Raw genomic sequence first — 57,671 nt, forward strand, 5'->3', positions numbered from 1 at the left:
TTTACAAATTATCAAACCCCTTAGAATAAGCATCGGATAAAACTTCTGGTTTATCTGATGAAATTCTAAGGGGTGTTTTTTTTATGACGATCAAAACCAAATTCTCAATTGTTGTAAAAGTAGATTAAAATATTCATTGCTATATACAATTAAATACAATAAAGTTGTCATATAGAGGATAATTTTGTCGATTTTTCTGCAAAAATGTTCCAATCCATATTGCATCAGGCGATATTAGGGTCTATGAGGTTCGAATCCTCCTCCTGAAAAAGACATAAGAAAGTGGTGCGCATATGAGTAGCAACAGATTTGAGAACAAAGTAGTTATTATTACAGGTGCAGGTACCGGAATCGGAAAAGCTACAGCCTTAAGAGTAGCAAGAGAGGGCGGTATTGTAGTAGTAGCCAATCGTTCAGATGCCGGCGCTAACACAGTTGAGGAAATTAAGGCTCTAGGTGGGGAAGCGATGTTTGTTCGGTCAGATGTTTCTCTCGAAGCAGACTGCAAAAATATCGTAGATCAAACATTAGCAGCTTATGGAAAAATTGATTGCCTATATAATAACTCAGCAATTACAGGAGACAATACGGATGTTATAGACTATGATCCGTTGTTGTTTCAAAAAGTGATTCAGACAAATCTCACTAGCCAATTCTACATGTTGCATTATACATTACCTCATATGAAATCTGGAGCTTCCGTTCTAAACTGCTCCTCTTTGCATGGTATTTTTATCGGGATGGCCAATGATGCAGCTTATTCAGCAAGTAAACATGCTATTGTGGGGATGACTAAATCAGTTGCCAAAGAAGTGGGTCACCGTAACATTAGAGTAAATGCCCTTTGCCCAGGACCTATCCCTACACCAACCATGAACAGATATGAAAAGCTGTTGTCTGATGATGTAGAGATGCTTCAATCTCTTATCGCTTCTGGAACGGCTCTGGGTAGATACGGTACGCCTGAGGAAGTAGCTGCGTTTGCATGCTTCCTACTAAGTGATGAGGCTTCGTTTATTACAGGTACAGCACATGTGATTGACGGGGGCTATTCCGCAACAAAGTAATCACGGATTGATTTACTTATATAACAACTAATATATAGTATTAAAGGCTTTGCGGCGTATTCTGATTCCAAAAACCTGAAGGATGACTGGATTGGAATCGGAAGTCGCACGCAGAGCCTTTTTTAGTTGTCTAAAATAAATAGATTCTTCGTATGTTGGCAAATTGAATGGTTGCAAGAGACAGCAGATACACAAAAATGAATGAATTAAGGAAAATATGACCATGGATATGTTGGAATTTGTAGAAATTTGTATTTTAATATAAATAAAAAAAGAAATTTGTCGATAATAATATAGGTAATATGTATTAGTTAATATTCTAGAAAGGGTGTTGTTATAAAAACGATACAGGAAGTAGATGTCGTCGCCCTGAAAAAGCCTGGGGCGGGTATTTTTTGTCTGTGAAGTTACATACATTTCATCTCTATTATTAAAAAATAACGTTAAAACTTGGAGGAAAAATAATTATGTCATACACAATTAAGTACAACCAAAATGAGAACCATATCGATGTAGTATCTATTGATTTTTCAGCTGAAGATGTTCCAGGATACCTGAAAGATTTTGAAAATATCATGAAGCTTGTTAAACCTAAATTTACAGGAACAACTGATGTAACTGATTCTAAAAGTGTACTTACTCCTGAGGTTGCAGCTATGCTAGCCCCTACTGGTGCGATGGCGAGTGAAGCTGGTCAAGCAGGATGGGCTTATGTAACTAAAAACCCAATTTGGAAGATGCAATTGAAACGTATTTTTGGTAGAGATTTTGCAGATGCTTACGATACCTACGAAGAAGCTAGAACATACCTGAAAAGCTTGCAATAATTTAATCTTACAGTTAGCAAAAAGTGCGGAGAATTTTCTCCGCACTTTTTTGCTTTATCTATAATTAAAACTGAAAATCTTCATCTTTCAGCGGCTCCACGTTAAGCGCCCGGACGTATCCGTTACCTTTTTTCGAGAAGAAATCATGCTGCTTGGTGTGGGTACTGATGCCATTTTGAACAATCGGGTTGATCTCTTCCTCGTCGAATAGCGGATCATGCCCCAGATTCATCATGGCTTTGTTAGCATTGTATCTAAGGAAGGTCTTGACCTCGTCCACCAGTCCGATGGGAGCGTAGATCTGCTCGGTATAAAGTTCTTCATTCTCATGGAGCAGTCTAAGGAGGTCTACCAGCTTCTGGTGTAGCTCACGCTGCTCGTCATCTGGTAGCCCGTCAAAGATCTCCTGCGCCAGCACACCGACATATACGCCATGGATGCTCTCATCCCGCAGAATAAGGTCGATGATCTCACCGCTGCATGTCATTTTGCCTTGGCCAGCTAGATAAAGCGGGTAGAAGAAGCCACTGTAGAACAAGTAGCTCTCGAGCAGCACTGAGGCTGCCATGGCAAGGTACAGATCTTTGGGTGAATCTATTTTTTTGTAATATTGTGATATGGTCTCTGCCTTGAACTGCAGATAAGGGTTCTCTTCAACCCAGCGGAACACACTGTCAATCTCCTCTGTGGAGGACAAAGTGGTGAAGATGCTACTGTACGATTTGGCGTGAATCTGTTCCATCATGCCCATAAAGCCAAGCACAGCCTTGCGCTGAAGACCTTCGACATGCTCCATAATCTGCGGCATACCTACTCCGCCTTGAATCGTATCCAGCAGCGTGAGTCCGCCGAGTACCTTCATATAGGAGTCCTTTTCTTGCTCACTGAGCGTGAGCCAGGACATTTTATCATCGGATAATGGAATTTCATCGTCCGTCCAGAATTGCATAATGTTCTGATTCCAGAACATCAATGAGAAATCGTCGTCAGGACGGTTCCAGTTAACGGCTTGGATAGCGGTCATAATATGGCAATCTCCTTTTCTGCGGCTATAGCCTTCCAGTTAGATCGAGCAGGTGAGGCATTCCTCAACGGACAGCTTTTTGGTCCGGGTGTAATATAGCGACTTCAGGCCTTTATGCGCCGCGTACAGATAGGAGCGGGCCAGTTCTCTGGTGGAGACATCGCTGTTCACATGCAGAACGGTCGAGATGCCCTGGTCGATGTGGGGCTGAATTTCCGCGATCAAATCGATCACCTTGAACTGATCCATTTGGTAAGCTGATTTATAGAAAAATACATTGTCTGGACGCAGGTACGGCATCGGATAGTAAGTCGTTGAATTGGCATAAGTCCGGGTCTCAATCTGCTCTACAATAGGCATAACGCTTGAAGTAGCATTTTGAATATAGGAAATGCTGGCTGTCGGCGCAATTGCCAAACGGTATGCATGGTACAGGCCATTTGCTTTTACTGCATCCTGCAGTTGTTCCCAGTCCGCAGGGGATGGGATGAAAATATCTCCGAACAACTCTTGTACTCTTGGCGTTACAGGGCGGTAATCCGTAGTCAGGTAACGCTCGAAATAAGCTCCTGTAGCATAATCAGAAGCCTCAAATCCATGGAAGGACCGGCCGGTTGCAGCAGCGATCTCCATGCTTTTCTCCAGTGAATGATAGTTCATGGTCATGAAGAAGGTCCGGGCAAAATCGCGAGCCTGTTCGCTCTCATAAGCGATCTTGTTCTTGGCCAGATAGCCGTGCAGATTCATGACACCGAGACCGACGGAGTGCATCTCTTTGTTAGCTTTGGCTACGCCTGGGGCATTAGAGATGCTGGTCATATCGCTGACTGCAGTCAAGGCGATCATACCTTCATGTACCGATTCACGGATTTTGCCATGCTCCATCACGTTGACAATGTTTAAGGAAGCCAGATTGCAGCTTACATCACGGCGGATGGTATCTTCCTGTCCGTAGTCAGCAATTTCTGAGGTCTCCTGCAGCTGGAAGATTTCCGTGCAGAGGTTGGACATTTTGATCTGTCCAACGTTTTTCAGGGCATGAGCCTCATTGGCGTTGCTCTTGTTCATAATATATGGATAGCCAGATTCCAGCTGGATCATGGCGATTTTGGTCAGCATATCCCGTGCGCTCATGGCCTTTCTCTTTTTGACACGTGGATCGGCTAGCAGCTTATCGTACATTTCATCCAAATCCATGTCATCAAGATGCGTGCCATAAGCCTTGTACACACTGTAAGGGGCAAATACATGGAGCGGTTCATTGTCCTTCGCCAGCTTATAGAAGCGATTCGGAATGATCAGGCCGATGGACAGGGTTTTGAGTCTTGTTTTTTCGTCGGCGTTGATCTTCTTACTGTCGAGAAATTCAAGAACATCCCATCCAAAAATGTTGTAGTAGGCGGCTCCAGAACCTTTTCGTTGACCCATCTGGTCAGCATAGGAGAAGCCGTCTTCCATCAGCTTGAGCACAGGTATAATGCCCTTAGCCGCATCCTCCACACCCTTGATTGTCTCTCCGCGAGAACGGAGCTTGGACAGGTTGACAGCCACGCCACCGCCGATCTTCGATAGCTGCATGCAGGTATTGAGCACATAGTTGATCGAATTAAGCGAGTCGTCCATTTCGATAAGGAAGCAGGAGACAAGCTCACCGCGCCGGCTCTTGCCGGCATTCAAGAAGGTCGGAGTCGCTGGCTGCAGACGCTGCTCCATCATCGAACGGGCAAGCATGCCGGCAGTAGCGGCGTTGCCGCGTCCAAGATGAAGGGAGACTGCCGCCACACGGTCCGGATAATGCTCCAGATATTGCTTGCGGTCATTGCTTTTTACAGCGTAATCCGTATAGAACTTCGAAGCTGCCATATAGGATGGAAAGCTGAAGTTGTAAGAATGGGTAATTTGGTAGACATCTTCAATCTCAGCCAAGCTGTACTGTTCGTAAAAATTTTCGTAGAAATCCTGTTCAATCATATAATCAACCTTGGCTTTTGTATTCGCAAAAACCAGGCTCCGCCGTTCTACATCCCGCATAAATTCGGCTACTGCCTCAAGGTCTTTATCCAATTGAAAGAAACCACTTTCGTCTCTCTTCATCAACATGTTGTTTAGTTCAATATGCCGCAACTCGGCTCACCTCCTGTTTAATTCGTTCCACATCACCAAATGTGCCCGATAGCTCAAATTTACCGATAACTGGTACATTGTACCGATCTGCAATCAAGTCTGCGCTATGCGCGAACAGCTCGCCCCAGTTCTTGTTGCCGCTGGCGGCGATGCCTTTCAAATTGGAATAATTGTTCTTCAAGAAAGTAGACACCTTCTCTGGAATCTGTCCAAAGCCGGTGGTATATGTAATAAGCACATAGGGCTCGTCAATGGTCATATGCTCTTCAATCTGCACAGCTGGCAGCTTAAGCTTACCAATGAAGCGTTTGACGTTTCCGGTTTTTGAATCGTATGCGACTAGCATGGAGTCTCTCCCCCTGTATATATTACTGTAAAGATTGAATAGATAAGCTATAAATACTGGAAAATCATATGAATACTATATTTAGTGTGCGTTGTTTATTTTAATCACTATATGTTGAAAAGTCAACATGAAAAGTGCTTCCTGACTAGTTGGAAACTGGTCTAGTAAACGCTCTATTAAAGTGTTAATATCACGAAAATACGCAGGTTGGAGCGGTTTGCTAAGGCAGCTGTGTTGTTTTTTGTGCTGGATCTTACTGCATCTTTTTTATCATGACAAATTAGCGTCACTCCGTTGAGCAGAACTGTAATAAGAGTAAGATTAGCTGTATTCACTGTATGTTCAGGCAAGCGGAGTTGAGGTTTACTAGAGGGGGAACCAATGAAGGAGGAGATAGGTTATGACTCAAGCGATGCAGCGCCAGCAAGCGGTAACTATCCATAAAAATGAGGTGTTCGCTTTAACCGCAGAGCAGCTTCAACCTCAGCTTATTTACCGGGATTGTAAACCGAAGCAGATAATCCGGGTTGTAAAGAATGAACTAGCGGTGCATGGCTGGCAGGCAGAAACGATTCAAGGTGCAGAGTCTCTTTCTGCCATTGCTTTTGGTAAAGGGGAGGAGGTTATTCTAGATTTCGGAGAGCATCTAGTGGGAAGGCTGGCGATTCGGATTATTCCAATAGGTAGTCCCCCGGATGCTCCGTTACATCTGCAGATCACCCTCGGGGAAATGCCGGTGGAGATGGCTGAATCCTTTTCTGAGTATGACGGATGGCTAAGCAGCTCGTGGTTACAGGAAGAGCGAGTTCATCTGGATATACTGCCTTCATCACTAAATCTGGATCGTCGATACAGCTTTCGGTATGTAAAGCTTAAGGTACTTGATACGTCACCGAAGTATAAAGTATCCTTTGCTGAAATTAGTTGTACAGCGGAAACTTCGGCTGACCGCTCCCTTCAGGCTCCGTTGGGCCACACAGATCCTGAACTGCAAGCCATTGATGAAGTCAGCGTGAAGACGCTGGAAGAATGTATGCAGGAGGTCTTCGAAGATGGACCTAAGCGGGACCGAAGACTGTGGCTTGGTGACCTGCGGCTTCAGGCGCTGGCCAATTACGAAACGTTTTCGGGCAATGATCTGGTTAAGCGATGCCTGTACTTGTTTGCAGCTTATCCGGATGAGCGGGGGCGGATCACGGCTAACTTGTTCATGAAACCCCAGGTCATACCTGACGATACGTATCTCTATGATTATTCACTCTTTTTTGTATCTACACTTCATGATTATTACTTGGCTACAGATGACCGGAACACGCTGGAGGAGCTGTGGCCATCTGCTTATCGGCAGATAGAGCTGGCTTTAGAACGATTGGACGAGCGTGGCATTGTCACCGACGATGAGACCTGGTGGGCTTTTATTGACTGGCATCCGGATCTGAACAAACAGGCCCCGGCGCAGGCTATCTTAATCTATAACTTGAAATGCGCGCTGCATCTGGCCGTTCTTCTAGGAAATGAACGACAGGATCGTTTACGGCAGACGATTGAAGAACTTACGAAGGCCACTTTGGATCACTTATGGGACTCTGAATTAGGCTATTTTGTTAGTGGTGATATTAGGCAGGTTTCATGGGCTTCTCAGATCTGGATGGTGCTTGCCGGAATCGTTGAAGAAGAGCGCGGGAAGAGACTATTGCTGCGGCTTCAGCAGGATTCCGCTCCCATTCCGATGACCACACCCTATATGGTTCACCATTTTATTGAGGCACTGATTCAGATGGGCGAAAGGGATACAGCCATTTCGGAGATCAAGAAGTATTGGGGGCAGATGATTAAAGACGGGGCTGATACGTTCTGGGAGCTGTATAATCCAAGCGACAAGAGCTTTTCTCCCTATGGCAGTCATTTAATTAATAGTTATTGCCATGCTTGGAGCTGTACGCCAACGTATCTGATCCGCAAATATCAATTATAAGCAGATGCCTATTCGATAGCAGCTCGAACAGCCTGAGCACCGTAGCAAATGGTGTCTCAGGTTGTTTGGCTCTGCTTGCGGTACAAAAGCGGAGTAACTTCGTATCGTTCCGCGAATTTTTTGTAGAAAAAGCTTAGGCTTTCATATCCGCATTCTCCGGCTATATCTCCAATCGGTCGATCACTGTTAGCGAGTAAGAGCGCGGCATAAGCCATACGATGCTCTTGTACCAACTCACCAAACGTTTTGCCTGTGCTTTTCTTAAGTAGATTGCTCAGATAATTGGGATTGAAATTAAAGCGTGTGGCCAAATCCTTCAAGGAGCAGTTATTAAAATGATGTTCCAGATATTGTAGGATTTCCAGCAGATCGCCCCGTTTAGTGGTAGGTAATCCACTGGGGGCGGTGTCCTGGTTTAGAACCCGCATGAGCTCGGTAAACACGATGACCATATAACCGTTGATCATGTCCGCGGAGAAATCACGGGGATCAAAGTACTCGCACATCATGCTGGCGAGAATATGGTGAAGGTTATGACTGTTATCTGATCGGAAGACAAGGTAACGGTCATGGGCTGCAGCGGGAGATTGGGCGTTGATCAGAAAATCACTTAATCTTCCGTCAGAACCCAGCCGGGTCAGAAATGCCGCGTTCAGTGTTTCCTTTCGCATCAAAATATTGATCAAAATATCGTCTTCATTAAGTGTAAAAATTGAATGGGGTACGTCCGTATCCAACAAGCAAATCTGGCCTTGAGTCAGCTCTACGACGGATCCGCCAATAGTCTGACGGCAGCGGCCTGAATACATATAATTTAGTTCGATAAATGTATGCGTATGCTCCGGCATATCGGCGAACCGGTGGTGCTTGCTGATATGATAATCGCCCTGATTAAAAAAATGATGTACCGGTAGACGCGGAACCCGTTCTCCGTGAGGTAAGATCAATTCTTTGCCACCAAATTCATTAATGTTGCGACGGGTGTACTGTTGTTTGGCTTCGATTGCATCAAGGCGGCGTAGATAACAATCCAGCTCCATATGATCCATTAGCGTGCCCCCTCTTTTTCAGCTTCACTTAATTTTCGATATTCCTCTGGTGTGAACCCGGTCATTTTCTTGAATAGGCGGAAAAAATATTTGGCGTTATCGATCCCAAGACTCTTGGCAATCTTATAAATCTTCTCATCACTGGTACGGAGCAGCAACTTGGCACGTTCGATTCGCTCTTTGTTGACATAATCAATCAGATTTTCGCCCGTCTTCTCCTTAAACAAGTAACTAAGATAGCTCGGACTGATGTAGAACAGATTCGATAAATGCTCTAGCGTGAGGGACGAGCAGATGTTTTTGCGGATATATACCTTTACATTATCAATGACGTTGGGAGAGGCATAGACCGATTGTTCCTTTAGTAATTCTGCAATCGAAGTGAGTACGGTCAGGAAATATCCCCGGATTTCTTCCGAATCAAATGAAATATTAAGTACGCCTTCAAGGCTGGATGATGTATGTTGTCCGTTCTCTACAGGAAAATAGACGGAAACCAAGGTTTTGACCTCTGTGATTATGGCTCGGCAGTTCTCTTTCAACTGATGGATTGTTGCTGCGGGTTGCCCTCGGTAATAGTCAAAATAGTCGTGAATTCGATCTTTCACCTTATCGCTATTCCCAGATTCGATGAAAAAGATGAGTTCCCGGCTACTTTCCCACATTTCCGGCCCTGCTTGGTAGCTACCCGGGCGGTAGTGGAAAAACTGTCCCTGGTCGGCGATGGCCCGGCAGTTCAATGCGGACATCGATTCTAGCCGTGCCTGCGGCAGTTCCTTCAGATCGGTTTTTCTGCCACTTATGCCGATGCAGGCTTGTGGTCCAGTTTCTTCGATCAACTGTTTGGCTTCATAAGAAGCCAGTTCCAGCACCTTAGAATCACTCAGTGAAGCATCACATAGCAGGAGTGAAAAGGTGAGTTTCCTGCTCTGAGGATGAGGGAGAAAGATACTAGTCCTCTCCAGATAGGGTTCTTGGGCAACTAGATCTTCTGGATTATAGAGCGTCAATAGGATCATTCTTCGGGATGTCATCAGATTGAGCAATGGGGCTGATCGGAAGCTTGGCGGCTTCTCAGCCGGGTAGAAGCCGGCAATGTATTGAAGCAGGGCCTGCAAATCTCCCTGTAGGCTTAGCTGCTCCGCTTCTTTGGTTATATTCAGAGTTTCCGCCTTAGCGGACTGCTCACTCTCTATGGCGGTTATCGCTTTGGAGATCGCTTGGTGGATCTCGTCTTTGCTGAACGGCTTCAGTAAATAGTGGACAACTCTGGCTGAGATCGCTTCTTGCATATATTCAAAATCGGAAAATCCGCTGATGACGATGATTTTCTTATCGGAATAATCATTTTGCAGCTGACGAAGCAGGGATTTTCCATCCATCACGGGCATCCGCATATCGGTGAAGATTAGATGTGGGTCCGTCGCTTGGATAAGGTCCAAGGCATCCTCACCATTGTCGGCTTCTCCACTGAAGATCAGTTCATTAGTCACTGCCTTGATTTTTTTTAGTAGACCCTGGCGGATCAAAGGCTCATCGTCGACGATTATGAATTTGTACATGATCCAGTCTCCTTTTATCTTTATTTAGAGGGGAGTGTTAGGGTGATCGTTGTTCCCAGCGCGGGTTCGCTGGATAGGGTCAGTCCGAAATCTGAGCCGTAATACAGGGCGATGCGAGAGTGCACATTCTTAATCCCGATGCTCTGTCTGCTCCGGTGACCAAGCCCCATGAATTCCGGTGGTTGATCTAGCAGTGTTTGAATTTCCTTAAGCCGTGCTTCTGGGATACCAATCCCGTCATCTTGGATCTCAAAAATAATTCGCTTGGTATCAGGCTCCAGATAGCCCTTTAGTAAGAGCATGCCGTTACCTCTTTTATTCTCCAAGCCGTGATAGACGGCATTCTCCACTAAGGGCTGAAGGATCAGCTTGAGAATTTTCGCTTCCAGAACGGAGTCCTCCATCTCTTTTACAAAACAGATTTTGCTGCCGTAGCGGATCTGCTGGATGGCCATATAGTTATCGACATGCTGAATCTCGTCCCGGGCAAATACCAGCTCACTATCCGTCTTGATACTGTAGCGAAACATATCTCCCAGCGCTTTGGTCATTACAGCAATGCTTTCAACCTCTTCAATTTCAGCTATGCTGTTGATAGATTCGAGTGTATTATACAGAAAATGCGAATTAATCTGGGCTTCAAGCGCTTTCATTTGTGAATCCATGGTCAGAATTTTATTCTGATAGCTCTCTCTGACAAAGATGTCGATGTCCTGCATCATCTTGTTGTATTCCGTATACAGAAAGCCGATCTCGTCAACCCGCTTAGGTTTGATCTCGGTTGTAACGAATTTTTGCGATTTGTTTTTGCGCATGATTTTGGCGAGTTGGGTAATTGGCTTAGTAATCCAGTTGGATAATAGGATGGACAGCAGAATGAAAATGACCGCACAAGTAAGGGAAATATAAAGGATCAGCTTGTTGGAAATTCCGTATTTCTCGTACAGCTCACTTAGCGAAATATTGGCGATAACTGTCCAGTGATATACAGGAAGTCGCTGAATAACCGTCAAATTATTTTCATTGTAAAATTCCAGTTCATCACCCTGCATAGCTTCGGTCTTGCGGGTTAAGTCCTCCGGCAGCCGTGAGTCCGTGTTCTGGCCGGTACTGTCGTAGATAATGTTGCCATCGTCATTGGCCAGTACAAAATAACTCATATTTGGGACAGCGTCTTGATTCAAGCCTTTGAAAATATCTAAGCTACAGTCCAGCATAAACACACCAAGGAACTGCTGAGTCTTCATATCATAGAGCGCACGGGAGAATACCAGGGAAGGCTCAGAATTAATGATATAAGGCTTTACACCGGGCTCGCCGATATACAGCTGACCTTTGTTGGCAATGGTCTTCTGATACCACGCATCCTGGAGGGGGACATATCCCACCTTCAGTTCCGCCGTACTGCCATAGCTGATATTTTTGCCGTCAGGAGAAAAAAGATAGATTCCATTAACATAATCATAGCTCAGTAGCAAGTTCTCAAAGATCAGCTTCAGCTTGTTTTGTATAATGAAAATGTCATAGGAATCACTGGTGCTGGCCAGTTTTTTTAGCTCGTCGCTAACGGTAGTGTATGCGGTCGCACTGGAGGTTTGCTGCTGAATGGTAAGTGAAATGCGTTCAATATTTCCGAAAATATCCTCAATGCCTTTAACGGTATTATGGATGGTGTTGGAGGCAACGAGAGAGGTTTGCTGGTTGACCAGATTGGTATAGCTCCGGTAGGAGTTATACGTGACGATCACAATCGGAATGACAGATACAAGAACGAGTGCTAGAAAGAGTTTCGTTTTGATACTGGAAAATTTCATTCGCTCTCCTCCGATTTAAGCCGTTCGTAAAATAGTGCACCCTAAATGCAAAAGTAATTATACCGCTTACAAGATTAAAATAACAATACAGCAACCAACAAAAAATGGATGCCGGGAAATAGAAGTGATATGAAAACAGGGAGGTTATTCTATGAAATTACGTACTAAAAAACGGACAGGAGCTTTAATGTTAGCGCTGTTACTTGCTGTTCTAGCAGGCTGCGGCTCAGGTAACAACAGCAACACTAGTAACGCTGAAAATAGTGGAAGCGCTACAAATGCTCCGGCAGCAACAACAGACAGTGCGAAAAAGGTGACGCTGACCATGATGGTATCTGGCACTAAAGCCCCGGACGGACAGGATTTTGCACTTGATATTATGCCTAAGCTCGTGAAGGAAAAGTTCCCTAACGTTACGCTCGAAACTTCCAAGCTTCCGGATGAGCAATATTTCACTTCGATTCGTACAAAGCTCGCTTCAGGTAAAGGGCCTGATATTTACTGGGTATTCCCAAGAAATGCATCCCTCGGTGTCCTGGACATGGCAAAGGCCGGCTATGCGGCTGATCTATCGGATTTAACCTTTTGGGATAACATCAGCCAAGGGGCGAAAGATGATATGTCTTATGAGGGTAAACCTTATGGAATCGCTGGAGGTCTTGATTATCTAGGGGTGTATTACAATCAGGATTTGTTCAAGCAGGCGGGTGTCACAGAAATGCCGAAGGATTGGACCTCATTCCTGGAAGCTTGCCAGAAGCTGAAAGATGCGGGCATTACTCCAATCTCACTCGCGGACAAGGATCCTTGGTTCCTCCAGTTCGGGATGTATCAAATCGCAGCGAATGAGGTTTATCCGGATGAAATGGATTTCGATACCAAGCTTCAAGCGGGAGAAAAATCGTTAACAGATCCAAAGTGGGTAGCCACGATCTCCAAAATGAAGGAATTATATGACAAAGGTTATGTAGTCAAGAACTCACTTGGACTTGGAAGTGCTCAAGCGGCTCAACTGTTCGTAGATGGTAAAGCGGCTATGGTGTTTGACGGAACCTGGGATTATGCAACACTGACAGCCAAAGGTGCAGCCGACTTTACCCGTGGATTCTTCTCTCTGCCTGCTAACCATTCAGGCCAGCCCACTTATGTCTCTGCTGCCACTGCTGCTGGTTTCGCGCTTAACGCCAAATCGGAGAATCTGGACATTGCCAAGGAAGTTATGAATTACCTGTTTGATGGTCAGTCAGATCTGTTCAAGGCTTGGACCGAAGCCAACAGTTCGATCAGCGTGTATAAAGGTGTTCCGTTGAATCATGACCTGTTCAAAGAAGTTAATGATTCATACCTGAATAATGGAAAGTCCGTATACTTCCCGAATCAAATGTGGCCAACGGGTGTAGCTGAAGAGATGGAAGCTAAATTCGCCGAGATTATTGGTGGAAGAAAGACTACTCCGGAGCAGGTTACAGAGGCTATGGACGCCAAGTTCAAGGAATTGTGGAAAAATTAAACGGGAATTACTGAAGGTCGTCCCGCCAGTCCTGTCATTTAGCTCGCTTGACTGGCGGAACGGTTCTGGATAGGAGGATGAGACAGAGATGAAATCAACTGTAATGAAAAAAACGATGTATTTTTTCGCAGTCCCGGCCTTGATCTTTTATTTAATATTCTGGATCTTCCCGATTACGAAGCTGTTTCAATATAGCATTACAGATTTTAACGGGTATGCTCAAACCTTTAATTATATCGGCTTTGATAATTATAAGGATTTGTTTAGCGGAGGTACGCTGGGCAACTCGATCAAGAACACACTCATTTATACCATTGTCAGCGTAGTGGGAGGTAATCTGATCGGACTTGGACTGGCGCTGCTGCTGAACATGAAGATTCGAGGCAAGGGCTTTTACCGCTCCATCTCCTACATTCCGACTCTATTCAGTGCGATTGTGGTCGGCTTCATCTGGAGTTATGTTTATATGCCGGACAGCGGGATGATTGCAACATTCTTGACCAAGCTCGGGATTGCAAATGATAATTTGAATTTTCTCGGCAGCTATTCCACGGCGCTATATTCTATTATTTTCGTAGAAATCTGGAAGAACGTCGGAACAACAATGATTATCTTCCTAGCAGGTCTTCAGACCGTTCCTAGTGAGCTGCTCGAGGCCGGTAGAATCGATGGTTGCGGTGCCTGGAAGCTATTGCGGTTTGTGAAGCTCCCACTGCTTGCCACATCCATTACGATCAATACGACGCTGAGTTTAATTAATGGTCTGAAAGCCTTCGATTTTCCGTTTATTATGACTAATGGAGGTCCTGGAACTTCGACTAACACCCTAATTTATTCGATTTATAAAATGGCGTTCACGGAGCAAATGTTTGGCAAGGCCTCGGCGCTCGGGATTATTTCGTTTATGCTGATTATCGCTATTACTGCGGTTTCTGTCCTGATGATGAATAGAAAAGAGGTGTCAGCATGAGCAATGGAACAGCAGCAAGCAACCTCCAACAGCATAAGCCTGTCCGGAACGTGCGGAAGCCTGTTAGAACCGGGTCAATTCTCAAAAAAATACTTGTTCAGCTCCTCGTTATCGTGATTATGGTACTGAATCTAATTCCGCTTGTGATCGTGCTGTCCACCTCACTGAGATCACCGGGCAACAACACAAACCCGCTTGATTTGTTCAATGAGATATCATTTACGAGCTACCGGACAGCCTTCGAACGGATGCATTTTGGTTCCGCCCTACTAAATAGTGTCGTGCTGACAGCGATATCTGTTCTTCTAGTTGTGATCTTCGCGGCTATGGCTTCCTATCCGATGGCCCGAATCAGAAGTAAATGGAGCCAGTTTCTGTATCTTTTCTTCCTTGCCGGGCTAGTCGTACCCGGACAGATGGTTCTGATTCCAATTGTGCAAATGATCAACAGCTTGGGTATTCCAAGCACGCAGTATACGCCGATCCTGATGTTCGTTACCTGCAGCCTGCCATTTTCAACATTCCTGTACACCGGATTTATTCGTAGTGGTGTTCCGGAGGAGGTAGAAGAAGCAGCACATATTGATGGTGCGGGACTTTTTCGTCGGTTCTGGACAGTGGTCTTCCCGCTACTGATTCCCGTCACAGTTTCGGTCATCATCACGCAGGGCATCTGGATTTGGAATGACTATTTTTTCAATATGACGTTTATATCCAAGTCCTCGCAGTCTCCACTGCCGCTAGCCATGCTTGGCTTCATGGGTGACCAGCAGAATCCAACCCAGTGGAACGTCCTCTTCGCAGCTTGTATGCTGTGTGCGCTTCCGCTACTGATTGCCTTCTCGTTCCTACAGAAGTATTTCGTAGGGGGACTTACGGTAGGTTCAGTGAAAGGCTAATCTTCAGAAACTGCATCATGTGATATCTCATCGACGACTCTTTAAATCTCTGAAGAGGACAGCAGCAGCTAGACTGTCATCAGTTACATGCGAGAGACTTGTCCAAAAAAATTAAAAGGAGCAATCACATGAGCAGTGGAATGAAAGGTTTTACCCTCAGAAAACTAGTTGTGGTCACCCTGATTATGGCGCTTATCATCTCCATGATATCAACGATCGCACCGAATCAGGTGAGAGCGGCTGACAATGTAGCGATTGAGTTTGCTAGAGGCGCATCCAACATGCCGATCTTTGATGGTGTACCTAGTCATCTGGACGCATTTGTAGATTTGATTTTAGCTGATATGAGCATCGAGGATTTGGCGTATTACGCGGATCAAAAGAGTGCCGGCACAGCCCGGACAATCGCGGGAGGTTATACCTTGCCGGGAACGGCAGCCGGCGGAGTGGACCGTGTTATGGGTGTAAGCACAGATATGCCGTCCATGCTCGCTTTGGGACAAAGCTGGAATAAGGATCTAGTCAGCAAAGTGGGGACAGTCATGGGGAACGAGCGGCGGGGAGAAGTCACTTTGGCCAATCCCAACACCTTGATGTTCTCTGCCGTATCTGATTTACGGACAAATCCACTTAGTGGCAGATTTGAAGAGGGCTACGCAGAGGACCCAGTCCTTGCTGGAACGATGATCAATTCCATGGCTAAGGGGATCACCGGGTACGGGGAGGCTGGCAACGAGGATGGCTTCTGGTTAAAAGCTCAATTGGGGACGAAGCATTATACCAACTATCTGGCACAATGGTTCAGAGCGAGCGGCCAATTTTATGCAAGCGCCCGGGCGCTTAATGAATACCAAATGAAAAGTTTCCTATATCCATTACAAGCCGGTGTGGTCCAAAGTATTATGACTACTTACGGTCGAACGAATGGAGTTCCTAACCATATCTCACCGAATATTATCCGTGCGTCGAATTCAAACCCGTATAGTATGCTGCCGGTAGGTGATTTTATAGCCGCCGATCGCGCGATGACCGCAGGCTTCAACAATGGTTATCAGAACTATACGGATGCTGATGGTGCGGCAGCGCTCCTGCTGCTTAGCGGAAATCATGCCAACACGACAAGCTCCACCCGCACCAACATTCTGAATGCTGTAAATAATGGGACTTTTGGTGTGACCCGCGTGGATCTAGAGAATAGCGTCCGCGGACAAATCGAGATGTGGGTACGCACTGGATATTTTAACGAGAAAAATCCAGATGGTTCCCCGAAAAGTTATCCGTTCTCGGATTTAGCGAGCGACCGGAGTCCGCAAATCTATACGTTGAACGAAAACCAGAACGTTGCGCTTGATGCTTCGCGGGAAAGTGTCGTTCTGCTGAAGAACGATAATAATTTGCTACCTTTATCCAAATCCAGCAACGTTGCTGTAACGGGGCTGTTGGCGGATACCCGGTTTAAAGCAACTTACTCTGTATCTAAAACACCGGTATTGCCTGGGGCTGGGCTGTCCCCACTTGGAGCCATTCGGGAAGCAATTGGTAGTGATAATGTTACCTTTGGTACAGGCGCTCCCGTAATTGCGTTGGATTCTGTCTCCAATCATCAAACGGTTACGGCTTCCACCTATACGAACGGTGCTCAGCTCACTGCGGATTTCATTGCACCGGATATGGCAACCGTAACAGACATTGTCTATGTCTATAGTGCCGCCGGAAAAGCCTATACGGCATCCCAAGCCTTTGAGGCTTACGCATGGGGCCAAGGCGGCTATAGTTACTTGTCACTGGCAAATGGAAAATGGCTGAAGGACGTAACGAGCGGAAGTAGCCGTACAGTCCAAAACAGCGATGCGACCAAGCTCAATCTCGTGGAAAATCCGTTCTCTAATGTGGCGGATGCCAGTACACTTCCGGGTCGCTTCCGTCAAGAAGCAAATAGCGACGGAACCGTCTCGCTGATCTCAGGCACGTATTCGGAGAGCTTCGGAGGTGGGTTTGAAACAGCTTACTACTCTGCTGGCCGGTTTGTTACCGTGAACGGGGCGGATCGTCTTGATCTATCGTCGACGACGCTGACCAATCAAGCAGGCGCCGCGGCACGAACTGACAATCAGAAGTTTCAAGAGATTGTCTTGAAGGAAGCGGGCGCAGATGCAAGCGCTTGGGCCTCCGGCAACGATTACGCCGTAGTTGTCGTCGGTGCACCTGCCAGACATAGCGCAGGCGAAGGCGCCGACAGATCGGATCTTAACCTGGGAGAAGATCAGTATAAGATTGTGTCTCAAGTGGCGCAGGCTTTTCCGAAAAAGACGGTTGTTATTGTTAAGTCAAATGCGCCTGTGAACATGGAGGCCATTCAAAACAATGAGAATGTAGCTGCTATTATGTATCAGCCATATGCAGGTCAATACGACAGCAAGGCACTTGCGGATGTGCTGTTCGGTGATTACGCGCCTACTGGTCGCCTATCTTCGACATGGTATGCCGGAATGGATGCTTTGCCGGTTCTTGATAATTATTCATTGCCTGAAGGGGCGACTCCGGTGACTTTGGCCGAGCTCGATCCTCGATTTACAGTGGATATGACAAACGGTGATCCGCTTGAAAGTAAGCTGACCTACATGTATACCGATGCCCAAGTAACTTATCCATTCGGTTACGGGTTGGGATACAGCAGCTTCGAATTTTCGAACTTAAGCGTGCCGTCTAATGTTAGCGGCAAGGAACCTTTTGCCATCAACCTAGATGTGGAGAATGCTGGAGCTGTTAATACTTCTGAGGTAGTTCAGCTGTACATCAAAAACAATACCTCCAAGTACGGTGATCATACACCTAAGAAACAGCTGGTTTCCTATGAAAAAGTGTACATTCCGGCCGGAGAGACAAAGGCTGTTCAGCTTACAGTGAACCCATCTGATTTCGCCGTGTGGGATGTCAACCGTAATGAGTATGTGAATGAAACAGGAAGCTACACTCTGATGGTAGGCAAATCGTCTAGTGACCTTCCTATATCCGCTGCGCTCTCTTACAATAATGAGAGTATTGCGAAGCTTGATGCGGTCAATGCGCCTGCTAACATTTTCGATCATGCCTTTGCATCTAAAGATGTAGTTTATCGAGAGGTCTCCAAGCTTCGTACAGCAGAAGGGCTTAAGGCAAAAGAAGCCGAGAACGGATATTATGCCGTCATGTCTAAGAACAGCAACTCCTGGGTAGCACTTAATCAAGTTCGTTTATCCGGTGTAACTGGCATTACCTTGCGTGGGGCTTCCACGAATGCAAGCTCAGTAGTTGAGGTTAGAGCAGATTCTCCAACGGGAACCCGTTTGGCGGTCGTTACATTTGACGCGACTGTGCCAGCAGTTCGTGAGGTGCCAGGCAGCACCTTTAAAGTGACCGAGTTGGATTATACCGATGTAACGGGGGAGTTGTTGACGACACTCTCCGGTACGCATGATTTATATCTAGTCTTTAAAAATCCGGATATCCGAGTGGATAGTATCCATTTGAGCGGCGCAGTGCCTGGTAACGTTGTGCCGACAGCACAGGTCGGAAATCGGCAAGTCACTATAAGCTGGCCAGCTAACGCAAATGCTGAAGGTTACAACGTATACGTCAAGGAAGGGGAAACCTACACACCAATTACCGAGCATATTACCTGGAAAGATAACGGTCTTGGTGCAGTGATTACGAATCTGAACAATGGCCAATCTTACACATTCGCCGTATCAGCAAGCAATTTGTTAGGCGAAGGGGTTAAGTCGGACATATCGGTTACACCGACAAGCGGTAGCAGTGGTGGCAATGACAGCGGCACGACGAATCCGGGAACCACTGCGACACCGATACCAACGCCGACGCCGACTAGCAGCGCATCAGCGTCTCAGGCACCAAACCCAGATTCGCAGCCGGGAACATCGGGACAGTCAGCAATAACTTTCCAGGATATCTCTAGCCGATATGACTGGGCAAGGCAGGCTATCGACAAGCTTGCGGCAGAGGGGATTATTAAAGGCACAGGCGATGGTTTGTTCTCGCCGGGAGGAAAGATCAAGCGAGCGGACTTTATTGTGATGGCAGTTCGGGCCTTTAAGCTCAGTTCGGATTCAACAGATCAGTTTGCCGACGTCAATCCAGGCACATATTATGCCGAGGCGTTGTCTATCGCCAAAGCGCTCGGAATTGCTAAGGGTGGTGCGGACGGAAAATTTATTCCGAATGCCGAAATCAGCCGACAGGATATGATGGTGCTGATCGCTAGGGTACTGAAAGCAGCTGGGAAGCTTCCCGAAGAAGGTTTAATTGCTGACCTGAAAGGATTCAGAGATGCTTCGAAGGTATCAAGCTATGCGGTAAGCAGCATTGCTTCACTGGTCAAGGCAGGGTTCGTTAAAGGTGACGGATTGAATTTGAACCCGGGTGGAACAGCGAGCCGGGCCGAAGCAGCAATGCTAATCTATAATACTTACAAAAAATGATCTAGTGGATAAAGCTTGATGCGATAGGCAATAAAAACCTGCGGTTGTCTCGCCAAGACGGCGAAGGCTTCTGCAGGTCTTTTGTTCATACTTGGTTAAAGAATAGAAAAACATAAATTTGTGTGTTTGTACAATTTCCCCCGTACATGCACTTCTAGGCATCTACCCACATACAATAAGATGACCATGAACCCGTAAGGCTAACAGATCGGTTTCATTGTACAAGTGCGGGAGGTGTCGCCAAGTTGCCTGGATTCTTAAGTACGATCGCGTTGCTAATCAAAGAACTGACGTTGCTGGTATCCTACGTAAGGAACAACGCATTTCCACAGCCGCTCTCGGAGCAGGAGGAAAGCAAATACTTAGGCATGATGGCTGAAGGGGATGCTAAAGCCCGAAATTTGCTTATCGAGCACAATTTGAGACTTGTCGCCCATATAGTAAAGAAATTCGATAATACCGGAGAAGACATGGAGGATCTCATCTCCATCGGCACGATCGGCCTGATTAAAGCCATCGAGAGCTATCGCCCGAACAAAGGCACAAAGCTAGCCACTTTTGCTGCCCGATGTATCGAAAACGAAATTCTGATGCACCTTAGATCTTTGAAGAAAACACGGAAAGACGTATCTCTGCACGATCCAATTGGGACGGATAAAGAAGGTAATGAAATTACACTCATCGATATCCTTGGCTCCGAGGCTGATGATGTCATTAAAGAAGTGGATTTGAAGATCGAGAAAAGCAAGATTTATCGTAATCTTGATATACTGGATGATCGGGAAAAGGAAGTTGTCGTTGGGCGATTTGGACTTGATACAGGTGGAGAAGAGCGGACGCAGCGGGAGATTGCCAAGGAGCTGGGGATCTCGCGGAGTTATGTTTCGCGGATTGAGAAGAGGGCGCTGATGAAGCTTTATCATGAGTTTTATAAGGCGAAGCGGTAGGGTTTACAATAGTAATAAAGATTCACAAAAGATTGTGTTAAAAGCGACTTGCCAACAGGGGAGTTGCTTTTTTGTTAATTCAAGTAGTTGGGCTAAATGAACATAAAAAAAGCACATTTAGAAAATTAACTTTTTAACTGCTGAGGGGTGTTATTATGACATACAAAGAAATTTATGATCTCCATATTCAATTGTTACATGTATATGAGAACAATGAAAAGCACCAAGGTCCATATCAGAAGCAAATAATTTACTTTAAGAGACAGTTTTTTATAGCTGAAGATATAGTTCAACGAATTTTTTTTAAAATCAGTTAATAAAAATTCATGAAAAAAGTAGAGAAATAAAGATAAAGTGGTGTTCAGAAGAATACTTTAAATGATGCATAGATTTAATATATATATGTTTTGAATGTAGGAATAAGCTTCTAGATAGATAACTCTAAAATGATCGCTAGCAAAAAAAGAGTAGTAATAATTGTCGCTAGACTTATATCTACAAGAGTTGAAATGATGTAGTAATAATATGGATATAATGAAAATATATTTTTGAGTCACTAACACGCCCTAGTCGCTTTTGATTAAAGAGGATGAATCTGCCGATCAGATCCAATAACCTCGTGAATATCTCTGGAATGTGGATAACCCGAAGCGGTTTAGTAATTCCATGACGTATTTAACACAGCGTTAATACTATATGTGGACAAGTAGGAGGGGGTTGAGGTGAAAGAGGATCTTTTGATTAACAAAAAACTTGTTTTTATTTGATTAGTACTATATAGTTCTATCTATGACGAATAAAAAATTGAACAATGAATCTGCTAAATCTAAGAGTTCCAATCCGGTTAACCGGACCAAGGCAGTTGAAGTGGCTGCACAGTTATTTCTGCGTCAGGGGTACAGCTACGTTAGTATGGATGAGGTAGTACGGGTTAGCGGAGTATCCAAGTCGAATATTTATTACCATTTTAAAAACAAGGAGGAATTACTTCATGCTGTGGTGCAGTACTGGATCGCCCAGTATGAATCAGATCTTTACCTGCTGCTCAGTCAGCGTGAACGAGAGGTAACAGAACGCATCTATTCGTTTATGGCGTTACTGTCCGCAGGCATAGAGGGTCGGGATTATGAAGGAAGTTGTCCGTTTATTACACTGTATATGCAGACACCAGCCAGTGCACCGGAAGTAAAAGAAAGCATATCCCGTTTCTTTCGTGAGTTGCAGCCGATGATGGAGAAATTGTTCCAACAGGGGCTGGATGGCGGGGAGTTTCGTAAAGGAATCGAGCCGGGGCCAGCAGCAGCATTATTTATTGCGGCAATGGAAGGTTCCCTTGTGCTTGCGGAGACCGCGCGTGATACAGGAATTATTGAACAATCAGCACGTACTTTTTGTCAGATGCTTCGGTAAACGAAGCTCTTTTTTTGAATATTATTAGTACTTTATAGTACTATAAGGGGCGGATACACAGTGAATGTTCATACTACTCGTGAAACAAATACGGAGCACACTAGGGACATAAAGCAGGTTATTAACAAGAGGGAAATTGAACCAGCAATCATTTTCATGACAGGCAGTACAGGCTTTATCGGTAAGGAAACAGTAAAACAACTCGCGGCTGGGGACACAAAATTGTTGTTGCTTGTTCGTTCCGAACCAAGAGCCAGAGTTGTGCTGCAAGCTTACGGAGTGAAGAACTTCGACCGAATTACATTTATCCACGGCGATTTGTCCAAACCAGGTCTCGGCCTTGTATTGACTGATCGGCAGCTTGTTCTCGAAGCAGACGTCATCATTCATGCTGGCGGCACGATGGATGTTACTCTGGAGCGTAAAGAAGCAGAACAGATTTTTATGAACGGCGCGAAGGAAGTGGCGGAACTGGCTGGCGAGATCCATCGTACACGCGGACTGAGACACTTTATCCATGTTGTTGGATTTATGAGCCCGTATGGACAACGGGACGAAAAGGGGGAATACATTCAGGTCAACAAACTAGAAAATCATGAAAGTGCATATGAAGAAATGAAATTTCACGCTGATCTGTATATCCGTGAACATGCAGAGGCGAATCAGTATCCGTTGTCTGTTGTCAATCCAAGTACAGTCGTGGGACCGCGGCCCACGGGTGAAACCGAGCAAACGGGTGGTATCGGACTGCTCATTCAGGCGATTCAGAAACGATTCATGCCTGTTGTACCGGGAGGTTCATCGTATTGGTTGCCGCTTGTGGAGAATGATGTGGTTGCAAAGACCCTTGTCTTTTTATCCAAAGAAACAGCTCCAGTGGGAGGAACGTATCCACTTTTGGCGCGCAAAGAAGATAGTCCTAGCATGAAGGAATTACTGCATCTTCTGTCACAGCAAATGGATGTTCCAAAGCCCAAATGGGCTGTACCACTGACATGGGTTCAATGGGCGATGAAATCAGGCGGTACGCGGATCAGCGGTGTTCCAGCAGAATCGGTTTCTTTTATCACCAACAGAACATTTCCGGTGGAAGAGACGGAGGCTCTGTTCACACGTATGGGACAATCCTGGCCTGATATCAGGGAACAGCTTCCATTTGTGACAGCCGACTTGGATTATCGTCTCCGTCATGCATCATCTGGGACTTTGCCAGCCGGTTGTATTCGATCACGGATAGGAAATTTGGCTGCACTTGGTTGGGATGGTGAAGGAGAGTCGTGGATCATCGTACATGGTTTGCTTAGTTGTGCCGATGAGATGTTACCTTTGGGAGAACGGCTTCGGGAACTGACAGGAAACCCGGTATGGCTTGTCGATCTGGCCGGATTCGGTCGGTCACCTGTTCATCAGAAGAGTGAAGCGTTTGAAGGCCAGGTGCATGAACTACTCACCGCACTTCGCGAGTTGGAAGGCCCGATGAAGCTGATCGGTCACTCTGTTGGGGGCGCAATTGCGGCTACGGCGGCATTCAGGAGCGGACGCACAGATATTCAGCTTGGTTTATTGCAGCCCGTAGGTCATAACTCTAACCAGACAGCTCTGCGTATGGCTTCCCGTATGCCAAGAGATTTCGTGCGTACCCTTCTGGCCGGGCGATCCGAAGCTGGCTGGAATCGTATGCTTCAATCAAAACGTGACACGGATCACCGTGTAATTAGAAGATTTGCAGAAAAGGTGAGGTCCAGTATGCAATCTCCACGCATTGCGGGTGCGCATACCGATTTGTTACGCTGGATTCATACCGGGAAGGGCAAAGGAGTCCAAGACAAGTTATCGATGGGGACGTGGAGTAAAGCTGATCAGGCGAAGAGCACAGTAGTGGTCTGGGGCAAGGAAGATGAGGATTACCACTATCCTGAGGAAATCGATCCACAGGTTAAATGCGTAGATGTACCCTATGGTCATTATTTTCCGGTATTTCAGCCCCATGATACTGCTGCGATTCTTGTAGAGTGGTTCAATACCAAGAGATGAGACGAGTCCAGTTCTCTACGGTGCAGGAATCCCGCGAATACTGTCGAAAGGGTCAAGTTCGATTAGGATGTGTCTTAGAACTCCTAAAGGAGCAGATTTTGCCGAATTTAGTTCCAAGCCAGAAACTTTTTCGCAGGCGTACCGGGGTACGTCAAGAGAAAGTGACGCAGCAGGGGGACGAAAAGGCGGTGAAAGATGCCCTTAAGTGAGATTTAAGACACGACCTAATTGATTTGAGAAGTCACTTTCTAAGTAAAGAATTTTGGATATATGTTCTAAATGAACTTAATAATGTAGTTCGAACGGGATATGACTACAGAAGAATTGATACTGAGTTTTTCTCTGTAGTTAAGGGTCTTTTTCGTTGCAATATTACAGATGAGGTTAAAAGAATTTTAGGACAAGTAAATGCAGTGCTTCAACAGATAAATAGTATGGGAAAATAGTAGTAGAAATATTGTAATTGAAGAAGAAAATTCAAGATAGCTAAGTGAAAGGCCACATAGGAGCGTAAGAACTCCATGTGGCTATTTAATTGTTTGCTTGCCCAGAGACATGCATAATTCAGTCCATTTCTAGTTATTACATCGCATCGTGTCCACAACCTCAAAAAATTCGATAATACTGGGGAAGACATGGAGGATCTGATCTCCATCGGCACGATCGGCCTGATTAAAGCTATCGAAAGCTATCGCCCGAACAAAGGTACAAAGCTGGCCACTTTTGCTGCCCGTTGTATTGAAAACGAAATCTTGATATTCTGGATGACCGGGAAAAAGAAGTTGTCGTTGGGCGGTTTGGATTGGATACGGGTGGGGAAGAGCGGACGCAGCGGGAGATTGCCAAGGAGCTTGGAATCTCGCGGAGTTATGTGTCGCGGATTGAGAAGAGAGCGCTCATGAAGCTGTATCATGAGTTTTATAAGGCGAAGCGGTAAGACTGATGACAATTACACAGTAATAATCCATTAATAATAAAACTTGAAAAGCGACTTGTCTACGGATGAGTCGTTTTTTGTATGGATAGGGTTCGCCCTACTTATGATACGGTTCATCGCACTATCTGTAACGGCAAGTTATAAGGCCATCCCTTTCGGGATGGCCCTTCCTGTAAACGTGGTTACTCGAGTACTCTGTCATTTTTAATTGAATTTCTTTTAATTAATAGTTCCTAGTAATCTGGAAACAATTGCTGCAAACTCTGCTCTAGTAATATCTTTTTCAGGCTTAAATGTACTGTCTGCGTATCCTGTAATAATATTATTGGATGCGAGTGCATCAATGGAATCATAATACCATGCATTTCTTGTAACATCTTTGAATGATGTGTTTCCAGTACCTGTTAGCTTAAAAGCTCGAGTGATTAGTGCCGCTAATTCACCACGACTAATCTTCTCATCTGGACGGAATCTTCCGTCACTATATCCGTTCATCAAGCCTGATCCAGCAGCTGCACCAATAAACTTATTCGCCCAATGAGTTGGAGATACATCTATAAAGTTACTTTCTTGTCCTTCAAGTCCCATGTAAGTTGCAATTACTTTAATTGCTTCGGCACGAGTCAAACCTGAATTTGGACGGAATGTTCCATCGGAATAACCGGTCAATAATCCCTTAGCAATTAGTGCGTCAATGCTTGCTTTTGCCCAATGATTCATTGTATCTAGAAAACTAACAACTTTCGGCTTATCTGCTGGTGTTATTGTTTCTGCAGGTGCCGTTGTTTCTATAGGCGTTGTTACTGCTGGAGGTGTACCTCCTCCAGTATTTGGATTGGTTGGTCCATTATCTGTGTTTGGATTAGGATTAGTAGAGTTTGAAACATATTGAAGTGCTGGAGCAAATGTTGTAAGTAGTCTAGCTTGACTTTGTTGCTCAAGAGCGTAGCCCATGCCTAAAATTTTTGCATCGTCCCATGCTCTACCAACCAGTTGCATAGAAATAGAATATCCGCTGTCATTCGTTCCTACAGGAACAACTACCGTAGGGAGACCCACATTAGAGGTTAATACGCCCGTGTTACGGTCAGAACTTAATTGAGAAGCTGATGCGTCATTGTTATATACGTCACTAATAAAACCTGCATAAACAACAGCATCAACGCCATTCGCGTCCATCCAGTTTTTAATAACTTCCTTATAGTCGGTTCTATACTTAATGTAATCTTGTACAGCTTGTTCAGTCATACGAGTTGGAGTACTATATCCTCTTTGATTATAGATAAGCACCTTATCTGAAGCTAGTACACTTGCTCCATCAATATAAGGGAAGTCCTTATGAAGCTCAATATAACGTGCCCAACCTTCAGTAGATCCATTAATACCTGAAGGACGACTAGGGCCTGATGGTACAGCTGACATTTCAACCATTGTCGCCCCCGCTGCTTGAAGCTCTGAGAACTTATCCATCACTGCCCGTCCAGTATCATCATCAGCATATGCAGATACAAATGATGCAGGAATATATCCAATTTTCTTTCCTTTCAATGCATTAGCATCCAGAGATTCCTTCCAATCCACTGGACGTTTATGATCTGCATCAGCAGTGACTGTGAAAATATCTTGTGGGTCCGTACCCGTTGTAGTATTCAATATAATAGCTATGTCAGTTACTGTTTTAGCAATGGGACCTGCATAATCTTGTCCCCAAGTGAGTGGAAGTACTCCTGTAGTACTTGCCATACCGTCTGTACCCCGGAAGCTTTTTAAGCTAGCGCCTGTAGTTGGTGCATAGAGAGATACCCCTGTTTGCGATCCCATTGCTGCTGCTGCAAAATCAGCTGCAACAGATACTGCAGACCCGCCGCTTGAGCCAAAAGATGTTTTTGATGGATAGAGTGCATTCCATGTTTGCTGCCAGCCGCTCTCACTAAAGCTTCCGCTGTTAGCAAACTCAGAAGTATTTACTTTACCAATAATTACAGCTCCAGCTTCCCGCAGCTTTTTCACTTGGAATGCATCGGAATCAGGCTGCCAGCCTTCAAGAGCTTTACTGCCACCTGTAGTAGGCATATCCTTTGTGTCATAAATATCTTTTATCGCAATTGGAATACCTAATAAATCACCTTTTACACCTTGTGCACGGGCATCGTCAGCAGCTTTTGCTTGGTTAAGCGCAGTTTCAGATACATACAGGAATGCATGGAATCCCAATTGTCCCTCATCGTATACCTTAATTCTATCTAAATAGGCTTGAGTAATTTGTACAGAAGTAGTTTTACCATTAATCATATCCTTCTGCATTTCTGCAATTGATTTATTCTTAACATCATACGGCGATGAAGTTATTAATTCTTTGGCCGCAGGAGCATTTGGAATATCCAGATGATCTCCAGTATCAAGTCCCTCTATAGCAGATATATCCCAGTTGCTAATTGAACGAATTTGTGCGTTTGTTAATCCTGTTACATCCAGCAGACTATTAAGTCCATCTAGCATAGCAACCAGATTTTTCAACCCTTCTTCACCAGCTTCTCCAACTTGTACATAATTTACTAGGGACTTCGATTCGCCCGGCCCAATATTTAGTGAATTAATGAACCCATAGAAATTCGCTTCATTTCCATACTCAGCTAAGGGTACTGTGAATGGATCCTGTTGCTGATTCCCTAGACCTGTTAATCCATTATCAAACGGTTTTGGAGATCCCACTGCAACGCCTAGCGGCTTATTGTTTCTGGCACTGCTATCTACAACAATCCATGAATCATCTGTAGTTACCTTTAGATCGCCTGAGTAGGTTGCCTTAACTACTGAAGCATTTGTTGTTGTACCATATCCTAAAGAGCCACCGAATGATACATCAACTTTTATAGCGACATCATTTTTATTAGTGAATGTATCAAAGAATCTCGTTCGATTATGAATAGTATCCACATACACCTCACGTGTTACAGTTACATTTCCTAGATTTACAGATTGAGCCGAAGTAAACTTATTAACGCCATCGTATTTCAAGTCAAAACCACGCATCATTTGACCATTCATCAGTGGAGCTGAAGGCGAGGACACTTTAACAAAGATATTGCCGAAACCTTGTACTTGTGTAGCACCAACTGTACGTAAACTTCCTGTGTCTAAGCTAGGAGCAAAAACATCGTGAATCTCCCATACTGTGCCACTTTCTGAAGTAACTCTAGTTAAAGCATCAGCTGTTTGGAACGGAATTACACTCGTAGCAATAACAGATAACACAATTGAAGTAGCTATAAATTGCTTTTTACTCCAATTTTTTTTTGCTGGTGAATATTCAGATCGGGTGGAACCAGAATGATCTCTTTTAGTTTCACGTAGACGTTTGAACTTATTCATGTGCGTAATCTCCTTTTCCTTTATGTATTTTATTATTTAATGTTAGGAAATATAACACTTGTATTTGTTTCAGTCAATAAATATTATGAATTTAATATATTTTGAGTTTATAAAAAGGAGAAAAAGGCTTTTTTAATTATTGCGTGTAATGTATATGTAAACTATTTTATTAAATATATAACGTTGTATGATATGCTTTAGGGTTGTAGGATATTGAGTATCATCATCCGGCTGCATCATCAAAAACCTTGAATTTCACGAAATCAAAAAGAAGAGGAACAGCTAATAATTAACGGAGAATATTATGTTTTTCATTTCATGAAAGTGGAAGATTTCTATATGGGAGAATGGCATAAAGCAGAATCGCTGATGATTCCAGATGCACTAGCCCGCAAGATCAATAATGGGCATCCTGAAAAGAGTAAATTATCTGCTGGGAAAGAAGCCATAAGAATAGCCAGGTAGTATATCTGGAATAAGTGGAATTTCATTGTGGAAACCACTTTAGCGGGTGGTAACGTTATAAGGCAGATGAGGGATACAAAGGAATAAGGCTTTGAAATTATTGTGTTTTATGTGGGACTAGCAGATGTTCGGCTAAATATTGAATGTATTGCTCTACGTGTGAAAAACGGTGGCTATCATATTGAAACCGAGGATATTGTTAGACGCAATTTAACAAGTATGAATAATCTCACTTAGAGTTGATTGATCAATTAATTGTTATTGATAATAGTAAAGCTGATGGCGAGTTTATTCTTGAAGCAGTTAAAAGCGGGATAAAGTGTTATTTAAATGGGTTACCCGGATGTACACAAGAAATCAATCGGAAACTACAAATTAAATATAATATGCAAAAGTAAACCAATTCGAATCAGAATCGATCGTAATTGGTTTACTTTTTTTTGACATCACATCGTGTCCATAACCTCAAAAAATTCGATAATACTGGGGAAGATATGGAGGATCTGATCTCCATCGGCACCATCGGCCTGATTAAAGCTATCGAAAGTTATCGCCCGAACAAAGGGACAAAGCTAGCCACTTTTGCTGCCCGTTGTATCGAAAACGAGATTCTGATGCACCTGCGTTCGCTCAAGAAAACACGTAAAGATGTATTTCTGCACGATCCGATTGGAACGGACAAAGAGGGTAACGAAATCACGCTCATAGATATCCTTGGCTCCGAAATTATTTTTAGGTCTACCATAGTTTCGTGTAAGTAAACTCATTCCAAATGAAGCGAACGATTCAATATTTCTGAAGGTGACTCCCATGATCGTGCTTCCAAGTTGCCCCTACTGCGGGAAAAATGCGCTAAATCCATAACCACGGCAACCGGATTAAGCAGACCCATCGCAGGATGATTCTCATAATAAGCAAGTAATTCTTTCGATGTCCTGCCTAGAATGATGTCCAGCAAAGAGTCACCACGCAAATCATGCAACCCCGTATTGCAGGTATGACCTTCAAGGATAGCAAAATCATCAATACCTAACACCCCTCCAAGTTTCACTCGTTCCTCATGATAACATCGTTTTTTTTTGAGTGTCTACTTGAAAGGCACACTACCACTTGTCGATTTTTTTATAAGATTAATATATAAAACAAGTCGAATACGTATATCCCCAAAGTGCTTTGATTTGCTGGTTGAAAACAAAAAAACGCTATTCAGATTCTTGATCAGTTTATAGAAGCGCTCTGTAAATAAGTTTCAGTATATTCTGGTACTGATAGCGTTTGTTGGTTGAGCTTTCTCTTGAACTCCCCAGGTGGCATTCCCATTTCTGCTGAAAAAACAGTGGTAAAATAGTGAACTGTTTTAAAACCTGACATTTCTGAAATTTCTTTGAGGGTAAGGTCGGTATCTGAGAGGAGGATGCTGGCTTTTCTCATTCTCTCTCTTTTAATATAATTTGAAAACGATTGGCCTAATTCATCCTGGAAAATACGTGATAAGTGTCTTTCTGAAATGTGAATAAAATCCGCTACATCGCTCATTTTCAATGATTGAGATAGGTTGTCATGGATGTATAGCTTCGCTTGATATACTAAGGACGAATAAATACGAATTTCTTTATTCTTTTTGTATTTAATTTGTTGTTCATTAAATAAACCAACAATACTTGAATAGAAAGAAGAACATAAGCCTTGAAAGCAGTCGTTGAACAATAGGTAAAAATCACAGGCCATAACGAGGATCGAAGTCCATAGTTTTACAACGGGAGATTGGCTAGCATTATTAATAATGAATTTTTTCGTTTTTTCTAGATTAGTGAAAAGTTCTATTAATTTCTTTGTTGATTTTGTTTTTATAATTTCAAATCCAACAAAAATAATTTCCAATCCAGTTTCGCTTAAAATTTGGTGTTTAACGAAGGGGCGGGAAAGGAAAAGGGACCCATTCGTTATATGAAATGAATGTCCATCATCCATATACTCACCTTCACCGTTGACAATATAACACAGTTCAAAATAAGAATGTTGATGTGGCTTGTTATTGTAATGATCGGGTTGAGCACCCCAATAGTGAATTAGAATGGAAACATCACTTCCATTGACTTGAATAGATTCCTGATTAAGAGCAATTGAACCATCTATAAACAAATCAGTCCATTCCATGGCTGTCTTCCCCTTTCAAAATAATGATGAACCACATTAATGTTCCCGCTTTGATAGTAGCATATTTCTCCACGAGTGTATCACGAATGTCTCGATTTTATAAAAATATGACTGGTTTCTCAAAAGATTAAGGAGAGAACAAGATTTATACTAAAATTAAATATTGAATGATCCAATATAAAAAGGGTATTTTGCCAAAAAGGGATGTGAAGAGTTGTAATGAATAAATATTCGATCGCATTTGATGTCGGAGGATTGTTTATAAAATCAGCTGTTTTAAACGACGATGGGGAAATAGTTCCTAACTCGTATGCCATCTTCCCCTCGAAATCAAAAGAGACTAAAGAAGGTATCATTGAACATTTGGTGTTCATCATTAAGCAGCAAACAAATGGAATTTTGGATAAAGACTTCGAAATAACTGGAGTTGGCTATGCATTTCCAGGTCCATTTGATTATGAAAGCGGGATAAGTTACATCAAAGGTATCGATAAATTTGAAGAGATATACGAAGTGAACCTTCGTGATCTATTAATAAATCGTCTTAAACAAGAAAGTTCTTTTCATTCAAAGACAAGTAATGAGTTTCAGATTGTTTTTGATAATGATGCTAGCCTGTTTGCTTTAGGAGAACATGTATCCGGCAAGGCTGGAGGTTACAACAAATCCATTTTTTTAACGATTGGTACGGGGGCAGGATCGGCATTTATGGAAAATGGGAAATTGGTAAAAGACAGACAAGATGTACCGGAAAATGGATGGATCTATAATCAACCATTTAAGCAATCCATAGTCGATGACTATATTTCTAAAAGAGGTATCTTAAAACTGGCGAATGAATTAGGCCTTAGTACATCAGACAACGAAGTGGAAACATTAGCCGCTATGGGCAAAAATGAAGACCAGAGGGCAAAGATGGCATTCCGAATGTTTGGAGAATATATAGGAAAAGCTTTAAATCCATATATAAAAAGTTTTAAACCAGATGCGATCATTCTTGGCGGTCAAATTACAAAAAGTAAAGATTTGTTTATGAATGGGGTTTATGAAACGCTTGAGAACAAAACGGTAAACATTGAATGTTCTGAAGAAACCTCACTGAGTACATTTAAAGGTGTAGCAAATCTATTAAAGCAATCTATTAGAAGGAAGGAATAAAATAATGGCTAATTTTAATATGTACCCAGAGATACTAGTATCCAATTCAAATGATCATGCTTGGCAAGATTACGGAAACATTAAGAATGAGCTTAATCGGGCAATAAAAAAACTAGGAAAGCAAAAGACTATCGTTACCGTCGATTGTTATCCTGGCGTAAGAATGGAAGAACTAAAAACTAATCTTGTTTCAGTAATGGAACCTGCCTATACAATTTTTGCAGATGATTTATATTATTCTAGCGATAAAGTAACGGATATGATTAAATTTCATCTAACAACGGATAGAGTATTTGGGAAGATATCGCTTCATAATTTTGGGGATTTTTTAGATGATGAACGTTTGGAAGAGGCTAGAAGTGCTATTAGTAACATTGATAGCGGTTTAATCATTATTTATGGTTCTGGTGCTACTCTTGTATGTGATCCTGATATTCTCATATATGCTGATTTGGCAAGGTGGGAAATCCAAAAAAGATATAGTAATAATGAAATTTCAAATTGGAGAGCAGACAACCATAATGAGGATGCGGTTAGAAAGATTAAAAGAGGCTATTTCTTTGAATGGCCAGTTGCGGACAGACATAAAAGGAAGTTGTTTGAAAAAATAGATTATCTATTAGATACGAACTGCAGCAATGAACCAAAGCTGGTAGAGGGGGCAACCTACTTAGCTGGATTAAAGCAAACAGTCAGCCAGCCTTTTAGAGTGATTCCTTACTTTGCCCCTGGAGTATGGGGAGGGCAATGGATGAAAGAAAAGCTTGGTCTTGATCCGTCAGTTGAAAACTATGCTTGGAGCTTTAATGGTGTACCAGAAGAAAATAGTCTTTTTTTAAGATACGGGGACGTAAAAATTGAAGTCCCAGCTATTAATGCTGTTTTTAGACATCCAGTTGATCTTTTGGGTGAAAAGGTATATGGACGTTTTGGCGCGGAGTTCCCGATTCGATTTAACTTTTTAGATACTTTTGGGGGCGGAAATCTTAGTTTACAGGTTCATCCATTGGTTGATTATGCGCAACAAACGTTTGGGGTGCATTATACGCAAGATGAAAGCTATTACATCGTTGATGCAAAAGAAGATGCTATCGTTTATTTGGGTGTCAAGGATGATATAAATTCCAATGAAATGATTCAAGATTTAAAACAATCATATGATGAAGGCAGTAAATTTGACGACCAAAAGTATATTAATCAATTTCCAGCTAAAAAGCATGACCATTTTTTAATACCAGCAGGTACTATTCATTCGCAGGGTAAAGATTCCTTGGTATTAGAAATAAGTGCAACACCCAATTACTTCACGTTTAAATTATGGGACTGGGGACGGTTGGGGATGGATGGGATACCAAGACCTGTCCATCTTGAACACGGAATCAATTCTATTCAATGGGAAAGAGACGAGAAGTGGGTCAGTGAAAATATAATCAATTGTCTAGAACAAATGGGTGAAGGCGATGGATGGATCGAAGAAAAGACAGGCTTACACGACAGGCAGTTTATTGAAACTAGAAGACATTGGTTCTCAGGACCAGTCATCCATAACACTGATGGCGGTGTCAATGTTCTCAATCTAATAGAGGGGGAGGAAGCTATAGTCGAAAGCCCTACAAATGCCTTTGAGCCATTTATAGTTCATTATGCTGAAACATTTATCATTCCTGCAATGGTTGGCAGCTATTCGATACGCCCCCATGGTAATAGCGTAGGAAAAGAAATGGGGACAATCAAGGCCTATGTTAGAACATAGCTGAATTTTCGAATAAAGCTAAAGAAAACGCTGTTCGAATCATTAAAGAAAGAGCATTTCGAGAAGGAACATAAGCTTACCCTTGGTATTATTGCAGATTGCATACGTTTGGGTCGCATTTGATTTTAATCCACATATTTGATAGCTTATAACCCACGTCGAAGAGGACATCATTCAATGATGTCCTCAGGCTGTCGAGAAAGTCTCGACAGCCTGGGATTATTAAGAGGTTTTTTATGAGAGATCATGATTCAGAGTCCGAATTGGAATGGCCGAACCTTGTAGAAACAAAAGTGGAGTAAAAGCCTGAAATCAATTATTTCACGACGTATTATGACTAAGAAAGGCGTGATTATAGAAATGAAAAAAATCTATGTGGTAAACAAAACTCATTTTGACATTGGTTTTACCGATTTAGCAGAAAATGTCTTGCACAAGTATTGCCATGATTACATTCAAAACGCAATCACTTTAGCTGAAGACTTAAGAAAAGAGGGCAAAGACTTTGTTTGGACAACAGGTAGCTTTATTATTGAATATTACTTCAAAAACATGGATGAAGAAGCTTGTAAAAAGCTAGACGACGCCATAAAGAAAGGTTACATTCGCTGGCACGCAATCCCGTGTACGTTTGAATCTGAAACTATGACACCTCAAACTTTACATTACATGACTTCAATCTCAAAGAAGTTAGATGCTCGTTATGGATACAAAACAACAAGCGCAAAGATGACTGACGTCCCAGGACATACTATCGGGATTGTTGATGAGTTATATCGTCAAGGAATTAAATTCCTACACATTGGTGTAAATGGCTCGAGCTCAATTCCAGAAGTTCCAGATACATTCCTATGGAAGAATGGCGAAAGTGAGATAATTGTCTCTTATTCAGACGACTATGGTGGCGTAATCGGAATTGATTGCATAGATAATAAGCTGGCGTTTATGCATACTCATGATAATAGTGGTCCAGGAACAAAAGAGAAAATAAACGTCTTTTTATCAAAAATGGCGAATGAGTATCCAGACTATGAGCTTGAATTGACTTCAATGGATCAGTTTGCAAATGAAATTTGGGAAGTACGTGACCAACTGCCAGTTATTACAGAGGAGATTGGGGACACATGGATTCATGGAATGATGTCTGATCCGAAAATCATTCGTGATTATCGGATTTTAACTAATTACATGTTTGATAACAAAATAGAAAATGATGATGCTAATTTCTATGCGATGTTAGTTCCAGAGCATACTTGGGGAATGGATATCAAACGCTATTTCAGTGACTATATGAATTATGAAAAGAAAGACTTCCAACGAGCGCGTAGTTTAGACCAAATTACGGATCTTGATTTAACCTACGCTTATGGAATTGTTAAAGATGCAACTGTTGGCGAAATGCAATTCACTTATAATGAGTGGACTGATCGTTCGTACAAATTTTATGAGTCTTCATGGAAAGAACAACGCAAGAACGTTGATCGTGCAATAGCTTGTTTGGAGCCTAAAGATCAAAATAACATTAAAAAACTTATCGAAGTTCCATATCATATCTTTGAAAACCAAGGTATTGAATGTGGTTTGGAAGAATTGATTTCGGTAAACGGGTATCAAGTTATGTTTGCTAGCGATGGTTCAATTAACCACTTAGAAAAGGATGGAACACTTTACTTTGATCAGGACAACAAACTCGGGGTTCTGAACTATACAATTGCTGGGCAAAATGACTATGATAACCTACGTTACAACTATTTGCGTGAATTACAGCATAATTGGTGGGCAATTGACTTCTTAAAGCCAGGAATGGAAATTCAAAAACGAATTCAATTGAATGAAAATTTCACACCACATGTTGTGAAATTAGTTATGGAAAATGATTCTATTATTGCAACTTTAAAGTATAGCCAAAGAGCTGTGGAGGAGTATGGTGCTCCAAGAGTTGTAAAGGTTAAATATCAATTTGGAGATAAAGTTGAAATTGCACTATTATTAAAGGATAAAGATGCAATTCGTTATCCAGAAATTTATTCTTTTGACATTACACCACGTTTGAATTCGCCGTACTTAACTAAGATTCGTAAAATTGATACCGTTATTTCACCTTTTGAAGTGGTAGGTCACGGAAATAAGTTGCAACACATGATTGAAGAGTTAATTTACGATGGCAGCGATAAAAAAATCAATATTAAACCTATTGATGCCCCTCTTTTGGGAATCGGAACAAATAACAATCTAAGTTATAACAACAAATACCATCAAGACAACAATAAATTTACGTTTACACTATTGAACACAACATGGGGAACTAATTTCACGATGTGGTATGAAGAAGATATTTTTGCTCGTTTTGAGTTAGTGTTGGGATAACAATTTCCTGCGAACATAATGGGCATACGCCGATGCCTCTTCATCAAAAAAACAGTTTATTCTCTTATCTAGACTGTTTTTTAGGTGCATTTAGACCGTTTAAGCGATATTCCTTCAAGATGTGTTTGATAAAGTATTCTCAGGCTAGGTCATCATCACGCTAACGGGACACGATAGCTCAATAACGACACAAAGGCAATCGATCAGTGGATCGGCTGCCTTTGTTCAGCTAACGGGCAGGATAGTTTAAATAATACGACGAAATACTCTCAGCATAGGTGCTTCCACGAATACAATCAGGAAGAAAGAGCTGAGCTGTTAGCAATCCGAATTCATATCATCGGCGGCTCAGGAAGCGGTAAATCCTACATCGCGGAGTTATTGAGCGATAAACTCCATATCCCGCATTACGATCTAGACAATATTTTCTGGGATCATCAATCGAACGAGTATGGCGTAAAGGCACCGGGGGATGAGCGTGACCGCCGACTCAGAGAAATCATCGGTCTCGATTCATGGATCAAAGAAGGCGTATACAGGTCGTGGGTAGCGCCAAGTTTTGATGCTGTAGATAAGATCGTCGTACTGATGACGCCGTTGTCCGTTCAGGAGGAACGGATCTGGGAGCGTTATGAAGAGCGTATTGCGGACATCGTCCCAAACAAGAAGCGAGAGACGCTCGAAGGCATCCACAACTTGTTGGCATGGAATAAAGACTACAATCTGACGAAGCTGCCTAACTTGATCGACCATTGGGACTATAAGGACAAAAGGACCCTCGTTCGCGATAATTTGGATCTTCTTGAACTTCAATTGATGTGACTTGTTTTTTCTTTTTTCTTGTTCAACTAACGGGGAACGTTAGTTGAACGACAACAGCGGTAGTCTAAGACTTTATTTATCAAGTCTTGGTCCGCCGCTGCTTCTAATAATGGATCAGTCTAAAACTCATTTTTCAAAAGCTGACGATTTTTCATTTCAAAAACCACGTTAAATCAACGACTCCAGTCTAATACTTTATTTTCACCGAACATAAATAACACTGTGCTGGTCATTTAACAAGTTAATTATGGAAATATATATTAAATAATGCATCCAGACTTGAGTGAACACAAATTGCACTTTGCTGTTCTTTACTAAGCTATAAGATAAAAGAAGCGTTTATATAAATGATGAATCTTACGCAGGATATTGCTAAGCTGAAGGACAAATTGTCCAAGAATATAGCACAGATGAAATTGAGAAAAAACGAATAGGAACTTAACGTATGAATGAGACAATTGCACCGATGTTTGTGTTCCTGGAAAATTGGAAACGATCGTATTTGGTATGTTTTTTACATCATATCGTGTCCATAACCTCAAGAAATTTGATAACACCGGAGAAGACATGGAGGATCTGATTTCCATCGGCACCATTGGCTTGATCAAAGCCATCGAGAGCTATCGCCCGAACAAAGGGACAAAACTGACCACATTTGCGGCTCGTTGTATTGAAAATGAAATCCTGATGCACCTTAGATCCTTGAAGAAAACACGGAAAGACGTATCTCTGCACGATCCAATTGGGATGGATAAAGAAGGTAATGAAATTACACTCATCGATATCCTCGGCTCCGAGGCTGATGATGTCATTAAAGAGGTCGATCTGAAGATTGAGAATAGCAAGATTTATCGAAATCTCGATATTTTGGATGACCGAGAAAAAGAAGTTGTAGTGGGTCGGTTTGGGCTGGACACAGGTGGGAAAGAGCGGACGCAGCGGGAGATTGCCAAGGAGCTGGGGATCTCGCGGAGTTATGTTTCGCGGATTGAGAAGAGGGCGCTGATGAAGCTTTATCATGAGTTTTATAAGGCTAAGCGCTAGGATCTTAAATAATAACTAAAGATTCACTATAGAGTGTTTTAAAAGCGACTTGCCAACAAGAGAGTTGCTTTTTTGTTAATTTAAGTAGTTGGGCTAATTGAACATAAAAAAAGCATATTCAGAAAATTAACTTTGTAACTGCTGAGGGCGGGGGGGCGAACCCGCACGGTACTCACGTACCGCAAGATTTTAAGTTCTGCGCTTCTACCTACTGCAATTCACCGTGATCCCGATCAGTTTGGTGGTCGGATCAGCCTCCTTTGCCTTCCGGTGGTAGACGCCGGAAAGCAGAACGATAGGCTGCCCGGGTAACACCGTGTAGGTTCGCTCCTCCATCGCAATGGCATACATAGAGCAGCTCGAAATCGTACAGCCTCCTTCTCGGGAACAAGCGAGGTGCGACCCTCTGGAAATGCGCGTAATGGATGGAGGGAGTTCATTCCTGGAAGGGGACTGGCTTGCGGACCAGTGTTGGAGAGGGGGGGCATAGCGGGACAGCTCCCTTACATAGTATTAGACGGAATAACGGAATCGTGCAAAAAGTAACTTTCTTAGCTAAATAAAACTCTCCATCATTCTTATATAATAAAGGTAACAAGGTATCATAACTAGATAAAAGTTATTCTGTAGTAATCCGGTATAATACAAATGTAAGAGAAGGATATGCATGAAGAATGGTAAGTCATCAATGCCCAAGAAGACTAGACGCAGTAGGGAGACTTCGGATTCTCCCAACAAGGAGCTTGGATTAACATAAAATAACCTCCGCGAGTGAGAAGGATAGGATGGATGCATCATGAAAAGGTACGGGGCGGTCGTGATAGGCTGCGGTTATATGGGCTCTCTCCACTTGGACGCGATATCACGACAGGAGCGGGTCCGGTTGATCGGCGTGGCGGATTGGAACCGGGACAGGGCCTCCTTAGTGGCAAGCCAATACGGAGCTGAGTGTTGGAGCACGGATTACCGGGTCTTGATCGAGCGTGACGATGTGGATCTGGTCATTATCGCCACGTACCCGTCATCCCATCTGGAGATCGCAAAAGATTGTCTCGCTGCAGGGAAGCATATCCTATGCGAGAAGCCGATGGCGGGTAATGCACGGGAAACACAGGAATTCATGAAGCTGGCCCGTGGAGCCAAAACCAAGGTCCTGATCGGTCACATCCTTCGCCATAACACCACGTACCAGGCGGTTATGAAGATGATCCGGGAGGGCGCTATCGGCTTCCCCTTGGTCATCCGGTTATCCCAATTGAAGCCCTCCAAAAATTGGGCTTCCCAATTGTCCCTGCTCCGGGACGTCTCGCCGATCGTGGATTGCGGCGTCCATTATATCGATGTGATGCGTTGGGCTACAGGGGCGGAAGTGGTAAGCGTCAACGGGATAGGGCAGCGTCTCTATGAAGAAGTCCCGCCGTACACTTACAATTACGGACTCATGACCCTCCGTCTGTCGGACGGCTCCATCGGTTACTTTGAGACGGGGTGGGGTAAGGGGCTTCCGACTGATAACCGGAAGGAATTCATCGGACCGGCAGGCCGGATCCGCATCATCTACAAGAACGATCGACCGCGAGAGGATCAGCATCTGGGAAATCTGGTTGAGGTCGAAGACCACCGGAAAGGAACGGTTCGGCAGATCAATATGGACTTCTCCGTGAAGCCTACGGGTGCCCAACTGGACTATTTCCTGTCCATGCTGGAGAACAACTTGCCCGCTATACCGACAATGGAGGATGCATGCCGGGCGATGGATATCGCTCTCCTGGCCGACCGGGCAATCCATGAAGGAATTACGTTACCTTGCGTGAAATAAGAGTGGACCAACATGGTTATGGTAACAGGGGATGACCCGGTGTATGGTATACACCTGCTGAAAAACTATATCGTCCACATCCATGTGAAGGACAGCATCCGACATCAGCCGGTCGATCCGAGGGATGTGGACGGTGCCGTCGGATACCAACCGCTGGATCATCAACGATCACAGATATTATAAGATCGGTATTATATTCCATGAGGTTCAATTGGGCGAGGGGATCGAGACTGCGTATTGTGTTAGCCTCAGTGGGATTCCGAACAGAAGGGAACGAACCATGGAAAGAAAATTGGAAACCTTAGTAATTTCCCGCCTGACAAATCAGACGGATGGTTCAGATACAGAAGAAGTCCAGATCATCAAGCAGTATCAATGGCTTAAAGGGTATAACCCGGTCGTTACAGCAAGATTAAATTACAGTCAGGAGGATCTGAAGCTTCAGTTTAAGGTTTATGAAAAGAATCCAATACGAACATATAGAAACATGAATGATCCCGTGTATAAGGATAGCTGCATCGAGTTCTTTTTTCAGCCTACTCCTGATTCGGACCAGCGTTATATGAATTTCGAATTTAATGCGAATGGCGCAATTCTCTTGCAGATAGGAGCGGATCGGTATGATCGCTTCCCAATCACTATCAATCCGGCACTTTTCCACGTCCTATGCACCACGGATCAAATCAATGATAAAGGAGAAGTGTATTGGGAATTAAGCTTTTCGATCTCATGGGCTTGGGTACAATCTTATTTTTCGGATTTTCAGGCAGTACCGGGAAAAAGAATAAGAGGTAACTTTTACAAGTGCGGCGACGATACGACCTATCCGCATTTTGGAACATGGAGCAAAGTTCATTCGAACAAACCAGATTTTCATAGAAGCTGTGATTTTGGGATTCTGTACTTAGAGTAACTGCGAAATGCAGCGTCAATGAATAACTTCCGAAGCCGCATATACGGGGTTGGAGGTTTTTTAAGCGAGCGTAGTCGTGCAATTTTATCAGTACCAAATTTAATTCAGTACTTTGTAAATGAAGGTTGGGATTAAGTCGATAGTAAGGGGATTGTTACATTTCTACCGATAGGTGATGATGATGATTTCAATTGGTTATGTGAAACTATTAATAGAAACAACATCTTGAATATTTTAAAAATTAATCAGGCACAAAAAGAAACAATTGGAATTCAACTGTTACGAAGAGATTCTAAAGCCGGATGCGATTTGCTTATATTTAATACGAATGAGATGGTTTTCAGTTTATCAATATATAGGAATAAAATTGTAGTTGAAAGTGATATTGATATTACCGACTTTACTTGGTATTTGGAAAAAATATTGCCTGTTTTTAAAAATTCAAGTTTGCAGGTTGAACAAATCATATGTGAACAAGTAGTATAAGCATTTAGAGTCATTTGGTTTTTACAATTTTGACAATGATGATATTGTCCCAAAAGAAGTTGGTCAGTCATGGTGTTTGATGCTGTTGTCACAGGAAGAGTTGGACTTGATAATGTTGAAAGCGGTGAGCTTAAAGTCATAAAGTAGATCTGTTAACATTAAAGTACTAAAAGGCGACTTGTCTGCGGATAAGTTGCTTTGTTTTTTTAGGAAAGGTGATTAGATAACAAAGTATCCCGGATCCTGGAATATTAAAAAACGGGATACCTCATTAGCTGTAATAATATCGGACAGCCTCTTTCCTGGAATGTTCCCTTCAAATAATGTTCAGTCCGTTGTTTCTGTATTTTTTTGTTTATCAGGAGAAATGCCGGGAGCTGTGATCTCTGGTTCGTCGCCCTGTAAAGCACCCACGATTTCTTCCAGCTTACCTGTTGCTCCCATATCGCCAGCCAGGCTTGAATCGGGTTCGGTTATGGGATCAACACCCGGGCCGCGTCCATCAAGCGGAGCTTTCTTGTCGTCCTTCATTTAATCGTCTCCTTTCTGTGTAGTCTTTGTATTTATTTCCAATCCAAATCAAGAAAATATGATATAATGACGTCGTTATTGTAAGTTGCATTTTTAATATGAAAATAGGATGGACAATATGAGGGGATATATTCATAACGTCGATAAAAAACGATTGCTTATTATGATTATCGGCAATGTATTTCTGGGCATGGGAATTAGTATTTTCAAGCTGTCCGGTATGGGGAATGATCCCTTCAGCGGTATGGCAATGGCACTTGCAGAGAGCGTCGGTATAACATATGCGAATTTTTTGATCTTACTGAACCTGCTATTGTTTGTAATCGAATTCATAACAGGACGAAAGTTTATTGGAGTCGGGACTTTCGTAAACGCAATTCTTTTAGGATATATTGCTACTTTCTTTCATAATAATTGGCTATCTCTGTTCGGCGAACCTCATTTGTTATGGCAGCGAGTGGTTATCGTAGCAATTGGCGTGGTGGTATGCAGTTTTGGGGTCTCCCTGTATCAGACATCGAAGGTGGGAGTAGCTCCCTACGACAGCTTATCCCTGATTATGAGAGAGAATTTCCCTAAAATATCTTATTTTTGGCACCGGATGTTTACGGATGCGCTTTGTGCTCTGATTTGTTTCCTGGCAGGAGGCATTGTGGGCTTAGGAACTTTGGTGTCAGCACTTGGTCTGGGACCCATCATTCATTTTTTTGATGTGAATTTTACGGAGAAGCTTCTGGCAAAAAGGCGTACCAACTAAAAAGTTTATGAATTGAAGAAAGGCGGGGCAGATCAATCTGCCCCGCCTTTACTGTAATTTGAAGGTCCATTCCTAATGAGTGGATGAACTTTTCATTTCATTATTTTTATGGATATCTTCCGTACCACTATCCAAGGCGGTCTTGTAGTAGAAGCATTTATGTTCTATGACTTCCATCGTTTTTTTCAATTCTTCCATCTGTGCTTCTACGGAAGCTTTCCGCTCCAGGAACATATCATATCTTTGCTGTAAGGTGGAATCTCCCTCAGAACACCACTCAATGAAATGTTTTATTTCTTTAATTGGCATCCCGGATGACTTCAGGCATTCAATTACCTTTAAAGCATCCATATCGGATTGTTTGAATATACGTTTACCGCCGGAGGTTCTTTCTATAGAAGGGAAAAGACCTTCCTTGTCATAGTAACGCAGGGTATGTGGTGTCATGTTAAAGGACTCTGCAACTTCACTTATGGAGTATGTCTTCATCATCTATCTCCAATCTCAAATATATTTTGTGCTTGACTTAGAGTTAACTTTAAGTAATAACATATGTTTTGTAAAGCTGACGTTTTAGATTTTATTATTAACTAGAAGAGAGGTTTCACTATGATAAAAGTTAATGCACGCGCTACATTCAGTCAGGAAGGTCCATTCAAGCTAACCACAATCGAACGCAGAGATCTGCAGCCGCACGATGTTCTTATTGAGATTAAATACGCTGGCATTTGCCACTCGGACATTCATACTGCCCGGGGGGAATGGGGACCGGTCAACTATCCACTCGTTCCGGGGCATGAGATCGCCGGAATTGTCAGCCAGATTGGTTCTGAAGTCACAAAGTACTCAGTGGGCGACCGGGTAGGTGTAGGTTGTATGGTTGACTCCTGTGGAGAGTGCAGTAATTGCCATAAAGGTGAGGAGCAGTATTGCCTGAGTGGAAATACGGGCACCTATGGAGCAATCGACAGGTACGGGCATTATACGCAAGGCGGCTATTCCACCCATATCGTCGTAACCGAGGGTTTTGTGGTTCGGATTCCTGACAGTATTCCGCTTGACGCCGCTGCACCGCTTCTGTGTGCAGGAATTACCACCTATTCACCGCTGCGTCATTGGGGAGCCGCTCCTGGCAAAAAAGTAGCTGTGGTGGGTCTTGGCGGACTTGGACACATGGCTGTGAAGATCGCTCATGCCATGGGGGCTGAGGTTACTGTTTTATCACAGTCACTGAAGAAGAAGGAAGATGGATTGAAATTAGGGGCGGACCATTATTATGCCACTAGCGATCCGGAGACATTTAAACAGCTTGCCGGTTCGTTCGACCTAATCGTAAATACTGTAAGCGCGCAGATTAATATCGATACCTATCTTTCGCTCCTGGCGCTTGATGGTACATTAGTCAATGTCGGTGCGCCTGCTGATCCTTTGGCAGTAAACGTATTCTCGCTGATCGGCCACCGCCGCTCGTTTGCCGGATCGATGATTGGCGGAATTCGTGAAACGCAGGAAATGCTTGATTTCTGCGCTGAACATAATATTGCATCTGAAATCGAGGTCATTTCTGCTGACCGGATTGATGAAGCCTGGGAGCGTGTGCTTGCTTCAGATGTCCGTTACCGGTTCGTCATCGACATCAGCACGATGGGGAACAACGAATAAGAGACGCCCTCTTTGTTGACATCACATCGTGCATCGGCTTGATTAATGCCATTAAGAGCTATCGTCCCAATAAAGGGAGTAGACGGTCATTCTTGTAGTCTAACAAACATAAAGAACCCAAGCGATTGAATTTTTAATCGCTTGGGTTCTTTGCTTCATTTTCATAGGTTATTTTTTTATCTCAAAATTATGAATTCATCAACTGATATTAGGTGTAGAGTCTCTTATGATGAGTTTGGTATAAATATGAGAAACCTGATAGGGTTGCTTCGGATCATGAATTCGGGAAAGTAGCATTTCGGCTGCTTTGACACCCATCTCATTACTATAAATATGAACCGTAGTAAGATGGGGTTCTACAATGCTTGATTCAGGACCGTTATCAAAACCACAAATGACGATGTCGTTAGGAATGGAAAGCACATTTTTGAGTGACTTCATAAAGGTAACCGCAATATAATCGTTAGCACACACGAAAGCAGAAGGGAGCTCATTTATTTGACTTAGTCTAGTATCTGCCCACTCTGGACTTGAGAAAAATAGTTGATCGTCATCGAGAATGCATTGTGTGAGATCAAGCTGAATCCCGGATTCTATTAGTGCGCGATTAAAGCCCACCCATCTTTCATTAAAACTCCTACAGTGATTATAGTCCCCGATGAACCCCAGTGATTTGTAACCGCCCTCAATTAACTTTTTGGTAAGTTGGTATGTGCTGTGTTCGTTCTCCATGAGAAGTACATCTGCTTGGAATTCAGGGTAACAGACATCTGCAGAGCAGTCGATGAAAATAGTTGGAATACCTAGATTTGTAATCAACTTACTATATTCCGAATTGAACAACTCAATACAAATAATTCCGTCCACATTGGAGACATCAAAATTATTTGGAAGAGACAGGGACTCTTGATCAATGTCTCTAATAATGTGCATGGATAAATTATATCCCTCTGCACTGATTCTTTTTTCCATGCCACTGATCAGTTTCGACCCAAAATGGGAAGTGTTAGGTAAGTTTTCTGTCAATAAAGCGATGTTTCCAGAGTTTCTTGATTGAACACTCTCGGTGTCCATAAAAGCAAATTGTTTATATTTTAACTCTATTGCTTTCTTAATTACTTTGTTTCTGGTTTCATCAGGTATACCGTTCGTTCCATTTAGGGCTTTAGAAGCTGTATTTCTGGAGATTCCTAAAGCATCCGCGATATCTTGTATGGTTACTTTTTCTCTGGCCACCTATGTAATTCACCTCTATATTCTTGTTCTTAATATTCGCCACAAATAGTGTACTATTTGCCATTATTCCAACTCTCTTTAATGTATATTAGTTTGCTAAAAATAGCAACATGATATTTACAAATGCACAATTTAGTTTACATTTTATTAGGTTGCATATGTGCAAAAAAATAGCTTTGTTTTCATATTTTAGAGAAAATCATGAGATTAAAGTATATATCCTTATTTAATTTGGCTGTATTTGTAATTATGTAAAATAGTATACGTCATTTATGAACAGAATAATTTGTCATATGCACATAAATATTTTTACAAAATGTATTGACGAACGATTAAGTGTTTGGTAAATTGTAAAAGCAGCAGGACATAAGTGAGATTGAAAGCCCTTACTGCATCAAGATGTAAACATTGATAAGAACGGAGGTAAAGGCATTGCATAACCCAATAGAAGCCGAACACGGAATAACGGTGACGCGACATAAGAGTTCCTTAATGGATTATTTAAAGAAGCACTACTTTCTTTATATTTTGCTCGCACCAGCTGTGATTCTGACCCTTATTTTTAAATACGGTCCTATGTATGGTGCGATTATAGCCTTTAAAGATTTCAGCCCAATCAAAGGAATCATGGGGAGTGAATGGGTAGGTTTGTACAACTTCGAGAAATTCCTTTCTTCTCCCAATTTCGAAGTAATCTTTTTGAATACGCTTAAATTAAGTTTCTTCGGATTAATTCTGAGTTTTCCAATTCCGATCCTGCTTGCCTTAATGTTGAATCAAATTCGCCGTGCAGGCGTCAAAAAGAACATTCAATTGTTCTTGTATGCACCTAACTTTATTTCTGTTGTCGTTGTGGTCGGGATGTTGTTTATCTTCTTGTCCCCAACGGGACCGATTAACCAGTTTTTTACCTGGCTTACAGGTGAACCAATTATGTTCATGTCTCGTCCCGAGTACTTCCGTTCGATTTACATTTTATCTGATATTTGGACCGGAGCCGGTTGGGCATCCATTATTTATGTAGCAGCGCTTGCTAATGTCGATCCTGAGTTACATAATGCAGCCAATCTCGATGGCGCTAATCTTCTACAAAGAATACGCCATATCGATCTGCCAACCATTCGTCCAATTATGGCTATCGTATTTATCCTTGCAGCTGGTGGGATTATGTCCATTGGCTTCGAAAAAGCCTATCTCATGCAAACGGCGATGAACTTACCAACCTCAGAAATCATTCCGACTTACGTTTATAAAATTGGTTTGCAGTCGGGCGATTATGCCTATTCAGCCGCAGTAGGATTGTTTAACTCTATCATCAACATCGTCTTGCTCCTCACAGTTAACTTCACCGTGAAGAAACTGAATGAGGGTGAAGGTCTTTACTAAGAAAGGAGCAACAAGCTATGCCTATTAAACATTCCGGATTAGATCGCTTTATCGTCGTGCTGAACGCGATCTTCCTGACACTGGCCGTACTTATCATCGTACTTCCTTTGATTTATGTAGTGATTGCTTCTTTTATGGATCCATCTGTGCTGCTCAGTAAAGGATTATCATTCAATCTTTCGGACTGGTCATTAGAAGGGTATAAAAAAATTCTTTCTAATCCGGCCATGATCCGAGGTTTTGGAAACTCTGTTTTATACTCTGTTTCATTTGCTATGATTACCGTTCTCGTCTCAATCTGTGCAGGGTACGCACTGTCCGATGACAGGCTCAAAGGAAAAGGGTTCTTCATGACATTGTTTATTATCACCATGTTCTTTGGGGGTGGACTCATACCTACATATCTGCTCGTTAAGAACCTTGGTCTGCTTGATACAGTATGGGCGGTGATCATTCCAGGGGCAGTCAATGTTTGGAACATTATTCTCTCTAGAACTTTCTTCAAAGGAGTTCCGAATGAAATGAAGGAAGCCGCTAATGTAGATGGAGCTTCGGAGATGCGGATTTTCTTCAGTGTCGTATTACCGCTCTCCAAACCGATTGTTTTTGTGCTCGCTCTTTATGCCTTTGTTGGCCAGTGGAATTCCTACTTTGACGCTATGATCTATTTAGATAATCCTAATCTTCATCCACTGCAGCTCGTGTTGCGTTCCATCTTGATCCAGAATCAGGTAGATCCGGGCATGATCAGCGATCAACTCGCCATGGCGGAAATGAAACGATTGTCTGAAATCATCAAGTATGCTGCCATCGTTGTTTCCAGTTTGCCACTCATTGTTATGTATCCGTTCTTCCAGAAGTACTTTGAAAAAGGTGTTATGGTCGGTTCCCTTAAGTAGGAAACAGGCTGCACATAGATAAAGATTAATTCATTCATATCTAATTTGGAGGTCATACCCTATGAAAAGAATTAAGAAATCAAGAGTTTCGACGAAAGCAGCTTCTGTAACTGTACTTGCTTCACTTATGTTCCTTAGTGCATGCGGTGGAGGAGGAGGGGGAAGTGCAGCTAGTAAAGAACAGGACGCCAGCGGTAAAGTAACTTTGAACTTTATTACGCAAAGCTCTCCACTTGCACCAACTGATCCAAATGAAAAACTGATTAATAAACGTCTTGAAGAAAAGACGAATGTTCATATTAATTGGAAGAATTTCACGAAAGACGTATTTGTTGAAAAAAGAAACTTGGCTGTGGCAAGTGGTGATCTTCCTGATGCAATTTTTAATGCGGACTATAGTGACTATGAGCTGCTCAAGCTTGCTAAAGATGGTGCCATCGTTCCGCTGAATGATCTCATCGAAAACAATATGCCAAACTTCAAAAAGGTGCTGGAAGAAGCACCAGAATATAAGAGTATGATTACGGCACCAGATGGCAATATTTATGCCTTTCCATGGATTGAAGAGCTGGGTAGCGGTAAAGAAAGAATCCAGGCGGTAGATAGTATGCCTTGGATCAATGTGGAATGGCTTAAGAAGCTTGGCCTTGATATGCCTAAAACAACAGAAGAATTAAAGGAAGTATTAATTGCATTCAAGACAAAAGATCCAAATGGCAACGGTAAGGCTGACGAAATTCCATTGTCCTTTATTAACAAGCCGGGAGCAGAAGATCTGGCATTCCTATTTGCTTCGTTTGGATTGGGTGAGAACCCTGACCATGCGGTTGTGAGCAATGATGGGAAAGTGATATTTACGGCGGCACAAGAAGACTACAAGGAAGCAGTTTCTTTTATTAACGAGCTGTATAAAGAAGGACTCATTGATATTGAAGCCTACACACAAGACTGGAGTACTTACCTTGCAAAAGGAAAGGATCAGAAATACGGACTTTACTTCTCATGGGATAAGGCCAACATCACCGGAGATAATGACAGCTACGAAGTTATGCCTCCACTTGCTGGACCCGATGGTGAAGTTAACGTAACAAGAACGAACGCGCTTGGTTTGGGAAGAGGTAAGATGGTTGTCACAAGCGCCAATAAGAACTTGGAAACGACAGCGAAATGGGTTGATCAACTCTTCGATCCGATTCAATCTGTACAGAACAACTGGGGGACGTATGGAGATGAAAAACAGCAGAATATTTTCGAATTTGATAAAGAAAAAGGAATGCTGAAACATTTGCCGCTGGAGGGTGCAGCTCCTGTAGAACTACGTGAGAAAACAAGTGTCGGTGGACCCCTGGCTATTCTTGATTCTTATTATGGGAAATACACAACCATGCCGGATGATGCCAAAAGCAGAATGGATATTATCAAGAATATCATGGCGCCAAATATGAAAGCAGAAAACGTAATGCCGAGTGTATTCCACTCCATTCAAGAGCTTGATCGCCTTACGACAATTGAAACAGATCTTTTTGCCTACGTGCTTAGAATGCGCACGGAATGGTACCAAAACGGTAAAATCGAAGCGCAATGGGATGAATATCTGAAAGAATTGGACCGTCTGGGCTTGCGAGAATGGCTTCAAATTAAACAAGGCGGATATGATAGAGCAACCCAATAACAAATGATTAATATTGTCAGTTACACTGCTATACACGACCTTCATCTATATAAAGAGAGATGATCTTAGAACTAAGATCTTATTACGGGAGTAAAGGAGAAAACAATAATGTCTACGATTGCGAAACAAAATTACCGAGGTGTGTATCATTTTTCCCCTAAGGAAAAGTGGATGAACGATCCAAACGGAATGGTTTATTTTGAGGGTGAATATCATTTGTTCTTTCAGCACCATCCGGGTGGAATGACCATGGGAGCTATGCACTGGGGCCATGCGGTCAGCAAGGATCTTGTTACATGGGAGGAACTGCCTATCGCTCTCGCTCCAGATGAATTAGGTATGATTTTTTCCGGCAGTGCTGTAGTTGACTGGAATAATACGACTGGATTTTTTGAAGGTAAACCAGGTTTAGTAGCGATTTTTACGCATCATTTGGATATGCCAGAAGGCAAGCCAGCCATTCAGCGTCAAAGCTTGGCCTACAGTAAAGATAACGGAAGAACCTGGACGAAGTATGAAGGAAACCCGGTACTTGAACATGATACATTCATTGATTTCCGTGACCCCAAAGTATTTTGGAATCAAGATACGAATCAATGGGTGATGATTGTAGCTTGTGGTCAAACGGTGTGTTTATATCATTCTCCTGATCTAATTAACTGGACATATGCCAGCGAATTTGGTAACGGAATCGGTTCTCATGACGGGGTATGGGAATGCCCAGACTTGTTCCCACTTGCTATTGATGGCGATCATTCGAACACGAAATGGGTGATGCTTGTGAGCATCGGTGCGGATCCCGCTTTTGTGGAAGGGTCAAGAACTCAGTATTTCACAGGGGATTTTGATGGAGAAGTGTTCACGCCAGATGAAGATTCGATAAAAGTTCGCTGGATTGATTATGGAAGAGATAATTATGCAGGTGTAAGCTGGTCTGATATACCGGCTGAAGATGGAAGACGACTATTTATCGGCTGGATGAGCAACTGGATGTATGCTAACAAGACGCCGGCAGAAGAATTCCGCGGCGCGATGACGATTGCAAGGGAGCTTCAACTCGAATCAAGACAAGGGGAGATCTTTCTTGTGCAGAAGCCGGTACAAGAGTTGGAATCTGCTCGTGTACAAGTCCTTTCTGTGAAAGCTGCAACGGTGCAAGAAATCAATACTCTTCTTAAGGAGATTCACTTGGAATCTTATGAGATTATAGCTGAGTTCACTCGAGGTAAATCTGTAGGCTTCAAAGTAAGAGTAGGTGCGGATAGTCAAACAATAATCGGTATTAACGGTGAGACAGAGGAGCTTTATGTAGATCGGATGGCTTCAGGTCAGCATGATTTCCACGAACATTTCGTAGGACATCATTCAGCCAAGCTCGAAGCGCTTGATGAGTCAAATGATCTCCGTATTTTTGTGGATCGCTCTTCAGTTGAGGCGTTCAGTAATGGTGGTCAGGCAGTGATTACGGATCTTATATTCCCTGGACTAGAATCTAAAGGTATAGCTGTGTTTGCAGAAAATGAGAATGACTTGCTGATTTCCCTGGATATCTATGAGCTTACTTCCTCTGCTGAGCAAGACAAGAATTAGTCATCGAGAGGAGTCATGTATATGCGTATAGGAGCGATTGAAGCTGGCGGGACGAAGTTTATATGTGGCATTGGGAATGAAAATGGGGAAATTGAAGATCAGATTAGTTTCCCAACAGAACATCCTGAGGTGACGTTGCCTAAAGTTATTCAATATTTTCAAGGCAAGCAAGTAGAAGCTATCGGAATTGGATCGTTTGGTCCGATTGATATTCACACAGATAGCAGGGCGTATGGTTACGTTACAACAACACCAAAGCCAGGGTGGGGAAATTACGATATGCTGGGCACTTTGAAAAGAAATTTTTCGGTTCCTTTTGGATGGGACACGGATGTCAATGCAGCGGCATTTGGTGAAGCCAAATGGGGCGCTGCCCAAGGGTTATCCAGCTGTTTGTACTATACAGTTGGCACGGGTGTTGGTGTGGGAGTGTATTCAGAAGGTAAACTCATTCATGGTCTTGTGCATCCTGAAGGGGGTCATGTTCTTACGAGACGCCATCCTGACGATGTATTCCCAGGGGGATGTCCCTATCATGGGGACTGCCTAGAAGGGATGGCGGCAGGTCCTGCTATTGAAGCAAGGTGGGGGAAGAAGGGCCATGAACTTCCTATGGATCATCTTGCATGGGAAATGGAAGCATTTTATATTGCACAGTCGATTACGGGTGCTATATTGCTTAACTCTCCTCAGAAAATCATTCTGGGTGGTGGTGTTATGCAGCAGTCACAATTGTTTCCACTGATCCGTCAGGCTGTGCTTCAGAACCTGAACGGCTATGTCAGCTCAAGTACTATTTTGGAACACATAGATGAGTATATCGTTCCACCAGGACTAGGCCAACAGGCGGGATTATGCGGTGCTCTGGCTCTTGGACTCACAGCACTGGAAAGTAAGATTTCTGCTCAATTGTAAAAGAATATATAGAGGAGGTCAGTGCAGTAATGAATTGGCCTCCTTCTTGTTTTTCAATATTAATGATAGAAAAAGAGGGCAAAGAAGATGAAAAATAAAGGAAAAGTCGCAATATGCTTTCTTATGGTAACAGGACTTGTAATGACTTCAGCAGGCATTTATGTAGCAAATCCCGGGACTGGATGGGCTGCGCTCGCTGAACAGGAGGTAAGCAAACGAGCTAAGGAGGGACTTTCTATTTTTGAAAGCGTAACCAATACAAATACGAATTTGACAGGTTGGCAAATAAAAGGAAAAGGTAACTTGGTGGATACTCCTGAAGGAATCTTACTGACTTCCGATCCAAAAGAAAATGTAATGGCAATCTCCGAAACGGTGTCAGAGGATTTTATCTATGAAGCTGACGTCATGATCAAGGATATGCAAGCTGACGCGACCTTATTGTTCCGTTCTAATGAAGATGGCTGGGGCTCCTACATGCTCCAAATCGTACCGAATGCAGGTATGATTCGTTTACAAGACGCAAGTGGTGATGAAGGGAAATTAAAAGAGGAGCGAAAAGTTACAGTCAAGGCAGGCGAAATCTATCATCTCAAGGTGAAAGCAGAGGGGTCATCGCTGAAAGTATATTGGGACAATGCATATAAACCTGTGATTGAGGTTCAGGATAACGCGTATCGTACAGGTAAGCTAGGACTCAATGTATGGGATGGTTCTGTTTTGTTCCAAAACATAATCGTAAGTGATCTGAAAGGAAATTTGGGTGCTGTGGTTACAAATCAAGGACAATGGCAGCCTAATATCAGCGGCAAAAAAGGAATGGTAGCAAACCAGAGTAAGTCACTGCAAATATATAACAAACAAGCTGCTGATTTTGTATATGAAGGTAATATATCTCTTCGTCCTGATTCTGTTGCAGCGCTCGCCTTTCGTTCATCGGCTGATGGAACAAAGGGATATGAAGCTGCCCTTACGAAGGAAGGAAATCAGGTACGTGTAAGCTTGACGAACGCTAACGGAACAATCATTGTAAGTTCACGGCATACCTATCCAAGTCAGACCGGAGCAAAACATCACGTAGAGATAAAGGCAAATGGAAACAGAATTCAGGTCTTTCTAGACGGATACACCCCGGCTGCAATCGATCTAACAGATAAAACCTACACCGATGGATATGCAGGAATCGTCGTTAAACAAGGAACGGCTTACTTCCAGGATACTTATGTGACGGATGCTAGCAGTTATTATAATGAAAAATATCGTCCTCAATATCACTATACGCCAATTCGTGGTTCTGCAAGTGATCCGAATGGACTGGTCTACTTCGAAGGAGAATATCATCTATTCCATCAGGACGGAGGCACATGGGCACATTCTGTCAGTAAAGATATGCTGAACTGGAAGCGGCTTCCGATTGCGCTGCCGTGGAATGATCATGGACATGTCTGGTCTGGATCGGCTGTGGCAGATTTGACGAATGCATCAGGCTTGTTCGGGGATTCAGGAGGTAAGGGGCTAATTGCCTACTACACTTCCTATAATCCCGATGGCCCGAATGGGAATCAGCGTATCGGTCTTGCATACAGCAAGGACCAAGGTCGTACTTGGGAATATTCCAAGGAACGTCCAATTATTATTGGAAATCCCGGCGATAATGGAGATGAGCCTGGAGGTTGGGATTTCCGTGATCCGAAAGTGATTCGTGATAACGACAATAACAGGTGGGTCATGGTTGTATCCGGTGGAGATCATATTCGTTTCTTTACTTCAACGAATCTACTTGATTGGACCCTGACAGATAGTTGGGGATACGGGGACTATGTTCGCGGCGGTGTATGGGAATGTCCGGATTTGCTTCAGCTTTCGGTAGACGGAACATCACAGAAGAAGTGGGTTCTGATGATTAGTACAGGAGCGAATTCAAAAACAGGCGGATCAGATGCTGAATATTTTGTGGGTCATTTAACAGCGGAAGGTAAATTCGTAAATGATAATCCGGCAGGCATAGTATTGCGAACTGATTTTGGAAAAGAATTCTATGCATCAATGTCTTTTTCGAACATGCCAGATCATCGCAGTGTAATGATGGCTTGGATGACAAACTGGGACTATCCATTTGCTTTCCCGACTACCAATTGGAAAGGCGTACTGTCAATCCCAAGGGAAGTCTCATTAGTAACGACTAAAGATGGGATTCAGCTCGCCCAAAGCCCAATCAAGGAGTTAGAATCGTTACGTAGTCAGCTGTATTCTACAGCTAATAAAGTGGTGAGTCCTTCTTCTCAGAACCTACTGAAAGGCGTTACTTCTGGTGCGTACGAGATTGAAGCTGAAGTAGAAATTCCTGCAGGCAGTCAGGTCAATGAATTTGGCTTTAACGTTCGTGTAGGTGGAAATCAGAAAACGGTAGTTGGATATAAACCTAGTGAGAGTAAGATTTTCGTGGATCGGTCTGCATCTGGTTTGACGGATTTTTCGAGTTTATTTAATACAAGACATGAAGCGCCAATGCAAACGGAGAATAAGCGTGTTAAGATGCGTATCCTTGTAGACGAGTCTTCTCTTGAGGTTTTTGGTAACAACGGTAAAGTTGTTTTCTCTGATGTCATTTTTCCGGATCCAGCTAGCAGAGCTTTGAGCTTTTACACCAAAGGAGGCAACGTAAAAGTCGTATCTCTGAAGGTGAATCGGTTAGGCTCTGTATGGAATCAGGATTCCAATTCCGCTACCAAGATAATGATGGATACAAATGATCGGGAATTGAGCAAGGGGCAAAGCGACAAACTCTTGGCAATGGTAGAGAATGGAACAGGGAGTAGAGCACAGCCGCTGAAATGGAATTCCAGTAACAAGGATGTAGTTGAACTAAACGTGATGGATAACTCACAGGCAACCATTGTAGGAAAAAAAGAAGGCGAGTCTATCATTACTGTCTCTACCCCAAATGGGAAGACTTCAACAAGCGTATTAGTTAAGGTAACTGATGGTGAATTTCATACGAACTTAGGTGGATGGACTAAAGATCTTTCTGCGGCCTCTTGGGTCATTAGTGAAAATGGAATTCGTGGAAATTACTTGAGTGACGCGAATTATATCGCAGAGAAGCAGGCTGGAGACTTTACTTATGAAGCAGATATGATGTTAGGGAAATCCGGGGGAGCAGGCTCTATGTTGTTCCGCGCCAGCGAAGATGGACGCAGCGGATACTACTTAAATCTGGATCCGATTATGAAGTCCGTACGTCTCTTTTATAAAATCGAAGGCCGTTTTGAAGAGCGTCAAATACTGGCGAAAGTTCCGACGTTCATTCAGCCGGGTCAAACCTATAAAGTAAAAATCGAAGCGAAGGGCCCGCATATTGTGGTTTATGTGGACGGGCAGAAAGTGATCGACCTGCAGGATGGCACTTTTGCAGAAGGTCGCTTTGGATTACATGTATTTGGTGGATATGTTTCATATCAGAACGTTAACGTGAGCGGAGAAACACCTGCCAACTTGACCACATCCAGTCTAGTAAATGCAAAACTACAGAAATCTCTCTATACAGCAAATCTTGCAAATGGTGAAGCTGTTACCCTGAAGGATGCGAATGATTCTACGGATCAGAAGTGGGTGATCGTGCCGACGGGGGATGATGCAGGTTCCTATTCCATTCGTACAACAGCCGGTCAGGCGCTTGATCTAGACACTGGGCAAAATAAAATTCAGTTATACCATTATCTCGGATATAACAATCAGCGTTGGATTTTTCACAAAAATGATGATGGTACCGTAAGTATTATTTCTGCTCATCATAAGAAAGCGCTGGAAGTATCAGCGGATGGAACAACATTGTCTCTAAGCGAATTTGATCCTACTCTTGATCGGCAAAAATGGGTAATTACGAATTAACATGAGAATGATGGAACTAATGGGAGAGCGGCTAAAATTGGCGGCTCTTCTTCTTAATCATTAAAGGTCCTTTTTGTTAATCCGAGCCAGGTTCAATTCTTTGCAATTTAGTTTGATGGACCCCGAGATATAATAGTTAACACTGTCGTATTTAAGGTATGAAGATGAAAACTAGACGACATTAAGGTACAATCATACTTAAACGGAATACCTGATGAATTGATCCATACGTTCATCGAGCAGGGGGGCTTATGAGAACAGCAAACGCCAACTTAATGAAGGAAATTAACCTTAACAACGTTCGTCAAGTGATGAAACGTATAAATACAGCCACCAAACCCCAGCTGGCAGCACTGACCAAACTGAGCGTCGTAACAGTAAACTCATTAGTCAAGGAGCTGCACGAGTTAGGTGAGCTGTTCGAAGACTTGACTGTACCATCAAACGGCGGTAGGCCAGCACAAACTTATCGCTACAATTACAACTTCAGCCTCGGGCTGGTTATTTATCTGAAGGATAAAGAGGGACAGGTACTGATTTCAGCCACCGTTGTGAATTTGGAGAACGAGATTCTGGCGAAGGATGAACATATCATTCCAGTCTTCGAAAGACAATTTTTTTGTGATATTATTGAACACTCTATAGCCTTGTATCCTTCTATCAAGGTTATTGGCATAGGCATTCCGGGACAGGTTGTCAACGGCGAAATTAAAGTCAGCAGCCACCATGAGCTGACTGGCTCACGGATGATTCAAGAGATTGAGCAACAATTTGAGTTGCCTATCTTGGTTGAAAATGACGTTAATGCAGCTATCAGCGGATATTGCATGAACCAGGGAGAGGAAGAAGAACAGTACTTGCTCGGTCTTTACTTTCCAAACAGGTACCCACCTGGCATGGGTATCTATCTGAATGGAAAGATCCTTAAAGGTAATCAGGGTATGTCAGGGGAAATAAAATTCCTGCCCGACATGCCTGACTGGAGTCTCGAGATGGGCAAGGACACGTTCATCGATACTACCTGCCGGATTATCCAAACCCTGAATGCTGTTCTTGCTCCGGACAAAATTGTAATATATCAGGATAAGGTGGAATTAGAAATCTGGACATCTGCTTGGGAAGCTTATCAGCTTCGACATCCAATGCCCATTTATCCACAGATTGTTATGCAAGATACATTTCAAGAAGATTTCGAGGCCGGCCTGCGCTGGTTGACATTGAAGTCATTGGAGCCGGATTTGGTCGAGCTCCATTAAGAGGTTGTCCCATATGTCATGAGATGAATGACTTATGGGACAAGCCTCTTTTTTTTAGGTGATCAATATGAGTATTGATCCAATTGCTGATATGCACTGCACACTAATGATACAGCTCCAGATCAGTGAATGAGTTGCTTGACAAAGAAATGCTTATATCGCATACTTCATACATAGACTTTATAAAGTATATTTATTAAGTGTATGAATGTATTTCTTTACGGGTGCAACGAATCATTTTTATCACGAGGGGGAAGCATGCTTGTCTACCTGGTTTTTGATTATTATATATCTGGCTTTTATCAGTCTAGGACTTCCTGACTCTTTACTCGGCTCAGCATGGCCCGTTATCTGGCCCGAGATTGGTTCATCTCTTGGCTCGGCAGGTATCGTGTCCATGATCATTGCGGGAGGGACCATCGTGTCCAGTCTCTTCAGCAAAAGGATGGTCGAGCGTCTGGGTACGGGTAGAATCACATTGTTCAGTTGTTTCCTTACTGCGGTTGCGCTACTTGGATTTTTCATTGCTCCATCGATGCTCTGGTTC

40 protein-coding genes and 3 pseudogenes (1 of these 43 running past the window's edge) are annotated in these 57,671 nt (G+C 43.0%); 31 read left to right on the plus strand and 12 right to left on the minus strand.

What is annotated here, in order from left to right; genetic code table 11:
- The first annotated feature begins 293 nt into the window (after positions 1-293).
- Together MKX35_RS29085 and MKX35_RS29090 are read left to right on the plus strand one after the other, a co-directional pair.
- Positions 294-1,067 carry an SDR family NAD(P)-dependent oxidoreductase gene (locus tag MKX35_RS29085; RefSeq protein ID WP_042185818.1) on the plus strand — a complete coding sequence of 258 codons (774 nt, stop codon included), beginning with the start codon at positions 294-296 and terminating at the stop codon, positions 1,065-1,067.
- 467 nt (positions 1,068-1,534) lie between these two features.
- Complete coding sequence (locus MKX35_RS29090) at positions 1,535-1,894, plus strand: hypothetical protein (RefSeq protein WP_042185820.1); 360 nt, start codon at positions 1,535-1,537, stop codon at positions 1,892-1,894.
- Positions 1,895-1,958: 64 nt separating this feature from the next.
- Here MKX35_RS29090 and nrdF read toward each other — a convergent pair whose 3' ends face one another.
- From nrdF to nrdI, 3 genes are read right to left on the minus strand one after another with little or no spacing between them, the layout of a single operon-like run.
- Positions 1,959-2,918: a class 1b ribonucleoside-diphosphate reductase subunit beta gene (gene nrdF, locus MKX35_RS29095; RefSeq protein WP_076298199.1), complete on the minus strand. Its 960-nt coding sequence runs from the start codon at positions 2,916-2,918 to the stop codon at positions 1,959-1,961.
- Between the two features lie 39 nt (positions 2,919-2,957).
- Positions 2,958-5,042 carry a class 1b ribonucleoside-diphosphate reductase subunit alpha gene (gene nrdE / locus MKX35_RS29100; protein ID WP_076286294.1) on the minus strand — a complete coding sequence of 695 codons (2,085 nt, stop codon included), beginning with the start codon at positions 5,040-5,042 and terminating at the stop codon, positions 2,958-2,960.
- Positions 5,029-5,388, minus strand: coding sequence for a class Ib ribonucleoside-diphosphate reductase assembly flavoprotein NrdI (gene nrdI, locus MKX35_RS29105; protein WP_042185827.1), 360 nt, complete (start codon positions 5,386-5,388; stop codon positions 5,029-5,031). Before nrdI ends, nrdE begins: the two co-directional genes overlap by 14 nt.
- A 400-nt stretch (positions 5,389-5,788) precedes the next feature.
- Here nrdI and MKX35_RS29110 point away from each other — a divergent pair, with 400 nt between their 5' ends.
- The gene (locus tag MKX35_RS29110) at positions 5,789-7,363 is read left to right on the plus strand and encodes an alpha-L-rhamnosidase-related protein (protein WP_076286293.1); all 1,575 of its coding nucleotides are present in this window, start codon (positions 5,789-5,791) and stop codon (positions 7,361-7,363) included.
- A gap of 56 nt (positions 7,364-7,419) precedes the next feature.
- Here MKX35_RS29110 and MKX35_RS29115 read toward each other — a convergent pair whose 3' ends face one another.
- The 3 genes from MKX35_RS29115 to MKX35_RS29125 are packed head-to-tail and all read right to left on the minus strand — an operon-like array spanning position 7,420 to position 11,788.
- The gene (locus tag MKX35_RS29115; protein WP_076286292.1) at positions 7,420-8,412 is read right to left on the minus strand and encodes an AraC family transcriptional regulator; all 993 of its coding nucleotides are present in this window, start codon (positions 8,410-8,412) and stop codon (positions 7,420-7,422) included.
- Positions 8,412-9,974: a response regulator gene (locus tag MKX35_RS29120; RefSeq protein WP_076286291.1), complete on the minus strand. Its 1,563-nt coding sequence runs from the start codon at positions 9,972-9,974 to the stop codon at positions 8,412-8,414. Before MKX35_RS29120 ends, MKX35_RS29115 begins: the two co-directional genes overlap by 1 nt.
- Before the next feature lie 20 nt (positions 9,975-9,994).
- Positions 9,995-11,788 (minus strand): sensor histidine kinase, encoded by a 1,794-nt coding sequence (locus tag MKX35_RS29125; protein ID WP_076286290.1) that lies wholly within the window; start codon positions 11,786-11,788, stop codon positions 9,995-9,997.
- A gap of 151 nt (positions 11,789-11,939) precedes the next feature.
- On the opposite strand from MKX35_RS29125, the gene MKX35_RS29130 reads away from it, so the two are divergent.
- From MKX35_RS29130 to MKX35_RS29165, 8 genes and pseudogenes are all read left to right on the plus strand, one after another.
- Positions 11,940-13,298, plus strand: a complete 1,359-nt coding sequence (locus tag MKX35_RS29130) for an ABC transporter substrate-binding protein (protein WP_076298198.1) — start codon at positions 11,940-11,942, stop codon at positions 13,296-13,298.
- Between the two features lie 88 nt (positions 13,299-13,386).
- On the plus strand, positions 13,387-14,268 hold the full coding sequence (locus MKX35_RS29135; RefSeq protein WP_076298197.1) for a carbohydrate ABC transporter permease: 882 nt from the start codon (positions 13,387-13,389) through the stop codon (positions 14,266-14,268).
- Positions 14,265-15,167: a carbohydrate ABC transporter permease gene (locus tag MKX35_RS29140; RefSeq protein ID WP_081382705.1), complete on the plus strand. Its 903-nt coding sequence runs from the start codon at positions 14,265-14,267 to the stop codon at positions 15,165-15,167. The genes MKX35_RS29135 and MKX35_RS29140 overlap by 4 nt, the downstream gene beginning before the upstream one ends.
- A 128-nt stretch (positions 15,168-15,295) precedes the next feature.
- Positions 15,296-19,645, plus strand: a complete 4,350-nt coding sequence (locus tag MKX35_RS29145; RefSeq protein WP_076298196.1) for a glycoside hydrolase family 3 C-terminal domain-containing protein — start codon at positions 15,296-15,298, stop codon at positions 19,643-19,645.
- Positions 19,646-19,890: 245 nt separating this feature from the next.
- A complete protein-coding gene (gene sigK / locus MKX35_RS29150) occupies positions 19,891-20,592 on the plus strand; it encodes an RNA polymerase sporulation sigma factor SigK (RefSeq protein WP_042125228.1) in 702 nt (233 codons plus the stop codon).
- A 789-nt stretch (positions 20,593-21,381) separates the two neighbouring features.
- Complete coding sequence (locus MKX35_RS29155; RefSeq protein WP_076298195.1) at positions 21,382-22,002, plus strand: TetR/AcrR family transcriptional regulator; 621 nt, start codon at positions 21,382-21,384, stop codon at positions 22,000-22,002.
- Positions 22,003-22,062: 60 nt separating this feature from the next.
- The gene (locus MKX35_RS29160) at positions 22,063-24,036 is read left to right on the plus strand and encodes an alpha/beta fold hydrolase (RefSeq protein WP_081382704.1); all 1,974 of its coding nucleotides are present in this window, start codon (positions 22,063-22,065) and stop codon (positions 24,034-24,036) included.
- 599 nt (positions 24,037-24,635) lie between these two features.
- Positions 24,636-24,973 (plus strand): annotated as a pseudogene (locus MKX35_RS29165) (sigma factor-like helix-turn-helix DNA-binding protein); the annotation flags it as partial.
- A 219-nt stretch (positions 24,974-25,192) separates the two neighbouring features.
- Here the strand turns inward: MKX35_RS29165 and MKX35_RS29170 are convergent.
- A complete protein-coding gene (locus MKX35_RS29170; RefSeq protein ID WP_081382703.1) occupies positions 25,193-28,345 on the minus strand; it encodes an amidase family protein in 3,153 nt (1,050 codons plus the stop codon).
- A 339-nt stretch (positions 28,346-28,684) separates the two neighbouring features.
- Between MKX35_RS29170 and MKX35_RS29175 the strand changes: the two genes are divergently transcribed.
- Together MKX35_RS29175 and MKX35_RS29180 are read left to right on the plus strand one after the other, a co-directional pair.
- Complete coding sequence (locus tag MKX35_RS29175) at positions 28,685-28,810, plus strand: hypothetical protein (RefSeq protein ID WP_256716199.1); 126 nt, start codon at positions 28,685-28,687, stop codon at positions 28,808-28,810.
- 458 nt (positions 28,811-29,268) lie between these two features.
- Positions 29,269-29,535 (plus strand): annotated as a pseudogene (locus MKX35_RS29180) (sigma factor); the annotation flags it as partial.
- Positions 29,536-29,573: 38 nt separating this feature from the next.
- On the opposite strand, the gene MKX35_RS29185 reads toward MKX35_RS29180, so the two are convergent.
- Entirely contained in the window at positions 29,574-29,861 is a 288-nt protein-coding gene (locus MKX35_RS29185; RefSeq protein ID WP_076298193.1) for a transposase, read from the minus strand.
- A 167-nt stretch (positions 29,862-30,028) separates the two neighbouring features.
- Positions 30,029-30,967, minus strand: a complete 939-nt coding sequence (locus MKX35_RS29190; protein ID WP_076298192.1) for an AraC family transcriptional regulator — start codon at positions 30,965-30,967, stop codon at positions 30,029-30,031.
- A gap of 219 nt (positions 30,968-31,186) precedes the next feature.
- Here MKX35_RS29190 and MKX35_RS29195 point away from each other — a divergent pair, with 219 nt between their 5' ends.
- The 8 genes from MKX35_RS29195 (at position 31,187) to MKX35_RS29230 (ending at position 41,329) form a co-directional block, all read left to right on the plus strand.
- The gene (locus MKX35_RS29195) at positions 31,187-32,125 is read left to right on the plus strand and encodes an ROK family protein (RefSeq protein ID WP_076298191.1); all 939 of its coding nucleotides are present in this window, start codon (positions 31,187-31,189) and stop codon (positions 32,123-32,125) included.
- A gap of 4 nt (positions 32,126-32,129) precedes the next feature.
- Positions 32,130-33,878: a class I mannose-6-phosphate isomerase gene (locus MKX35_RS29200; protein WP_076298190.1), complete on the plus strand. Its 1,749-nt coding sequence runs from the start codon at positions 32,130-32,132 to the stop codon at positions 33,876-33,878.
- A gap of 333 nt (positions 33,879-34,211) precedes the next feature.
- On the plus strand, positions 34,212-36,245 hold the full coding sequence (locus MKX35_RS29205) for a DUF5054 domain-containing protein (protein WP_076298189.1): 2,034 nt from the start codon (positions 34,212-34,214) through the stop codon (positions 36,243-36,245).
- Between the two features lie 381 nt (positions 36,246-36,626).
- Positions 36,627-37,067 carry a hypothetical protein gene (locus MKX35_RS29210; protein WP_081382702.1) on the plus strand — a complete coding sequence of 147 codons (441 nt, stop codon included), beginning with the start codon at positions 36,627-36,629 and terminating at the stop codon, positions 37,065-37,067.
- A gap of 507 nt (positions 37,068-37,574) precedes the next feature.
- Positions 37,575-38,111, plus strand: a complete 537-nt coding sequence (gene sigK / locus MKX35_RS29215; RefSeq protein ID WP_076298396.1) for an RNA polymerase sporulation sigma factor SigK — start codon at positions 37,575-37,577, stop codon at positions 38,109-38,111.
- Between the two features lie 835 nt (positions 38,112-38,946).
- Positions 38,947-39,930: a Gfo/Idh/MocA family protein gene (locus tag MKX35_RS29220; protein ID WP_256716213.1), complete on the plus strand. Its 984-nt coding sequence runs from the start codon at positions 38,947-38,949 to the stop codon at positions 39,928-39,930.
- A gap of 124 nt (positions 39,931-40,054) precedes the next feature.
- On the plus strand, positions 40,055-40,843 hold the full coding sequence (locus MKX35_RS29225) for a carbohydrate-binding family 9-like protein (protein ID WP_081382701.1): 789 nt from the start codon (positions 40,055-40,057) through the stop codon (positions 40,841-40,843).
- A gap of 225 nt (positions 40,844-41,068) precedes the next feature.
- Positions 41,069-41,329 (plus strand): hypothetical protein, encoded by a 261-nt coding sequence (locus MKX35_RS29230; protein ID WP_076298185.1) that lies wholly within the window; start codon positions 41,069-41,071, stop codon positions 41,327-41,329.
- Between the two features lie 327 nt (positions 41,330-41,656).
- Here the strand turns inward: MKX35_RS29230 and MKX35_RS29235 are convergent, their stop codons facing one another.
- A complete protein-coding gene (locus MKX35_RS29235) occupies positions 41,657-41,860 on the minus strand; it encodes a hypothetical protein (RefSeq protein ID WP_076284369.1) in 204 nt (67 codons plus the stop codon).
- Positions 41,861-41,978: 118 nt separating this feature from the next.
- Between MKX35_RS29235 and MKX35_RS29240 the strand changes: the two genes are divergently transcribed.
- Positions 41,979-42,617 carry a YczE/YyaS/YitT family protein gene (locus tag MKX35_RS29240; RefSeq protein WP_076284368.1) on the plus strand — a complete coding sequence of 213 codons (639 nt, stop codon included), beginning with the start codon at positions 41,979-41,981 and terminating at the stop codon, positions 42,615-42,617.
- A 72-nt stretch (positions 42,618-42,689) separates the two neighbouring features.
- Here the strand turns inward: MKX35_RS29240 and MKX35_RS29245 are convergent, their stop codons facing one another.
- Positions 42,690-43,106 carry a MerR family transcriptional regulator gene (locus MKX35_RS29245; protein WP_076298184.1) on the minus strand — a complete coding sequence of 139 codons (417 nt, stop codon included), beginning with the start codon at positions 43,104-43,106 and terminating at the stop codon, positions 42,690-42,692.
- Between the two features lie 120 nt (positions 43,107-43,226).
- Between MKX35_RS29245 and MKX35_RS29250 the strand changes: the two genes are divergently transcribed.
- Complete coding sequence (locus MKX35_RS29250; RefSeq protein WP_076298183.1) at positions 43,227-44,279, plus strand: NAD(P)-dependent alcohol dehydrogenase; 1,053 nt, start codon at positions 43,227-43,229, stop codon at positions 44,277-44,279.
- Between the two features lie 198 nt (positions 44,280-44,477).
- Here the strand turns inward: MKX35_RS29250 and MKX35_RS29255 are convergent, their stop codons facing one another.
- Entirely contained in the window at positions 44,478-45,515 is a 1,038-nt protein-coding gene (locus tag MKX35_RS29255) for a LacI family DNA-binding transcriptional regulator (RefSeq protein ID WP_076298182.1), read from the minus strand.
- 492 nt (positions 45,516-46,007) lie between these two features.
- Here MKX35_RS29255 and MKX35_RS29260 point away from each other — a divergent pair, with 492 nt between their 5' ends.
- The 8 genes and pseudogenes from MKX35_RS29260 to MKX35_RS29295 form a co-directional block, all read left to right on the plus strand.
- Positions 46,008-46,901, plus strand: a complete 894-nt coding sequence (locus MKX35_RS29260) for an ABC transporter permease (protein ID WP_081382700.1) — start codon at positions 46,008-46,010, stop codon at positions 46,899-46,901.
- 17 nt (positions 46,902-46,918) lie between these two features.
- Positions 46,919-47,800, plus strand: a complete 882-nt coding sequence (locus MKX35_RS29265; RefSeq protein WP_042125286.1) for a carbohydrate ABC transporter permease — start codon at positions 46,919-46,921, stop codon at positions 47,798-47,800.
- Between the two features lie 61 nt (positions 47,801-47,861).
- The gene (locus MKX35_RS29270) at positions 47,862-49,472 is read left to right on the plus strand and encodes an ABC transporter substrate-binding protein (RefSeq protein WP_076298181.1); all 1,611 of its coding nucleotides are present in this window, start codon (positions 47,862-47,864) and stop codon (positions 49,470-49,472) included.
- 108 nt (positions 49,473-49,580) lie between these two features.
- Positions 49,581-51,062, plus strand: coding sequence for a glycoside hydrolase family 32 protein (locus MKX35_RS29275; RefSeq protein WP_076298180.1), 1,482 nt, complete (start codon positions 49,581-49,583; stop codon positions 51,060-51,062).
- A gap of 21 nt (positions 51,063-51,083) precedes the next feature.
- Positions 51,084-51,977, plus strand: a complete 894-nt coding sequence (locus tag MKX35_RS29280; protein ID WP_042185873.1) for an ROK family protein — start codon at positions 51,084-51,086, stop codon at positions 51,975-51,977.
- Between the two features lie 87 nt (positions 51,978-52,064).
- A complete protein-coding gene (locus MKX35_RS29285; protein ID WP_076298179.1) occupies positions 52,065-55,868 on the plus strand; it encodes a GH32 C-terminal domain-containing protein in 3,804 nt (1,267 codons plus the stop codon).
- A 275-nt stretch (positions 55,869-56,143) separates the two neighbouring features.
- Positions 56,144-57,124, plus strand: coding sequence for an ROK family protein (locus MKX35_RS29290; protein ID WP_371916469.1), 981 nt, complete (start codon positions 56,144-56,146; stop codon positions 57,122-57,124).
- A gap of 262 nt (positions 57,125-57,386) precedes the next feature.
- Positions 57,387-57,671 (plus strand): annotated as a pseudogene (locus MKX35_RS29295) (MFS transporter); its annotated part runs 15 nt beyond the window's last position; the annotation flags it as partial.

This window comes from Paenibacillus sp. FSL R5-0923, assembly GCF_038009145.1.
In the GTDB taxonomy this organism is placed as follows: domain Bacteria; phylum Bacillota; class Bacilli; order Paenibacillales; family Paenibacillaceae; genus Paenibacillus_AQ.

Coding starts and splice junctions, on each gene's coding strand:
- MKX35_RS29275 (WP_076298180.1), top strand. CDS start 49,581: ATGTCTACGATTGCGAAACAAAATTACCGAGGTGTGTATCATTTTTCC.
- MKX35_RS29200 (WP_076298190.1), top strand. CDS start 32,130: ATGGCTAATTTTAATATGTACCCAGAGATACTAGTATCCAATTCAAAT.
- MKX35_RS29125 (WP_076286290.1), bottom strand. CDS start 11,788: ATGAAATTTTCCAGTATCAAAACGAAACTCTTTCTAGCACTCGTTCTT.
- MKX35_RS29280 (WP_042185873.1), top strand. CDS start 51,084: ATGCGTATAGGAGCGATTGAAGCTGGCGGGACGAAGTTTATATGTGGC.
- MKX35_RS29195 (WP_076298191.1), top strand. CDS start 31,187: ATGAATAAATATTCGATCGCATTTGATGTCGGAGGATTGTTTATAAAA.
- sigK (WP_076298396.1), top strand. CDS start 37,575: ATGTTTTTTACATCATATCGTGTCCATAACCTCAAGAAATTTGATAAC.
- MKX35_RS29135 (WP_076298197.1), top strand. CDS start 13,387: ATGAAATCAACTGTAATGAAAAAAACGATGTATTTTTTCGCAGTCCCG.
- nrdI (WP_042185827.1), bottom strand. CDS start 5,388: ATGCTAGTCGCATACGATTCAAAAACCGGAAACGTCAAACGCTTCATT.
- MKX35_RS29240 (WP_076284368.1), top strand. CDS start 41,979: ATGAGGGGATATATTCATAACGTCGATAAAAAACGATTGCTTATTATG.
- MKX35_RS29170 (WP_081382703.1), bottom strand. CDS start 28,345: ATGAATAAGTTCAAACGTCTACGTGAAACTAAAAGAGATCATTCTGGT.
- nrdF (WP_076298199.1), bottom strand. CDS start 2,918: ATGACCGCTATCCAAGCCGTTAACTGGAACCGTCCTGACGACGATTTC.
- MKX35_RS29235 (WP_076284369.1), bottom strand. CDS start 41,860: ATGAAGGACGACAAGAAAGCTCCGCTTGATGGACGCGGCCCGGGTGTT.
- MKX35_RS29110 (WP_076286293.1), top strand. CDS start 5,789: ATGACTCAAGCGATGCAGCGCCAGCAAGCGGTAACTATCCATAAAAAT.
- MKX35_RS29245 (WP_076298184.1), bottom strand. CDS start 43,106: ATGAAGACATACTCCATAAGTGAAGTTGCAGAGTCCTTTAACATGACA.
- MKX35_RS29145 (WP_076298196.1), top strand. CDS start 15,296: ATGAGCAGTGGAATGAAAGGTTTTACCCTCAGAAAACTAGTTGTGGTC.
- MKX35_RS29085 (WP_042185818.1), top strand. CDS start 294: ATGAGTAGCAACAGATTTGAGAACAAAGTAGTTATTATTACAGGTGCA.
- MKX35_RS29220 (WP_256716213.1), top strand. CDS start 38,947: ATGGGCTCTCTCCACTTGGACGCGATATCACGACAGGAGCGGGTCCGG.
- MKX35_RS29290 (WP_371916469.1), top strand. CDS start 56,144: ATGAAGGAAATTAACCTTAACAACGTTCGTCAAGTGATGAAACGTATA.
- MKX35_RS29090 (WP_042185820.1), top strand. CDS start 1,535: ATGTCATACACAATTAAGTACAACCAAAATGAGAACCATATCGATGTA.
- MKX35_RS29205 (WP_076298189.1), top strand. CDS start 34,212: ATGACTAAGAAAGGCGTGATTATAGAAATGAAAAAAATCTATGTGGTA.
- MKX35_RS29130 (WP_076298198.1), top strand. CDS start 11,940: ATGAAATTACGTACTAAAAAACGGACAGGAGCTTTAATGTTAGCGCTG.
- MKX35_RS29115 (WP_076286292.1), bottom strand. CDS start 8,412: ATGGATCATATGGAGCTGGATTGTTATCTACGCCGCCTTGATGCAATC.
- MKX35_RS29265 (WP_042125286.1), top strand. CDS start 46,919: ATGCCTATTAAACATTCCGGATTAGATCGCTTTATCGTCGTGCTGAAC.
- MKX35_RS29260 (WP_081382700.1), top strand. CDS start 46,008: ATGGATTATTTAAAGAAGCACTACTTTCTTTATATTTTGCTCGCACCA.
- MKX35_RS29155 (WP_076298195.1), top strand. CDS start 21,382: ATGACGAATAAAAAATTGAACAATGAATCTGCTAAATCTAAGAGTTCC.
- MKX35_RS29225 (WP_081382701.1), top strand. CDS start 40,055: ATGTGGACGGTGCCGTCGGATACCAACCGCTGGATCATCAACGATCAC.
- MKX35_RS29140 (WP_081382705.1), top strand. CDS start 14,265: ATGAGCAATGGAACAGCAGCAAGCAACCTCCAACAGCATAAGCCTGTC.
- MKX35_RS29250 (WP_076298183.1), top strand. CDS start 43,227: ATGATAAAAGTTAATGCACGCGCTACATTCAGTCAGGAAGGTCCATTC.
- MKX35_RS29270 (WP_076298181.1), top strand. CDS start 47,862: ATGAAAAGAATTAAGAAATCAAGAGTTTCGACGAAAGCAGCTTCTGTA.
- MKX35_RS29190 (WP_076298192.1), bottom strand. CDS start 30,967: ATGGAATGGACTGATTTGTTTATAGATGGTTCAATTGCTCTTAATCAG.
- MKX35_RS29120 (WP_076286291.1), bottom strand. CDS start 9,974: ATGTACAAATTCATAATCGTCGACGATGAGCCTTTGATCCGCCAGGGT.
- MKX35_RS29285 (WP_076298179.1), top strand. CDS start 52,065: ATGAAAAATAAAGGAAAAGTCGCAATATGCTTTCTTATGGTAACAGGA.
- MKX35_RS29175 (WP_256716199.1), top strand. CDS start 28,685: ATGGGAGAATGGCATAAAGCAGAATCGCTGATGATTCCAGATGCACTA.